The sequence below is a fragment of the Lactobacillus sp. C449L genome (assembly GCF_059900815.1).
In genome coordinates this window covers 57,672-115,342 of sequence record NZ_JBWXGA010000004.1, presented here as the reverse complement: position 1 = coordinate 115,342, position 57,671 = coordinate 57,672, and the positions used below count along the sequence as shown (strand labels likewise).

Here is a 57,671-nt window from a genome sequence, read left to right as displayed (position 1 = left end):
ACATGCTAATCATATTAGTCACCTTACTAGTGTCAAAGTGACTTACATCTAAATTCTTTAATGCAGTACATCCAGCAAACATACACCACATATCTTTTACTTTGCTAGTGTCAAAACTACTTATGTCTAGATTGGCTAGATTCCCAGAATTACGAAACATATAAGACATATCAAATACATTTGCTGTATCAAAATTACTTAAATCCAAACTAGTTAGATTAGGACATTCAGAAAACATAAAGGACATACTGACTACTTTACTAGTATCAAAATGACTCAAATCTAGATTTGTTAATCTAACATAACAAAACATTGTCCTCATATCGGTCACATTGGCTGTATCAAAATTACTTAAATCCAAACTGGTTAAGCCACTACATCCACAAAACATGGAATACATAAGAGTTACCTTAGAAGTATCAAAGCTACTTACGTCCAAGCTGGTTAATTTTGAAGCATTGTAAAACATACTAGCCATGTTGGTTACTCTGGAAGTATCAAAATGGCTTAGGTCTATACTGGTTAAATTTTTGCAGTCTGAAAACAAGCTATTCATACTGGTCACTTCACTAGTGTCAAGTTGGTCTAAGCCTGCAATCGTCGTTAAATTTTGAAGATATCTAAAGAGTTCATTTGCAGAGCCAATAATTTTTAGCTTACCAGTTATGGTGATCTTCTTGACTTTATCAGATAAGTTAGGAAGAGTTTTGTAAAGGGGAGCTGGATTAGTTAATACTACTGGATTTGCCTCAGTCCCTCCAGGTATCGTTAACTCGCCTGTGGTTTCATCAAAAGTTAAATCTACTCCTACCCCATCGGTTCCCTTCCAGCTAAAAGTTCTTGTCGACCGAGTTAAATCGCCAACATCACTTATTGCTTGATCTGCTTCTTCATCAGTCGGAGACGTAGTCGTACCAGTTTGCGTATCGTTAGTTGTTCCAGTCTCAGCTGTACCATTTTCATTCTGGTTTGTAGAACTGCCTGCTTCAGTATTTGCACTGCTTGAAGTCTGGGTGACATCCTGTCCATTTGGCAGGCTATCTGCTTTTACTATCGCCCCATTATTCAGATATAAACCTAAAAGGACTGCAGTAGAGGTAATAACACTGCTTGTCAATATCTTTTCTTTACGCTTATAATCAATGCGGTCGGTTTTCATGCTTTCTCCTAGTTCAATGTTGAAACATACTTTACTATTAGTAATCATTAAGTATCATATATGATATTGTATTATAACAAAGTTATAATGTACACTGCTTTTTTATAAGCTGGTACTTGTTTTATCACTTTATATGCTTGAAAACCACATGTACTAAATTGTAAAAATCATGCCGCCAATTGCTATAAACATACTGCTGCTTTTCTCGCTTGCATCCATTTGCCTGCTTGAGCTAGTCGATCTAGTCGTATATTGGATTCAACTGCTTATTGAGAACATAATCAGGTTGCAATTGGTCACCTGCTCATTACTTACTATCTATTTTTAAACAAATATAGCCTAAAAATTAAAAAGGACTGTTTGAGTAAAAAACTCAAACAGTCCTTATTTATTCGTACTTAACCCTTTTTAAATTTATCTAACATAGCTTTTTGTCTCTTTTGACTTACCCGATAATATCCTGAAAAAAGTCCGGTAAAGGTCAAAACAATGGTGCCGCCAACCAGCCACCAGATGCTTGTTAAATGTAACCCTTCAAAAAAATCATATAAAGACGTAATCATCTTAAACCAACCACCAAGAGAAACAAAATACCAAGCAGTCGTTTTGTCAATAAAACTCATTGCAGTTCGGAAATCTGAATCATTTTTAACAAACTCACGTAAAATCTTGACCGCCCGGCTTTTTTCTAAGTGTATTTTTAGAATCGGCGCAAACCAATAATAAGGTGAAATTTTTGCTTCAGATTTACTCGACTGGTCGAATTTTCTTAGGAAACGATCGTAATCATAAAGCTCCATTAGACCTTGATATAAAGGAAAAGAAAAGAGCAACCAATCTCCTAACAAACTAAGAATATTAATAAATAAAGAAATAGTAATCCCTTCTTTTGATAAACTCAGATACTTACAAATGACGACTACGTAAATGATTTTAACCCAGCTTGTCCTTCAAGACAACAATATTGAATAAAAGTTTTACGCTGAATAATTGCTAATAGAAAGCCCCATCTGATCCTATTAATCATTCTATTTCTAGTTTGAATTTTACCAGATTCGCATTTTTAAGTATACAAATCTGTTCTTCTCATCAAAAAAGTATTTAATAAATAATTCAGATATTAATATTTTCTAAGTCATTTTTAAATATCAATTTGGTACTGTCTTGGTTGCTTTTATTTGAAATACACAATTTTTATAAACTTTTTCTTGCTTTTCATAAATAAATTTAGTATGATATTGCTTAAATATTTATGAGAGGTATCGATTATGACGGCTATTAAAGAATTTAATCAACCACAAGTTAAATATTATTTTTGGTACACAGTATTGATCTGAGTGCCAAGTTTGTCATTGCCTTAGCACACAGTTCAATGAAATTGACGACTGTGTGTTGAAAGTACTCCTTATTAAAAGGCTCACACAGTTGTCGTCGTCTGTGTGAGTCTTTATTTTTTAGGAGAAATAGAATGAAAAATTTTAAAAAAATCGGATTAGACACATTAAACGGTCTATCCACCGGAATCATTGTTGCATTAATTCCAGGAGCACTAATCGGCCAGTTAGTTAAAGCACTGTTACCAATTTGGCCGGGATTGAATTTTATTTTGGTGCTAACCTCGTTTGCATCATCTCTTTTGCCAGCAATTATTGCAGTTTGTGTAGGAATGGTTGGTAAACTAACCCCTATTCAAACATCATCTATGGCCCTGGCTGCAGTTGCTGCTGCCGGCAACTTTACTATGAAAAACGGTCAAATTATTGTAGTAGGTAATGGAGACGTTATTAATACTGCTATTACCGTTATGATTGCTTATGCTTTGGTACAATTTTTAGGCGAAAAATTAAAAGCCTACACCATTTTACTAGTTCCACTAATTGTTCTAATTGTAGCTGGAGGAATTGGTTGCTTAACCCGAATTCCAATTGGACAATTTACCGCCTTAATTGGTAGAGGAGTTGAGCAATTAACTAATCTTCAGCCAATTTTGATGGGTATGTTAATGGGCATTGTCTTCGCCTTATTAGTCGTTTCTCCTATTTCATCTGTCGGTATCGCTACGGCAATCAGTATTTCAGGGATTGCTGCCGGCTCAGCTAACTTAGGCATTACTGCTGCTGCATTTGCTTTAGCAATTTTTGGTTGGAAATCAAATAGTTTTGGTACATCAATTGCTCACTTCTTGGGTTCACCAAAAATGCAATTGGCAAACTTAGTTACTAAGCCTAAATTGCTTATCCCTTTGATGGTCAATGCCGGTATTATGGGAACCTTAGGGGCAATTTTCAAGATTCAGGGAAACCCAATGAGTGCTGGCTTTGGCTTTTCAGGATTGATTGGCCCGGTAGCAGCAATGGCAGGTCGACCAGTTAATGCCGCAAATATTATTTTAATGGTTGTACTTTTCTTTATTCTACCAATCACATTGGGATTAATTGCTAATTATCTCCTAAGCGTCAAAACGAACTTCTTTACCAGTAAGGATTTCGAGCTCGATTTCAAATAGAAAATAATCAAATTAAAGCTTACCAGCTTGTTCATGTTGGCAAGCTTTTTTAGTTCTAAATCTATTTAAGGGCTATACTACTGAATTTTTTCAATCATTGCTATAATGTCAATATAACTGCTAACAAAGGAGGAAGAAAAATGATTAAATTTTACGGCTATGCGAACTGTTCGACCTCAAGAAGTGCACAAAAGTGGTTAAATGATCACAATGTTGAAATTGAGTTTCAAGACTTAGTAAAGCAGCCACCCCAGAAAAACGATTTAATTAAATGGTTAACCGAACACAAAGACCGTGGCTTAAAGTACTTTTTTAATACGCATGGGCAAGACTATCGTAAACTCGACCTTAAAGATAAAATTAACAACATGACGATTGAAGAAGCCGCTGGATTAATGTCAAAAAATGGCAAGTTAATTAAGCGACCTTTAGTAGTGGATGGTAAAAAGCTAACCTGTGGTTTTAAGGAAGATCTTTATCAACAAACTTGGCTTTAGAGAGATAAAACGGCTTTTATAAGTTGATATGCCACCATTACTTTTCCATCATTTTTTTACAAACAAGTTTAATAATAAAGGATAAAACATGAAATATAACCAATATGCTTACGTTGAAACTGACTTCAAGACTCAAGTCCAAGAATTACTAAATATTAAGTTTTTACCAGAAAATTATCAAAAACAATCTTTTGCTGATTTGCTAAGTGAAATGATTAAAAATGCAGTTGCAGAAGTCGACCCTCGCGCTAAAAGCGCACGTCAAGCAAAGCTGAATGAGTTTGTAGTTTCAGAAAAACAAACACTGCCATCTTTTTTGACCAGCAGTCCTGAAAAAATCTCTTTGATCCAATTCTACAATGTTGCCTTGCAATTATTGGGTTACCACGTTCATTATGATTACGATTTAACTGACCCACTTAAATTTATGAAAAAGCAGTCCTTACCTGTTATGAACAGTATCAACAATCGAGACGAGTTGATTCAAGCCTTTTATCGTTTGCTTAATACCCGAACCAAAAATGGACAGCTATTAATTGATGTCATGGCTGGTAAAGGCTATTTTTATTACCGAAAAAGTGACTTTGCCCAAAACGAATTTACTTTCTTTAACGGCAAAAGCATGCCCACTTTTGACACTAGCAAAGTGATTCGCGAGGTTGTATATGTAGAAAGTGACCTTGATACTGATGGTGACGGCAAGGCTGATTTACTCCAAACTACCATTTTTCGACCATTTGAAAGTAAAAAAATGCTCGTTCCGACACTCTATACAGCTAGCCCATACTTTGGTGGCATCATTGACAATGAAGATCGTAACCATAATGTTGACGAAAACCTCACCGATGCAATGGAATGGAACAATCCCCAATATGTTCCATCTAATCGCGTAAAAGCTAAAAAGCCAACAACTTCAAATAATGAAGCGGCTAAGTCGGCTGAAAATTCAGTTGGTTCGTCTTCATATGGTCTAAACGAATATATGCTAGCTCGAGGTTTTGCCAGTGTTTTTGCTGGGGCAATTGGCACACGCGGAAGTGATGGGCTGCGTATAACAGGTGCTCCCGAAGAAACTGAAAGCGCAAAAGAAATTATTGAATGGCTACATGGCGATCGGATTGCCTACACTGACCGATCAAGAGAACACGAAACTAAGGCATATTGGTGCAATGGAAACATTGGTATGACTGGTCGATCATATCTTGGAACTTTGCAAATTGCAATTGCCACTACCGGAGTTGCAGGACTTAAAACAGTAGTTTCCGAAGCTGCAATTTCTTCATGGTATGACTATTATCGTGAGCATGGACTTGTGATTGCTCCTGAAGATTGCCAAGGTGAGGATCTTGATTTATTGGCAGAGACCTGCCAATCAAACCTTTGGGACGCTGGCGATTACATTCGTGTTAAACCTAAATACGATGCAATGCAAAAGGACCTTTTAGAAAAAGGTGATCGCAAAACTGGGCAATATTCTGACTACTGGGAAGCTCGCAATTATCGCCATCATACTGACCAAATCAAATGTTCGTGGATTAGTGTCCACGGACTAAATGATTGGAATGTTAAACCCAAAAATGTATATAAAATATGGCAAAAAGTAAAAGATTTACCAATTGAGCACCATTTATTTTTACACCAAGGTCCTCATTACAATATGAATAACTTGGTTTCCATTGATTTTACTGATTTGATGAACCTATGGTTCGTGCATGAGTTGCTTGACGTTGAAAACAATGCGTATAAGCAATGGGCAACAGTAATGATTCAGGATAACCTTGAAGCAGACAAATGGCATGAAGAAATGGATTGGAGCAATGAAATTGGCCAAGAAGTGACTTATTATCCAACCGATCAAGGCGAACTACAAAAAGATGGTGATAGCAAGACCCAACTTTCCTTTGAAGACAAGGGCGGAAAAGAATTTAAAGCGGCTAAAATATCCGAAAGTGCTTGGCAATACAAATTTATTTGTGGCGAAGAAAAATGGGCTAAACCTAGTTTACGTTTTATAAGCGATGAGTTTATTCATCCGGTGACTATTGTCGGTCGTCCTAAGGTGACTGTTCGCGTTTCCTCTAGCTTCAATAAAGGTCAACTATCCGTTGCGTTAGTAGAACTTGGGGATCGCAAACGCCTAACCGCTACGCCGAAGTTGTTGATGCCTGGCGGTCAAGAGTTAGGCTTTAGGTTTGGTCATGACACTTTACAAGAATTTGTTCCAGATAAGCTCACTCATGCTAAATTAATTACCAAAGGACACATGAATTTGCAAAATTACGCCGATATGAAAAAACCTAGCGCAATTAAGCCTGATGAGTTTTACGAACTAACATTTGAATTGCAGCCAACTTATTACCGGCTTCCTGTTGGCAGTAAGCTTGAATTAATTATTTATTCAACTGATCAAGGCATGACCAAACGACCACTTGAAGACACTACTTATACCGTTGATTTAGCTAAAACTGAACTTAAGTTTAGTCAGAAATAAAACTCGTTTAAACAAAAAAACAGCTGTTAATTTACAGCTGTTTTTTTGTTTAAAATTTGAGATTTTATTGTAAACTTGCCGTTAGAAAAGATCTATTTTCTAAGGCAGTGAGTAAAGCCCTAGCTGTATCCAAGCTAGTAAGTAACGGTATATTTTGCTGAATAGCAGTTTGTCTAATAATAAAGCCATCGGAGTTTTTAGCTAGATCATGACCCATTGTATTTATAACTAAATCAATCTGACCCTTTCTAAATTCGGACAAAATATTATCTTCTTTTTCTTCATGAATCTTGCTTACTTCGGTAATATACAAGTTATTTTCCCGAAGAAAAGTAGCAGTTCCACTCGTGGCAAAAATTCGATAACCAATTTGAGCAAATCTTCTTGCAATTGGCAAAATTTCTTGCTTGTCGCGATCCTCAATTGTCAATAAAACGTTGCCGCTATCAGGGATTTGCATGTTTGCCCCCGAAAACGCTTTGTATAGTGCTTTAGGAAAACTCAAATCGCTTCCCATTACTTCACCAGTGGACTTCATTTCAGGTCCCAAGTAACTGTCAACATCAGATAATTTGCTGAAGGAAAATACTGGCGCTTTGACGCTAATCATCTTTGGTTCAGGCGCCAAACCATTTTTATAACCTTGCTCTGGCAAGCTTTCCCCCATGATCACTCGGGTTGCCACTTGAGCCATTTCAATGTCAGTGATTTTACTCAAAAATGGTACAGTACGACTAGCTCGTGGATTAACCTCAATGATGTAAATTTCACCATCACGTTCAATCAATTGCAAGTTCATGATACCGTGGCAGTTAAGTTTCAAGGCTAGTTTCTTAGTTACATCTGCAATTTTTTGTTTAATGTCAGGTGCAAAGGTTTGCGCTGGATAAACTGCCATTGAGTCTCCGGAGTGCACCCCAGCGTGTTCAATATGTTCCATAATGCCAGGAATTAAGACATTTTTGCCATCACAGATTGCATCTACGTCACATTCCCGGCCATCTAAATAATCATCAACTAAAATTGGATGACTTGCTGCAATATCAACATGGTTTTGCAGGTAATCTTCAAGTTCAGCTTCAGTGTATACAATTTCCATTGCCTTACCACCAAGCACGTAACTTGGTCTTACTAAAACTGGGTAACCGAGTTTTTCGGCTGCTTTGATAACACCTTCATGAGTGGTAGTGGTTATTCCTTGTGGTTGCTTAAGGTGAAGCTCCTTAACTACTTGGTCAAATAACTCCCGGTCCTCGGCTCGATTCAAGTCTTCAACTGTAGTTCCTAAAATTTTAATGCCATGTTTCTCAAGCCCAGCAGCTAAGTTAATCGATGTCTGACCACCAAACTGAATTATTACACCTTCAGGTTTTTCTAAATCACAAACATTCAAAACGTCTTCAAGCGTTAACGGTTCAAAATATAGCTTGTCTGAAATGGAAAAATCAGTAGAAACAGTTTCTGGATTAGAATTAATAACGATTGCTTCATAACCCATTTTCTGTAATGCTTTTACGCAATGCACAGTTGCATAATCAAACTCAACACCCTGACCGATTCTGATTGGACCAGAACCAACAACTAAAACTGATTTCTTACCAGTTTTTGTACTTTCATTTTCAAAATCATAAGTTGAATAAAAATATGGTGTTTCCGAAACAAATTCTGCAGCACAAGTGTCAACCATTTTATATACCGGCAATATGCCTTTATTTTGCCGAAAATCACGAATCTGATTTTCAGTTTCATGCCACAAATTAGCAATTGTATAATCACTAAAACCATATCTTTTAGCCAATTTCAGAGTAGCTATATCATCGTGGTTTTCAGAGATTGTTTTTTCCATATCAACGATATGCTTCACAATATCTAGGAAGTAGAAATTAATCTTAGTTAATTCGTGCACATCCGACATTGAATAGCCGCGTCTAAATGCTTCTGCTAGGTAAAAAAGACGATCATCTTGCACTTTAACCAATTTGTTTTCTACATCTTCATCGCTAGCACTATGTGCTTCTTCAGAATATAAGTCTTTTTGGTCAATTTCAAGCGAGCGAACTGCTTTTTGAAATGCCTCTTCAGCAGTTCGACCAATTGCCATGACTTCACCAGTAGCCTTCATCTGCGTGCCTAGTTCCCGATCGGCTTTTGTAAATTTATCAAATGGAAAACGTGGAATTTTGCAGACAACATAATCTAGTGCCGGTTCAAATTCAGCAAAAGTGGTACCAGTCACTGGATTTTTAATTTCATCAAGCGTCAATCCCACAGCAATCTTGGCCGCCATTTTAGCAATTGGATAGCCCGTAGCTTTTGAGGCTAAAGCTGAAGAACGAGAAACACGTGGGTTAACTTCGATGACAAAATAATCAAAGCTCTTAGGATCAAGCGCCAGCTGAACATTGCAGCCACCTTCAATTTTTAATGCACGAATCAAACGTAGAGAGCAATCTCTAAGCATTTGATATTCTTTATCTGACAGTGTTTGCGATGGTGAAAAAACAATTGAATCACCCGTGTGGATACCTACTGGGTCAAAATTTTCCATGCAGCAAACAATCATGGCATTATCGTCATGGTCTCGCATTACTTCAAATTCAATTTCTTTATAGCCCGCAATTGAGCGTTCAATCAAACATTCAGTAACTGGCGAAAGCTCTAACCCATTTTTGGCTACGCTTGCTAACTCATCATGATCGTTACAGATACCACCACCTGTTCCGCCCATTGTAAAGGCAGGACGAACAATAATTGGATAACCAATTTCATCACCAAAGTCTAGAGCTTCTTGAACAGTTTTAACACTTTTTGAAGGAGGAACAGGTTCACCCAGTTTTTGGCATAATTGCTTAAATTTCTCTCGGTCTTCGGCTTGCTCAATCGAGTCAAGTTTAGTTCCTAAAAGTTCAATATTTAATTCAGCTAAAATTCCGGTATCAGCTAATGACAAAGCCATGTTCAAGCCGACTTGTCCACCTAAAGTTGGCAAAATGGCGTCCGGATATTCTTGTCGAATAATTCGTGAAATAGAATCGACAGTTAATGGTTCAAGGTATACTTTATCAGCAATTGTGGTATCGGTCATAATTGTTGCCGGGTTAGAATTGACTAAAACAACTTCGTAACCTTCTTCACGCAAGGCAAGACAAGCTTGCGTTCCCGAATAATCAAATTCGGCTGCTTGACCGATAATGATTGGTCCGGACCCGATTACCATGATTTTTTTAATATCTGTTCTCTTAGGCATGATTAGTAATTTCCTTTCTTTGGTCAATTACTTGCATGAAGTAGTCAAAGATTCCTTCTTCGTCATGAGGGCCGGGAGTGCTATCAGGGTGAAATTGAACTGAAAAGGCTGGATACTTTTTATGACGTAAGCCTTCAACTGTACCATCATTTACTTCCACATGCGTAATCATTAAATTATCGGGATCAATGGAATCTCGATCAACAGCATAGCCGTGGTTTTGTGAAGTAAAACCAATGTTACCAGTGGCAATTTCACGAACTGGATGATTAAAACCACGGTGGCCAAATTTCATCTTGTAAGTACGAGCGCCGTTAGCAAGCGCAAAAACTTGATGTCCCATACAAATTCCCATCAGCGGTACATGTTTTTCAACCTCACGCACCATTTGAGCAGCTGCGTTCATTTCTAAGGGATCGCCCGGGCCGTTGGATAAAAGAACACCGTCAGGTTGGAGAGATAAGATTTTTTCTGCTGAAACAGTATATGGCAAAACAATACAATTGCAATCACGCTTACCTAATTCGCGCAAGATACTATTTTTGAGGCCAAAGTCAACAACCACAATATTCCGCTTGGAACCAGGTACTGGATAGGACTTTGAAGTTGAAACGCGATTAACAACGTCCTTTGTTACATTAATTTTCTTCAAATTCTGAGCAATTTCAGCTACTTTACTTTTTGAATTACAAATTTGTCCACGCATTGTACCGAATTTCCGTAGTTTTTTAACTAACTTCCGCGTATCAATGCCTTGAATGCCAGGGATGTTTAAGCTCTCTAAAAAAGCGGGAAGTGTGGTCTGCATGCGCCAGTTATCAGGATAGCGAGCTACTTGGTGGCAAATTACACCCTTAATTCCGGGCTCAAGAGACTCATAGTCAGCTAAAGTAATTCCATAATTACCGATTAGTGGGTTAGTAAAAACTAGAATTTGATCAGCATAAGATTGATCAGTAATTGCTTCTTGGTAACCCGTCATTCCCGTGGTAAAAACAACTTCTCCTTTAGTTTCGCAATCGCTGCCAAAACCTTGTCCTTCATAAATACTGCCGTCTTCTAAAATCAAATATTTCATTTAATTCCCTTTCTTTTGGTAGACAACTTTGCCGTCGACCATGGTCAGTTCAGTTTGGCCATATACGGTATCACCAGTAAACGGAGTGTTTCTCCCTTTAGACTGATAATCTTTTTCGCATAATTTTTTACGAGCTTGCAAATTAAAAATAGCGATATCGGCTGGTTCCCCAACCGCAATTCTGCCCGCATGTGCAATTCCAAAAACAGCAGCCGGTTTATAAGTAAACCAACTCAGTAATTGACTAAGTGTAAAAATTCCAGTTTTAACAAAGTTAGTATACAGCTCACTAAAGGCGGTTTCACTTTCAGTAATCCCAAAAACAGCTCTGGCAAAACCACCCTCTTTGTCTTCAATAGTATGCGGTGCGTGGTCAGTGGCAATCATATCAATTGTCCCATCTAGTAACCCCGCTATAAGTGCTTGTTGGTCTTTTTTACTTCTTAACGGTGGATTCATTTTATAGCTGCCGATATTGTCTGGAATGTCTTGGTCAGCTAACAATAAATGGTGCGGCGTCACTTCACAAGTAACATTTACACCATGTTTTTTAGCAATTCGAACTAAATCAACACTTTTTTCAGTCGAAACATGGCAGATATGATAATGAACTCCGGTCTTTTCAGCTAGCAACAAATCACGAGCTATTTGCGTAGTTTCAGCTAATTCAGTAATTGGTCGTAAATCGAATTCTTGAGCTTTTTGACCTTCGTTGATTACACCCAAGTTAAAAAGAGAATCATCTTGCGCGTGTTCAGCAACAATTAATCCGCTTGCCTCAGCTTTTTTCATTGCTAAGTACATCGTTTGAGCGGCTTGAACCCCTTTGCCATCGTTACTTAAAGCAAAGCACCCTGCTTTTTTCAAGCCTTCATAGTCCGGCATTTCGGTGCCAACTTCGTCAACCGTAATAGGTCCGTATTGAAAAATGTGCACAACTCCATTTTCCTGGTTATTCTTAATCATGTTCGCCATTAAGTCAGGAGTATTTGGCACGGGAATAACGTTTGGCATTGCTCCGACCGTTGTAAAACCACCACAAGCAGCTGCCATTGACCCAGTTTTAACGTTTTCCTTATTTGTTTGTCCGGGATCGCGGTAGTGAACATGCAGGTCAACTAATCCTGGGCTTACTAATTTAGATGATGCATCAATTTCCTGATCTGCATAAAGATTAGTTCCAACTTCAGCGATTTCGTTATTATTAATTAAGATATCACCGCATTCAATCCGATCGCCAAGAAAAATTTGACCATTTTTGATTACTGTCGCCATTTATGACAGACCTCCTAATTTGCGACCACGAAGAACAGCTTCAATCATTGCCATTCTCATAAATACACCATTCTCCATTTGTTGAACAAATCGGCTTTTTGGCGACTCAACTAACGAACTAGCTAACTCAACGTCGCGGTTAATTGGACCCGGATGCATGATAATGGCATCATTCTTCATTTCTTGATAGCGTTTTTGATTAATTCCATATTTCTTGTGATACTCTTCAGCATTAAATTGCGATTCATTTGGATCACCTTCATGCCGTTCATGTTGTACACGTAAAAGCATCATTACATCCATGTCTCCAACAAGTTTATCTAATTCCTTAAATTCACCGTAACGATCATATTCTTGGTCATACCAATAACTTGGGCCAGAAAAGTAGACCTGAGCACCCAATTTGTTCAACAGTTCCATATCACTTTTAGCAACTCGAGAATTAGTGATGTCCCCAACAATTGCTACCTGTAAATCTTTAAAGTGACCAAATTGTTCATAAATTGTCATCATATCAAGCATGCACTGTGACGGATGCTGACCACTACCGTCACCACCATTAATTATGCCAATGTTTAAATGCTGATCTTTTTCGGGGTGAATTAACTGATTATAATATTCATTTTCAGTATGTCGAATAACTTCCAGATCAATCCCTAATGCCTGCATAGTTAAAGAGGTATCATAAAGCGTCTCGCCTTTTTTAGTGGAACTATGAGCAGGATCAAACGGAATGACGGTCAAACCAAGTTTTCTTTCTGCCATTTCAAAACTAGTACGAGTGCGGCTTGAATTTTCAAAGAACATGTTCGTTACGTAAACAGGCTTAGTTAAGCGCGGACTTGCTCCACCATTTTTAAAATACTGGGCACGGGCAATTAAGGCTTCTACCTCCTCAACATTTAAATCTTCAACATTAACAAAAGACGATAAAGTAACTAGATTTGTTGTTTTCATTATTTAAACTCTTTCTTTTCTAAAAAAATAAATCTGAAGCATTTCTTGCTCCAGATTTATCAGAAGGAATTTTTTTGTTTGCTTTAGTGCAACACGAAAGAAACTCAAACCCTTCTGATCCTCTCTGGAATCAATTAAATGGTTGAATTAAACAAAGTATTTATAAAGGCTTTAACTCGACACTATCTTTTTGGTCGATTTCTTCAACGTGAACAGCAACTTGTTCTTGAGAAGAAGTTGGGATATTCTTGCCGATGAAATCAGCCCGAATAGGTAATTCGCGATGACCACGATCAACCAAAACAGCAACTGCAATTGAACTTGGTCTACCAATATCCATTAACGCGTCCATTGCAGAACGGATGGTTCGACCAGTATAGATGACATCATCGACTAAAACAACATGTTTATTAGTAATGTTAACCTCGAGCTCAGCTGAATTAACAACTGGATCTTGCTTAAGTGACGCATCATGACGATCATCGCGGTAAAGTGTGATATCGAGTTGACCAATCGGCACATTAACACCTTCAAGCTTTTGGATACGGTCATGAATACGCTGCGCTAGGTAAACACCGCGTGTTTTAATTCCAATCAGAACCAAATCCTCAGTACCCTTGTTGTGCTCAATGATTTCATAAGTAACTCGTGTCAGAGCGCGTTTCATTGCGAGTGCATCCCAAATTTCTTTTGCCATTTTTCCTCTCCTGCTACAACTTTTCCCATGAAAAAACACCTAGTCAGACTGAGACCAGGTGCTTTCTAAAAGTCAATGCTTAATTGAGCCTGCCTTGCTAGCCTCACGGGACTAATTTTAAGGACATTAATCTAGTTAAATATACGTGTTGTTTTGTAAGATGTCAACACAAAAATCGTTTATTCGAAAAATATATTCTTCAATCCAAATATTAAAAACTAGTTCCGTTGGAATTAAGAAAAGAAACTAACTTAACTCAAAAAAAGTAAAAAGACTGAGTTTATAAGATTTCGTAGGAAGCAAAACTGTATTTTTAAAGTTTTATCCTTTAACAAAATAAATAACCCAAAGCATCATTGCTGAAGCTACGAGAGTGATTGCCGCAGCAACCCCTTTAAATTTCATGCTGGTAGCTTTGTTAGCCAAAAGCTCACTGCCAAATGCTACTATGGTAACAAACAAAACAAAAAATGGCGCTAGCCAGATTGGTTTAAAATCATTCTGAAAAGCACCACCTGCGCTAGTCATCACAGCTAATATAAAGAAAGTCAGCGTTACAGAATAATCTTTTATTGCTTTTTTCATTGTATGACTCCTGGCTTTAACTAAACGCCACATAATGTGACCTGACTTTTAGTAATTTATCATAACCCGATATAAACGTTATTCACTTAGTTTTGCCATAAAAACGCAAAATTAAATATTCAGCGAATCTGTTTACATGTTGTTAAGTGATTATGTAAACAATTTATTGAAATTCAAATGATTCTTAACTACATAGTTATAAAAAATACGTAGCCTAAGTAAAAGAGAGGTAAATCTGCATAATCAAAATTTAATTTTTTTAGAAACAATATGTCAAGGGCAGCAAAAATTATCAAAAAGAGGCCAATAACTCTTTCCCATTTCTGAAAAAATGTCAGTCGAGTGGCTTCGCGAGGAAAAATTATTTTAACCACTTTTTTATTAAAAGAAAGGGCAAAAGATATTATTCCCAAAACAAAACAAATGAGCAGATAATATAGCCCTTGTCTTGAGTTTAAATGAGAATGAAAGATTATTCCCAAAAAAATTACATAGCAAGAATTAATTCTCATTTGCTGCTTGCCTGTATATCGATAAGTTAACATATTGCCCTCCCCTCTCTTCTTTTAAAAACAATTATAATTAGATTAATTTTTAATATTATATTATTTTTCGGGCAATCCTACAATATCTTTCAACATAAAAAGCATGAAATCTGTACTGCGATTCCACGCCTTAATTAGCTTAATTAAATTCTACCTTGCCGACTAAATCATTAATGTCCTCAACGCCTAGCTCTTGGAGCAGACCCGGCAATTCTTGCACAATGTGCGGACAGATAAGCGTGTCGCTAAAGTGAGCACTGCCAGCTGCAACCGCATTAGCACCAGCAAGCATAAACTCCACTACATCTTTAGCAGTTTCAATTCCCCCCATACCAATGATCGGTAAATTAGTAAACTGGCGAACTCGATTAATCTGATACAAAGCAATCGGCTTGACACTTGCACCAGAATAACCACCAACATTATTGCCAAGAAGCGGTTTACGTGATTTGATGTCAATACGCATTCCAGTAATCGTATTAATCATTGCTAATCCATCTGCTCCTCCTGCTTCGGCAGCTTGAGCAATCTCTGTCACGTCAGTAATATTGGGCGTTAATTTAACATAAATTGGAATATCTACGGCAGCTCTAATTGAAGATGTTATTTTCTCAATCAACTCTGGGTGAACCCCAAAGGTCATTCCACCATGGGCAACGTTGGGACAAGAAAAATTAATTTCTAAAGCATTAGCCATTCCAGATTGAGATAATTTCTCGGCTACTTTCAGGTAATCACTTTTACTTTCACCGCCTACACTAGCAATTATTGGCAGTGTAGGATATTGTTTTTTAATTGCGGGTAATTTATCGCTAATTACTGCGTCTACTCCAGGATTAGTTAAACCAACCGAGTTTAAAACACCATTTTGTAGTACTGCAATCTGGGGCTGAGGATTACCTAAGCGAGCTTTTAAGGTAGTCGTTTTGATAACCAAAGCTCCCAATTCGTTTAAGTCAAATTTTTTTGCAGCAGGTACATCTCCAAAACCAAAAGTCCCGCTAGCTGGCATTAACGGATTTTTTAAATCAAGGCCGGGTAATTTAACGCTAATCTTTGTCATAGTTCCTCCAAAAATGTATGCTCACTGTCACTACAATTATTTTGGGATTTATTTTACACGTTTTTTCATTTTTTAAAAGTCAAAATTTAGTTGTATTTTGCTTGTACTGGTGGTAAGCTCATCTTAGGAAACTTTAAACGGTACAGAGAGACCGCAAGTTATTTATGACTTAAATAGAACAAAAGTCTATTTTGGATGCACTCTCGTACCAGAATAGACTTTTTTGTTTGTGGAGGTACTTAATGAGAAAAGCTGTGTTTGTGGCTTTAGATTACGACAATGAAAGAGCTGTTCAAGCTCTCTTGGATCAGTTAGGCGCCCCTGAAGAAACCTACCTTAAAATTGGTATGGAGCTCTTCTATCATTTAGGTCCTAGCTTAGTAAATAAGTTGGTAAGCCAAGGCTACCACATCTTTTTAGATTTAAAATTGCATGATATTCCTAATACGGTTTATCGTGCGGCTAAGCAATTAGCTAAACTTAGTGTTTTTTGTATTACAATACACGCATTAGGTGGTAGTGGAATGATTGCTGCCGCAAAAAAAGGTCTGGTTGATGGAACTTCTAAAGGGCAAGAGGTTCCCAAACTCCTAGCAGTAACTGAATTGACTTCAATTTCAGATGCAATTCTAAAGGAGGAACAAAATTGTGCTTTATCAATGACCTCGCAAGTGGTCAGCTTAGCTCAAACTGCCCAAAAATTTGGTGCCGATGGCGTAATTTGTTCACCACTCGAAGTTCAGCAGCTTAAGCAACAAATTGGTGATGACTTTTTATACGTCACGCCCGGTATTCGCTTAAGCAGTGATAATAATGGTGACCAAAAACGTGTTGCCACTCCACAAAAAGCCAAGAAACTAGGTTCTAGTGCAATTGTGGTTGGCCGTCCGATTACTCAAGCAGAAAATCCCAAAGAAGTGTATTTAGCTATTCAAAAGGAGTTCAATTAAATGTACCAAAAGCAGATTATTAATAAATTAGTTGATCAAAAAATTATTACAATATCGCCAGACAAACCATATACTTATGCTAGCGGTATGCTCTCACCAATATATACTGACTTGCGTCTCACTGTTTCATATCCTGATTTGCGAGACTGGATTGCAACCGATTTAGCCAATCTGATTAAGGAAAAATATCCTGATGTATCAATTATTGGTGGAGTTGCTACCGCCGGTATTCCACATGCTGCTTGGGTAGCAACTAAATTAGCTTTACCAATGATTTATGTTCGTCCTAAACCCAAAGATCATGGCAAAGGAAAACAAATCGAAGGTCGCTTTACTGCAAATGATAAAATTGTTTTAATTGATGATTTAATTACTACTGGTGGCTCTGTAATTAACGCTGTCAAAGCAACGCAAAATGAAGGCGGTAATGTGATTGGAGTTGGTTCAATCTTTACGTATTACCTTCACGATACAAAACAGAATTTTGCTGAGGCAGGAATTGACTTTTGTCCACTTCTTACCTATCCGGAATTACTAAAAAGAGAAAAAGACCTAAACTATATTAGCGAAAGTGAATATGAAGCACTTAAAACCTGGCATGAAGACCCATGGAAATGGGGCGAAAAGTTCAAATAGAAATTAAAAAGCCGATAGATTAGCGTAGTAATATGCAGTCTACCGACTTTTTATTCTTAATGATGGTTAATGGCACTATTTAACTGTTTACGATAACAACAGTAAACCAAAATCATTAATGGTAGCAATAATAACTGTACCGGATAAAAATACTTAACTGGTAACCAATCATTAATAAAACCCATGATAATTGGTCCAAAAGACATACCAATATCGAGACCAAGGTAAAAAGTACTACTTGCCATTCCCTGCTCATTAATTGGAGCCAACAACAAAGCAGTAGATTGTAAAACTGAATAGATGATGCCATAGCCCATGGCCATAAAAGCTGCCGCACAAGTCATCAACCAATTGTTTTTCATTACTGCCAATAAAACAATATAGAATAGTGTTGCTATAACACTGACCCAAAACCATATCCCAAAACGAACGGTGTCAAAAAGATTTTTCAAACTAATGCGGAGTACTAGTAATACAACAGCATAGATTAAAAAGTAAGAGCCGACCGCTATGTTTAAATGTCTTTCTTCGGCATAGGTAACCAGATCAGCTTGCGTAACAAAGTATGGAAAAGCAAATAAGGTCGTAAGTATAGCAATTGGCAAGACATTTCTCTGAATAATTTTAGGATGACGGGGTATATTGGGATTTTTCTTTTGTAAGCTAGGGGTTGCTCGATTACCAACAAATTGAATAATCAAAACCATTAAAAAAGCCGAAACAGCAGATGCAATAATTGCAAAGCGATAGCCAGCTTTTTGATAAACGTTGATTGCTAATGCTGGCGCAATAGCCATTGCCAAAGCGTTCATCAAACCATAAATCCCCATTGCCTGACCAACGTGTGACCGGGGTACTAAAAAGGCAAGCCAGGTAGTCATGCAAACCGTACAGAGTACATAACCTGCACCATTAACTAGCCTAAATAGCAATAACCATCCACTTGTTGGCGCAAAAACATAACCAATTACACCAATCATGATTAAAGTACCGCCCATAAACGATAATCGATACTTTGAAAGTTTATCAGTTAAATTACCTGCAACTGGTCTTAAAAACATCGCCGCAATACTCATTATGCCTACAATAACACCTGCAAATGCACTACTAGCGCCTAAACTTTTGGCATAACCGTTAATTAACGGATTAACAAACATTGTACTAAACATGAAAAAGAACGATGCCGCCATTACTAATAAAACGTCTTTTTTGTATATGGACTTTGCTTTAGTCATCTTTTTATCACTTTTACCTTAAATTAGTTTAATGTTCTCATTCTACCACGCCAGCATTTTGAGGTTAATGTTTTTTTCAAAATCAGTAATTTTATGAAAAAGCAAAACTACGATAATTAACTTATTTAACTTCTCTGAAGCTAAAAGTAGATAATTGGTATATATAAAAAGTCACCGGATAAGTAAAAATCCGGTGACTTTCTTTGTAGAAGATACACTTAAGTAGATAATACTGGTAAAAGCTAGTTGTCCTTGATTATCTAAATCAAAAGTACTAATAGCCCATGTATTTATTTCTTTCCCAATCTGAAACAGTTTCTGAATATTGCGCCCATTCTAATTCCTTAGAACTAGTGAAGCTCTGAGTCAAATGCTCACCAAGAGCACTTTGGATTAACTTGTCTTCTTTAAATGCTTTCAACGCATTATGCAAAGTAGATGGTAAAGGCTTGATATCCATTTTAGTTCTTTCTTCTTCACTAACGTCAAACAAGTTGCAGTCAATAGGATCCATTGGCATTTTTTCTTGCTTAATTCCGTCAAGACCAGCTGCCAAACATGCTGCTAGCAATAAGTAAGGATTAGCGGTTGGATCGGCAGAACGCATCTCTAAACGAGTATTAATTTCCTCAGACGAAGGCACCCGAACCATAGGTGAGCGGTTCTTTGATGCCCAAGAAATGTAAACTGGAGCTTCATATCCTGGAATCAGCCTCTTGTAAGAGTTAACAGTCGGGTTTGCTACCGCAGTAATTGCTCGCGCATGTTCTAAAATACCATTTAAGAAATACAAAGCGGTGTTCGATAAGTGGAACTTATTATTTTTATCATAAAATGCATTCTTCCCAGCCTTAAATAATGACATGTTAGTATGCATTCCATTACCCGCTTGACCTTGTAATGGCTTAGCCATGAATGTTGCAAATAAGCCGTGTTTTTTAGCAATTTCGCGAACAATCATCTTAAAAGTTTGAACCCGGTCAGCAGTTGTTAATGCATCGTCAAACTTGAAATCAATTTCTTGTTGACCATCACCAACTTCATGATGAGCTGCTTCAACTTCAAAACCAATGCTTTCCAATGTTTCAACAATATCGCGCCGACAGCTTGCACTTTCGTCATTTGAAGTTAAATCGAAGTAAGAAGCGTGATCAGGTACTTCAGTAGTCCAGTTGCCATTTTCATCAAGTTTCAATAAATGAAATTCAGCTTCAAATCCGATATCAAATGCGGAAAAGCCCATATCTTTCATTTGCCCAACAATCCGTTTCAGATTATTACGCGGATCACCCTCAAACGGTTCACCATCTGTCGTATGAACTGAACAAATTAAACAGCCGATTTTTCCACCTTGGCTGTCAGTCCAAGGTAATACTGACCAAGTCGAAAAGTCTGGGTATAAAACCATATCGCTTTCTTCTAAACGAACAAAGCCATCGATTGAAGAACCATCAAAACGAACATCATTTGTCAGTACTTTATCAAGTTGACTATTTGGTACTTCAACTGCTTTCAGTGTCCCATTTATGTCAGTAAAAGTTAATCGAATAAATCGAACGTCGTTATCAGCGACGCTCTTTCTAATATCATCTGCTGTAATTTTCTTTGTCATGCTTTTCCACCTAAAAAAATATAAACAACTAACAATTGGTATAGCCCGGGAAAGGGCTCCAAACCTTGCCCGAAACTTGATTATTAGATTAGCAAAACATTAAATAATTGTCAAAGTGGTCTAAGCACTTTTTTCAAACTTTACTAAAGTTTTATATTATTAACGTTTTGATATATATACAAAATTACTTTTTGAAAAACAAGTCGTTAACTGCATTAGTAATAGCAATTTTAACGTGCGCATACGTTAACCCACCTTGCATGTAGATTGCATATGGCGGACGAATCGGACCATCACCAGAAAACTCTATGCTAGCCCCTTCAACAAATGAACCATCTGCCATGATTACCTGATCTTCATAGCCTGTATCATTGCTTGGAATAGGATCAACAAATGAATTAATGGGTGAATTCTCTTGAAGTGCTTTAGCGAATCTAATCATCTTATCTTTATCGTGGAAAATAACGGCCTGTATCAGGTCAGTTCGCTCGTCATCCCATTTAGGTGAAACTTCAGCTCCCATTCGTTCTAAAATTGCTGAAGCATATATCGCACCTTTGATTGCATTTCCGGTCACACTAGGTGAAATAAACAGGCCTTCAAAATAATCAAGATTATTGTTTAAACTAGCGCCTTCTTCACGCCCAATCCCACCGGCAGTTAATCTAGCAGCGGTATTTTCAATTAATTCATGCTTTCCAACTACATAGCCACCAACTTTGGCCAAACCACCGCCAGCATTCTTAATTAATGAACCGGCCATTATGTCTGCACCAAATTCAGTCGGCTCGTGCTTTTCAGAGAATTCCCCATAGCAATTATCAATAAAAACAATACTATCTGGCGTTGTTTCGCGGATTAATTCAATCATCGGCTTGATTTTTTCAACAGTAAAACTCTTGCGCGTGTCATACCCACGAGAGCGTTGAATTACAACCATCTTGGGTTTATGTTCAGATAAAAACTTGCGAGCAGTAGCAAAGTCTACGTTACCATCTTCTAACAAGTCTACATGAGAAAACTTAACACCATATGATTTGAGACTGCCACGGCCATCTCCGGCAATTCCAATCACCTGCTGAACTGTATCATAGGGCATTCCAGTCAGATAAGTTAATTCATCACCAGGCAATAAGTTACCTGCCATTGCCGTAGCCAAAGTATGTGTTCCTGACACAAACTGGGAACGAACAAGCGCATCTTCCGTATCGAAAATTTGAGCGTAAATGCGATCTAATTTATCCCGACCACTGTCATCGGATCCATAACCAGTGCTCCCAATTAAGTCAGCTTCCGCAACTGCTTTATCTTTAAAGGCTTGTAATACCTTATTTTGGTTATATAAAATAGTATCATCAATTTTTGCCAATCGGGGCGCAATTTGCGCATCAATTTCACTAACTAATTTCTTTAATTCTTCTGGCCAATTATTCATTTAACCATTCCTCAGCTTTCTGCTTAATTTTTAGTAAACAATCCGGATCATTTAGGGGATCAAACCAATTTACGGGTAACTGATGTCTAAAATAGGTTAACTGCCGTTTCGCATATCGACGAGAAGCTGTTTTTAAAGCCGTTTCGCATTCGGCCAAACTCTTTTCACCAGCAAAATAAGGAAAGAACTCCTTATACCCAATTGCTTGAAGAATTTGATATTCACGAGAGCGATTTTGATAAACAAATTCGGCTTCCTCAAGTAGACCATTTTGCATCATTTGGTCAACTCTTAAGTTGATCCGGCGATAGATTTCAGCGCGGTTAGAATTTAATCCAATAATTAAATAATCATAGCGTGGCTGGATTTTTTCTTGTTGAGAAGAAAATTCATGACCTGTCCGCGAAATTACGGTTAATGCACGTAAAACCCTTCTTGAATTGTTTTGAGGAATTTTGACAGCAGCATTTGGATCGAGTTCATTTAATTTTTGCCAAAGCTCCATGGGACCATTTTTTTCCAAAAAAGCAATCCACTTATTATCAACGGCAGTATCTTGTTCAACTTTTTCACCAAGTTGCATTTGGTTAAGTAAGGCATTAACATAGAAACCCGTTCCCCCCACAAGCAGAGGCAGCTTTTCTTTCTGAGCAATTTCGTCAAGTGCTTTTTCAGCCTGTTTAACAAAGTCCTTAACTGAATATGGCTTAAATACAGACTGGGTATCTACTAAATAATGTTTAGCCGCTTTTCTTTCTTCAGATGTAGCTTTTGCCGTACCAACTGCAACTTCGCGATAAACTTGCATCGAATCTCCGGAGATAATTTCAGCGTCCAACTCATTTGCTAATGTGATCGCTAAACTAGTTTTTCCAATCGCAGTTGGACCAATGATTGCAAGTACTTTTTGCATTTTTCGTTTTCCTTAAGTGTTTTTATCAATTATATATGAAAAAAACACGTTTGAAAAAAATCTACAAACATGTTTTTCCTTAATATTTAGATGACTTAGTGCGACCATTCCATTCATCAAAGCCATTTTTGAGCCATTTAATTGAGGAGAAATGCTTTTTTTGCAAAAATCTGGCTGCGCGCAGTGTCACTGACAAAGAGTCAGAGTATAAATACACTGGCAAATCCGTTCTCAATTCACCGTATTGATATTTCAGCATTGTATAAGGAAGATTGCGTGCTCCATCGATGTGTTTTCTTTTAAATGGCGCCTTTTCACGCAAGTCAATAATTTGCGCTTTTCTCATACCTTCATTAAACTCTTCATTAGTTAAATCACCGCTGCCCAAACGTTTAGTTTGAATTCGATTCCAAAGCCAAACAGCCACAAAGGCAAGGATAATAACTACTAATACCACGTCTACAATAATTAAAAAAGTTGACATAAGTTCTTTTCTCCTCTAAAAACTATAAGAATAATATACTCTTAAATTAAGAGCTATGCTTATCTTTTTCGATTTTTTCTTCATATTCGTGCTCGCGCTGTAAAATTAGTTTAGCAATCAAGTAATCATGCTGACTAATTAAGTGCGCCCGATTGATATTATCAAGTTCAAGTGCCATTAGTTCAATGTCCCAAATCCGTTTTCCGACGTGAACCATGACCCCATATTTCTCAAGAAGTTGTTGTACATCGTATAGAGTTTTCATGATAAATCAATCACCATGCCTATTCTTACTGTTGCTACACAATAAATGATAAGCAAACATACCGCAACAAAGCGCTCCTTATTTGAATATCGATGAATTGCTTGACTACCTAAAATAATTGCAGTTAAAAATCCAATTATTAAACCACCGATATGGCCTTGTATATCAATATTTGGCATAAATAAATCTAATCCAATATTGATTGCCGCAAGCCAAAAAGCTTGTCTGCCCAAATAAGAAATTACTTGGTTATCGCGGTTACGTAATGCAACGGCAGTCATTGCCCCAAATAGACCGAATAAAGCAGTCGAAGCGCCAGCACTAATAGCAGTATCGCTGCCAAAAGCTAAACTTAAAAGATTTCCACCTACTCCAGACAGTAGATACAAGACCAGAAAACGCCAATGACCTAGTAATGGCTCAATATAAAAACCAATATAGTAAATCATAACCGCATTAGAAACTAAGTGCATAATACCTATATGCAAAAACTGTGCAGTAAAAAGACGCCACCACTGATTGCCACCAACCACAGCGTAATTGTTCATTGCACCCATTCTATTTAGTACAGCCATATTTTCTGAACCACCAAGCAGTGTTTCCAGTACAAAAGTAACTAAAAGCACCACTAAGATTCCGACTGTCATGTAACTATTTCTTAGATATTGTCGTTGATCCATCTTAACCTCTTTTTGTTATTGAAAGATTGAACTAGGCGTAATGATTGTTTTAACTGAAACATCCGTTTCTTCAATGTGCCATGGCGCTGTGTCAAAAGTCATCTTTGAATTTGCTAAAGCAACGGTATCAGTATTGGGATGCTTAGCTAAAAAACGGTCATAATAGCCACCGCCGAAGCCTAAACGCTCATGTGAGTCTAATGCAAAAGCTAAACCCGGGACAATAACCAAATCAAGATCATTGTTAATTTTAGCATTCGGGTCACTGACTTGTTCAACACCAAATTTTGATTTAGTTATTTTAGTCATATAACTATACGAAATAAAGTCTTGCGAATGCTGGCTATTCTCATTAGCCCGTGCTAAGTATACGTCTTTACCTTGATCCCAGAGTCTGGCAATTAACCCAGAAGTATCAACTTCATATGATAAAGACGAAGTGATACCAATTGACTGCTTGTTTTTGAGCAAATCTGACTCAATTATTTTTTTAAGCAGGACCTGGTCTTCAGCGTCTTTTTCTTTAGTATCTGCAAAATTACTCAAATTTTTAATTTGCTTTTGCCGTAGTTCTTTTTTGTTCATGATTCTTCCATACAAAAAATAGCAGGAGCATTGCCCTTGCTATATTGGTTTATTACTTAGTTTCACGATGAAGAGTTGCATGTCTTTCAACTGGGCAATACTTCTTCAAACTTAAACGTTCCGGATGCTTACGCTTGTTTTTCTTAGATAAGTAACTTCTATCGCCACATTCGGTGCATTCCAAAATGATGTTATCTGCCATTTCTTTCACCACCTAATTTCATTATTCTGACTGTATAAGTTTAGCATTTCTCTAAACTATTTACCAGAGAAATTCTCAAATTTCTATTTTTTATGCAACTTAAAGTAATCTTGAACCATTTCTTTGGTCATCTGCAAAGTGTAAGAACCTTCTAAATCAGGGTCTAAACCTGGAAAAATAACTGCAGTAGCAATCTCAGCATTATCGGAAGGTGCATAGCCAACAAAGGTTGCATTAACTAACTCAGGCGGATTTTTTTGATTAGGATTATCAGGATCATAATAAAATGTTTGGGCAGTTCCTGATTTACCTGAAATCGATGGTTTAACATTCTTCAGCTTATGAGCAGTTCCCCATGTGTTTGTTCCGTGAACCACACGCCAAAAACCCTGACGAACAATTTCTAACTCGCTTCGTGTCCACGGAATGCGCAATTGCACATTTGGTTTTTTGTTATAGTCAATGTTTACCGTTTTACCGTCACTGGCTGTACGACCAACTGATTGAACAATATACGGCTGCATGCGGTAACCGCCATTTGCAATCGTTGCAATATATTGCACCATTTGCATTAGCGTATAAGCATCATAGTTACCATATGACAAGTCAAGGACTGAACCGGAAAGGATATTTCCGTGTTCATTAAACGACCTACCCTGAATTCCGGAAATTTCTCCTGGTAAATCGACACCAGTTTTTTGTCCCAAGCCGAACATATTAAAGTTATGACGCAAAGTATCAAAAGCCGAATTCGGCATACTGATAAACTCCTTAGGGACATATTTAGCATGAACCCAATTCATTGCTAAATGCATCATATAGATGTTACTAGATACTTCTAGTGCAGTTGAAGCATCTAGCGAACCAAATGTTCCAACTGGATAAACTGATTTCTTAATTGGAGTACCAGGTAAATAAACTGGCGTTTCAGGTAAGACGTTATTAGTAGGCGTGATTACTTTGTTAATCAGACCACCGCTGACCATTGCACCCTTAACAGCAGATCCCATAACAAATGCCTGATTAATTACGCCAAGAGCGTTGTTAGTCGTTTTATTTTTCTTTGGATCACGGCTAATGCCGGCTACAGCTAAGAGAGCACCAGTTTTAGGATTCATTGCTACTGCATAGGCACCGTTAGAATAGCGTGCCGCCCCAGAAGCAATTGCCGCAGAGTAAATTCTCTGCAAAGATTCTTGAACTTGTTTTTGATATTTAGCATCCAGCGTTAATACCAAACTTGCGCCAGCTTGACCTGAATATAGCGACTTAGTTTGCTCAATCCCATCAGAAGACTTAGTTGATACTTTACTGGTGGCCTTAGACCCTTTTAAAAGTGGCTCATATTCTTCTTCTAGATACGAAGTTCCTACCCGGTCGTTTCTTGAATAACCATTAGTCAAATAATATTGTAGATTGTCACTTGGTAGTCCTGCTTTTTCAGTCGAAACGGAACCGATAATACTTTGAATTGACGAGCCGTTCGGATAAGATCTTTGCCAATCAGTTCCGATTCCGACACCTGGCAGTTCAGATAGATGCTCACCGACTTCGGCAATCTCCTTGTCGGTTAAACCATCATTTTTTACATAAATTGTTGAAAGCGTGTAAGCGCCAGAGACTTTATTATAAATTAAGGCCGCTGTTTTTTGCCGTTCACTCAGCTTAAGGTGCTTTTGACGAACTTGATCCTGAATTCTGGCATTAATTAGCTCATCATTCTCAGTCTTACGAATAGACTGAGGTACTTTTGCAGCTTCTTCGGCACTATTGTTTTTATTGCCTAGATAATAATCTATGACCTGTTGTTCAGTTGGCTCTTCACTTTTTATGTGAATGTATTTACTCAATGCATTGGAGATCGAATATACATCATCAGTGGTTGTCGATACACTCTTGGTATAAGTAATTGCATTTTTGGCTTTGTTGCCAACCAGAACCCGTCCCTTACTATCATACATAATTCCGCGCGGAACCTGGCTAGAAACGACTGCCGAACTGGACTTTTGAACTTCAGCTTTAAAACGAGAACCGTAACCTATCTGTAAGTAAGCGAGCTGACCAATTAAAGTTGCAAATAGCACAAAAATAATCGCCAGAATTATTTTCATTCTAATTGGCGTTGAAGACTGGGTTTTTGAATCGTTATTATCACGGTTTTTTCTAAAAAAATTCACGTACTTCGAACCTCACTTAAACTAGAGTTATTTTAACAAAAACCAAGATGCAATTCTATCTATTAAATCGAGCTTTGATAAAATTTTAAACAGATTATAAATAGAAATTGGTTTAAAAGATAAACTTACTAATCAAGCAGGTGTTTATAATCTCAGTATCAATACTAAAAGTTCTTCTGTATTTGCTTTTTTTGTAATAAAATAAATGGATAAATACAATGGAAAGAAGATTAAAATATGACACTTGAATACCAAATTGGGGTCGATGCCGGTGGTACCCATACTACTGCTATTGCTTACGATTTGAATGGCCAAGAACTTAAAAGCAGCGAAGCGGGTCCAGGTCAGGTTAACACTAACTATGATACTGCAATTAGTAACATCACTGAAGCAATTAACCAATTGATTGATCAAATTAATGGTGATTGCCAACGGGTTTTATGTGGCATAGCCGGTCTGTCAGTTATTGGCCATGCTGCCGAAGTTGCAGCAGAAATTTCAGCTAAGATTAATAACTTACCTACCAGGGCAATTACCGACTCTCTGCTCGCTTTATATAGCGGTCTTGAAGGAGAAGACGGTGGATTGGTAATTGCAGGAACTGGATCTGTCTTTAACGGCTTACAAAATGGTCGCATTATAACAACAGGCGGGTACGGTGCTATTTTAGGCGATGAGGGCTCTGGCTATGCAATTGCACTTACCGCATTAAAAGCTGCCCTTTTAAGCTGGGATAAACGCGAAGATAATCAACTAATTCCCATGTTTAATGATCTTTTCAAAACAGATAACATTGTCGATGCAACGGCCAAATTTTATAAGTTAACCAATCCTGAAGTTGCTTCAATGGCAGTAAGTGTGGCTAAATTAGCTGATAGTGGCGATCCAGATGCGACCGCTGTAATTAAAGAACAAGCTGAATTATTGGCACGCGACATTACTATCGGAATGGATCGCTATGAAGATCCAAAACCAATGAAAATTGCTTTAACCGGCTCGGTTTTAGCTAACAATACAATGATGCGTGACTTTTTAGAAGATAAAGTTCGCCAACATTATCCAAATGTGGAATTTTCAATTTCAAATGGTGCAAATGCACGTGGCGTAGTTTTTGATAAAAGCAGTGATTACCGTTATTTCACTAGCCGCTAAAAAACAAAAGTGTTTAAAGTAAAAAACAGGTTACCATAAAGTAATCTGTTTTTTGCTTTTAATTAAATCTTGTTCAAACTGTCTAAAAATAAATTAATGTTTATTCTTTTACCTCAGTTATTACGACATCAAACTTACCGCCTGGCGTGGTAATAGTAACTGTTTCGCCTTTCTTTTTACCCAAAATCGCTTGGGCAATAGGTGAATCGTTGGAAATTTTACCACTCAATGGGTCAGATTCATCACTACCAACAATTGTGTAGGTTTCTGGATCGTCTTCTCCAACCTCAGTATAAGTAACTGTTTTACCAACAGCAACTTCATCCGGATCAGTAGAATTTGAGTCAACAACGTGGGCATACTTCAACATTTCCTCAACCACGTTAATGCGGTCTTCAAGGTGGCTTTGCTCATCTTTAGCGGCATCGTACTCTGAATTCTCAGACAAGTCACCATAAGAACGCGCAACCTTAATTCTCTCAATTACTTCTGGACGTTTAACAAGTTTTAAATTCTTTAATTCTGCTTCAAGCTTTTCTTTACCTTCAGCAGTCATTGGATATGATTTCTCAGGCATAAAATTTTCTGCTCCCTAAAGTTTAAATTCTCTTTTGCACTGATTAATAATATTGATTTACGACTTCAAAGTCAACCTCTAACGAATTTCAGCATTTAACTGATTTTCTAAACCTTGCGTAATTTGGTCCATCGCTTCATTAACTACTTGATCAGTTAAAGTATCTTTTTCATTTAAGAAAATCAAGCGATATGTCAGACTCTTTTTCTTATTATCAATATGCGAACCTTGGTATACATCAACTACCGGTAAGTTAATTAAGTATTTTCCACCATTAGCTTTAATACATGCTTCAATTTGACTACTAGTGATGTCTTTCTCGACTAAAATTGATAAGTCCCGTTCAACCGGTGGAAACTTAGGCGCTGTTTTTGCAATCGTTTTAAGGTTAGTAATTAATGGCACAATTACGTCAAGATCTAACTCGTAGCCGTAAATTTCTTTACCTTTCATAACCTTGTTTGTCCTTGTTACTTCGTAACCAATCATTCCGATCATTCCAAGGTATTGATTATCAAGATAAATGCCAGCTGTCCGGGTAGGATGCATTGATTTAATTATTTCAGACTTATATTCTAGTTTCGTAGGATTAATGCCAATTGCTAAAAATAAATTAGTTAATTGTCCCTTAACATAATAGAAATCAATCGGGTCATTTTTGTGTTGCCAGTTTTCAAAATAAACATTCCCTGTATAAAGAGCAGCCAAATGCTCATGCTCATTATAGGTATTGCCTTCAAAATCATAAACCCGACCTTGTTCAAAAATCTCTAATTGATTTTGTTTTCGCGCCATATTATAGCTAGCGGCATCAATTAAACCGGTCATTAAATTTTGTCTTAAGGTGGAACGACCTGAATTTAATGGCATCTGAACCTGAACTAATTTTTTAGGCTCCTTAGTGTAGGAAATGGCTTTTTCAGGAGAAGTTAACGAATATGAGATTGCTTCAACTAGCCCTTGACCTTGAACAACTCTCTTAATTCGTCTTATTTTTTCTTCTTCTAATGAGTACCCGCCATGTGTTTCTGGCAAAACTGGTTGGGTAGACGCAATATTATCATAACCGTAAAGACGACCAACTTCTTCGACTAAGTCGGCTGGAATAGCAACATCCCAACGTCTTGCTGGTACTTCAACAGTTAAATCATCACCGCTCAATTGAAATTTAAAGTTAAGGCGGTCGAAAATGTGTTTAATCTCAGTTGAGGAAATTTCTGTACCCAAAGTTTTATTAAGGTAAGAAACAGTTGTATGAATAATATCCTGCTTTCGCTCTTTAGCAGTAGCTGTAATTACGCCTTCGTTAATAGTGCCAGCAGCATCGTTGCGCAAAAGTAAAGCTGCCATATCAAGAGCTCGCACAGTCGCATCCCAATTGACACCTTTTTCATATCGACTTGAAGCTTCAGTTCGGTTCGCATGACGCAAAGCAGCTTTTCTAATTAGTGTTGAGTCAAAAATCGCCGACTCAAGGATTACATCTGTGGTATCGTTTTTAATTTCGGAGTTAAGACCACCCATGACTCCGGCCATCATTACAACTTCTTCACCATTTGTAATTACAATGTCATTGGGATCAAGATCAACGTTTTTATCATTAAGAAGTGTTAACTTTTCGCCTTTTTCAGCTTTTCTAACCACAAGCTTGCCGCTTTCAAAAGCTCGAGCATCATAAGTATGCATTGGCTGGCCAGTCAAAAGCATTACATAATTAGTGACATCAACTACATTATTTATTGGCCGAATTCCAGCATTCCATAAACGTTTTTGCATCCAAAGCGGGCTATCAGAAATTTTAACTCCACTAATTTTGCGTAAATAAAATTTCGGAGCAAGTTGTGGATCGACCTCAGCTTCAAAGTCAGTCGTCCAATCCGGACCGTCGGCTTTTAAAACTACATCTTCCAGCTTAACTGCTTCATCAATAATTGCTCCCACTTCATATGCCGCGCCTTCCATTGACAAAGTATCAGCACGATTAGGTGTAATATCAAAGTCAAAGATATAGTCATCCATACCTAATGGTTCAAACGCCTCTTGACCAGGTTTGACATCTGCATCCTGAGGAAAAACATAAATTCCGTTAGCATACTTTTCAGGTACTAGATTATCAGCAAAACCGATTTCTTGAAGACCACAAATCATTCCATTAGATTCAAGACCACGTAATTTACCCTTTTTAATTTTCACATTATCGGCAATGCGTGCGCCTGGAAGAGCGACAATAACGTCTTCACCGGCAGCTACATTAGGAGCGCCGCAAACAATCTGATGAGGTTCTTCCTCACCAACATCAACATGAGTAACATTAAGGTGAGTACCTTCAACGGGTTCACAATCGATAATGTGTCCTACTACAAGTTTTTTCAATCCTTTTTGGGGATGTTTTACTTCAGCAACTTCAACACCCGTACGCGTGATTTTTTCAGCCAAATCACTTGGATCTTGATCTAACTTTAGAAAATCCTGCAGCCAATTATATGAAACTAGCATTATTTTTCCTCCTTACTGAATTGTTCTAAAAAACGGACATCGTTGGTATAGAAATCGCGAATATCATCAATGCCATATTTAAGAATTGCAAAACGATCAAGTCCAACGCCAAAAGCAAATCCACTATACTGGTTAGAGTCAACGCCAGCATTTTCTAACACATTAGGGTGAACCATACCTGCACCAAGCACTTCAATCCATCCAGTGTACTTACAAATCGGACATCCTTTACCATCACAGTTAAAGCATGAAACATCCATTTCTACCGATGGTTCAGTAAATGGGAAATAGCTTGGCCGTAAACGAGTTTCGCGATCTTGACCAAAAACATGCTTAGTCATCAGTTCAAGCGTTCCCTTTAAATCACCCATAGTAATGTTTTCGTCAACAACTAAACCTTCCATTTGCATAAATTGGTGGGAGTGAGTTGCATCGTCATCATCACGCCGGTACACCTTACCCGGTCCAACCATCTTTAACGGACCTTTAGTAAAGTCATGCTTTTCTAACACCCGCGCTTGATCCCCAGAAGTTTGCGAACGTAAAAGATCCTCTGGATCAACATAAAATGTTTCTTGCATGTCTCGCGCCGGGTGGTCTTTAGGCAAGTTCATCATTTCAAAACAGTAATGATCAGTTTCTATTTCAGGACCCTGCACAACTTGATAACCCATTCCAATAAAGTAGTTTTCCAAATCATCTAGAATGATGTTAATTGGGTGCTTGGCTCCTAAATGATTTGATCTTCCCGGTAAAGTAACATCAATTTTTTCTTTTGCAAGCTGCTCTTCAACTAGCTTTTCAGCAATTTCACTTTTAGCTTCATCTAGTTTTTGATTAAACAAATCGCGCAACTTGTTAACATCTTGACCGACTTCACGCCTTCTTTCAGGCTCGACTTCTTTCATTGAATGTAGAATTTCAGTTAATTCACTTTTACGACCAACAAGTTTAACGCGGACATCATTTAACTTGTCTTCAGTTTTAGCTTTTTCAATTTCAGCTAAACCATTGTCACGCAATTCTTTTAGCCTATCAAATAAATCCATGCTTCTTTTTCCTTTCAAACAAAAAGCTCCGTCCCTACCAAAAGGGACGAAGCTTCGCGGTACCACCCTAGTTTGAGCTAACAATAAGCCCACACTCAAGTCTTCGATAACGGTGAATACCGGAATTGATTAGATCCTACTAGTAAGATGAAATTCACAAGGTCATTTAAACTCTTCTTTCAGCTTAATAAAAAAGTCTCTCTAATAAATGGAAATTGTTACTAGTCTTACTCTTCGTAATTAATTAATAGAATAATTCTTTTTTTAAAAACATGCAAGTAAATATTTATTATACCCACTTATCTGCCCAATCATGAATTTGGTCAAAAACAGGCTGTAAATCCGCACCCTTTTTGGTCAAACCATATGAAATAATCTTGGTTTCTTCGTCAACCGAACGACTAACGATGTTTTCCTTCTCAAGTTCCTTTAGTCGTTCAACCAAAACGCGATCGGAACAGGCTCTTACACAGCTAGATAAATCCTTAAAACGCATATATTTGCCAGCACACAGGGAACTAATTATCAGACCATTCCATTTTTTACCAATAACTTGAAAAGCATTGATAAAATGTTGACACATTTCATAATCAGCGCCTTGACAGTCAACATTTTCGTTGGCTTTATCATCTTGACCCATAATGACTATTCCTCCCACAGCAAAGAAATCATAATAATTCATTATAAAAAAAGAACTTACTAAAAACAAGCACTAACGTTTAAGCAAAATGATAGATAATTATTCCAGCCGCTACAGCAGCATTTAGCGACTCAGCTTTTCCTTTAATAGGAATATATAGTTTCTCATTGCTTAGTTGCGCAACTTCATCACTAACACCATGAGCTTCATTTCCAATTACTATGCCAAGCTGCTCAACTTGTGCAAAGTCCTGTAATTGCTTAGCATTTTTATCTAATATACTGGTGTAAACTGGTATATCATTAATATTCAACTTTGTAATCACGGTAGCTAAATCTGCAATTATCAAATTAATGTGAAACTGGCTTCCCTGCATTGCCCGTTGCGTCTTAGGGTTATACAAATCGACACATGTTGGTGCCAAAACTACGCCATCAAACCCTGCTGCATCAGCTGTCCTGATAATTGTACCTTCATTGCCAGGATCTGCAATCTTGTCTAATAATACCCACTTACCATAATTGAAGGGATAATCTTTAGGCTGAGCAATTTTCAAAACCATAAAAATATTTTGGGAATTTTTAGTACTGGATAAATAATTAGCGATAGCGGAATTAATTAAAATGGTCTTTTTATCAACTAAACTTGCTTCATAATCAGCATTAACTTGACTAAGAGCAGACTCGGTTCCAAGTAAATAAACGTAGCTCTTCCCTGCCTTAAGAGCTTCCTCAATTAGATGAAAACCTTCAATCATATACGAGCCGGTTTCTTCACGGTACTTTTTTTGTTTTAATTTTGCTAGATCTTTAATTATTTTATTACTAACTGAACTAATCTGTTCCATTAGTCAAACATCTTCTTTCAAATTCTATTATAGGGTAAAATTTATTGGATAAAATGGTAAAATTTAGGTAATGTACGTAGAAAGGAAGCATTATGGGTTTATTCAGCAATCATGATAACAACAAAAAACCAAGTGAGCCTCCAGTAGAAACTTGGAAGCTCATTGTATCTGGAATCGTCCAAGGCGTTGGATTTCGTTGGAGTGTTTTAAACTTGGCCAAACAAATGGGATTGAATGGCAGTGTTTGTAATAATAGCGACCAAACTGTAACCATCACTTTACAGGCTAGCCTTGATCGCGTCAACCAATTTCTTAAAGAATTGCCTAAAAATGTCTCACCATCGGCCAGAATTTCTACCGTTGAAAAAGAAAAACTGACAAATATGGGCAAAATGAACGGTTTTCATGTATTATATTAGTTATTGACTCTAGAAAAAATTGGTGAATTGAATGAAAAAATTTCGAAAATATATCGGATTAGCTGCCCTACTTTTGGCAGTCATGTTATTTGTTACAGCTTGTGCGCAAAACAATAGAGGGGCGTACAAGCCACCGACAGATTTCTTTTACGGTACAATCTACAGATTTATTGGTAAACCGTTGCAGAATATCATGCTTAGCTTCTCTAACATGATTGGTGGAAATAACGGTGCAGGTTGGGCGATCATTTTAATGACTTTTGTGGTTAGAACTGTTCTATTACCGCTTATGCTCAACCAGCAGAAAAAATCAACTACTCAACAAGAGAAAACTGCTCGCCTTCAACCTCAGATGAAGTTGATTCAAGATACAATGAAGCGAAAAGATCTCACTCAGGACCAACAAATGACCTTAGCAGGCTGGCAGCGTGAATTGTACTCGCAAAACAACATATCTTTGATGGGTGGAATGGGGTGTCTTCCTCTTATCATCCAGTTCCCAATCATGATTGGTATTTACCAAGCGGTTATGTATTCAAAGGTCCTGGCAAATTCATTTTTCTTTGGGATTTCACTTAGTGAGAGGTCAATTGCCGTAACTATCATTGCAACTCTCTTTGCCTTTTTACAAAGTTATCTTTCATTAATTGGCATTCCTAAAGAACAAAAGAAACAGATGCAATCAATGATGTTAATGAACCCGATTATGACTTTGTTTATTTCTCTATCGGTTTCAGGATCAGTAGCTTTATATTGGGCTGCAGGAAACTTCTTTTCAGTTATCCAACAACTGATTGTGACTTTTGTAATCATGCCAAAAGTAAAAAGAGACGTAGATGAAGAACTGAAGAACGAGCCGATTAAGGAAATTGTTACTCAAGCTAAAGTTGACGAACTACTTAATCAAAAAGTCCAAGCTCCAAAAGTAGCTAAACAAACCGAAGAACTTCATGAAAACTTGCGTAATCGTAATAAGGGTAAGCAACACAAAAAACCCTAACGAGTTTAACGAATAATTTAAACAAAAAAGGTCGATTGTTTTATTTAAGAAACATTCGACCTTTTTATATTTGAATTGAATATACTATTTTTGTTCTGATTTCCCCTCGGCTTCATCCCGTTCGCGGAGTCTTTTTGCCTGCTTCTTAGTTAATGATGGGAAAACTACCATGAATTGACTTCCTTGACCCTCAACTGAATCGACACTGATTTTGCCATGATAACTATGAACTAGTTTTTGAGCAATTGAAAGCCCTAAACCATTTCCACCCTTTTCCCGAGTTCTTGCTTTATCAACTCGGTAAAAGCGATTGAAGATTTTGTCCTGTTCTTCTTTAGAGATTCCTTCTCCGAAATCTTGAACAATAATATGAACCTCATTTTGGACTAAACCAGCAGAAATATTTATTTCTTTTCGATTCGTTGAATACTTTATACCGTTATCAACTAGAATAACTAATAATTGCTCTAAGTGACCGTGATAAATCTGAATTTCTGTATCCTGAGGTAAATCATCCATATCAAGACTAACTTCAAAGTCCTGGTGAACCATTGACATATCGCCTGCAACACGTTTTAGAACTTCGGCAACATTAGTTACTTTGTTTGGATACTGAACATTAATTTGTTCTGCCCTAGTCAAGTCAAGCATTTCTTGAATCAAATGTTGCATCCTTTTAGCTTCTTGCAAAGAGGCAGAAATTGATTCTTCAAGAATTTCAGGATCATCTTTGCCCCAGCGTTCTAGTAAATTCAGGTGACCCTCAATTACAGCAACCGGTGTCCTTAATTCGTGCGAAACATCACCAACAAATTCTTTTTGTTGGTCTATATAACGTTGCATACGGTCAAGCATTTGGTTTAATGACACGGCAAGTTCTTGCAATTCATCGTTACGGTGAAAATTACTAATTCTCGCTGTACTATTTGGATCGGCGTTAACTTCCATTGCTACCCGAGACATTTCTTTAATTGGTTTAACAATACCCCGAACAATTACAAACGCAATTAGAGTAAACAGAATAATGGCCACAACTGAGATGAGTACCATTCGTTTGAGCAAGTTTTTCATAAGTCCATTATAGTAAGACATCTTATTTGCTACTACAATATATCCAGTTAGCTTACCACTATGAATATCCCTAACTTTTTGATAAGAAATCAACTCCTGCCGGCGACCTTTAAAGACTCGCTCCATTAAGTAGTCGCCCTTGAAGCTTTTATATTGAGGAATCACACCTCCATTATCAAAAACGTCTTCTTTATCCAAATTATAAACAACAACGTTTAAGTCAGGATTAGTAAGCGACGAAAGCAGATTATCATTGAAGGCACTGCCGGGGTGTTCCCCTTGACCAATCGGCGGATTTCCTTGTAAGACACGACGAGCTGACGGAGTTAAAGCTGGTACAACATTTGAAATTTGTAATTCATTCGGAATTCTATTCAAACTTTCATTTAGCTTAACCACCATTTCTTCTGAGGTTGTTTTTTGCTGCGCAATTGACTGCTGTCCCACAAAAGAGTAAACAGCTACCGAAAATACAATAAAAGAGACCATAATCGTCAAAGCGACGATAGTTACCCAACGTACAACTAATGACGAGTGTTTGGTCTCTTTTTTGCTTTTGTCTTTACTTCTTTTCATCATCTTCGTCTCTCACCATATATCCGGTGCCGCGAACGGTTTTGATATATGATTGTTGTCCGGGAATGTCAATTTTGTTACGTAAGTAACGAACATAAACTTCTACAACATTGGTTTCAATGTTAGAACCTGGTCCCCAAATCTTGGATAACAGCTGATCACGGCTAACAACATTGTTCTTATTTTTAATTAATGTCATCAGTAAGTTATATTCGCGTTTAGTCAGGTCAACAGCCTTGCCATCACCACGACGAACAATACGATTAGCAGTCTCGATGGTTAAGTCTTTAAACTTAATTACTTTCTTTTCGACTGAATCATCAGAAGCTTCTTTTTCAATCTTAACGCGACGAAGTACAGCACGCAGACGAGCTAAGAGTTCTTCAATTGCAAAAGGCTTAACAATGTAATCATCCGCACCATGGTCCAAGCCCGATACACGATCAATCACTGAATCACGAGCAGTCATCATAATGATTGGTGTGCTCTTAACTTGACGAACCCGTCGAGCAATCTCTAAGCCATTTAAGTCAGGAAGCATTAAATCAAGCAAAATCGCATCAAAATCTTCATTTAAAGCAAGGTCTAAGGCCTTACGACCATTTCCTTCAACGACAGTGTCATACTTTTCATGCTTCAATTCCAGCTCAACAAAGCGAGCTAAATTCTTTTCATCCTCAACAATTAAAATTCTTGCCATTTTTATCATCCTTTATTATTAACCATAAATGCTAAATCAAGTTATAAAAAACATTTAGTAAGTTAAGCATACTTTAAATGTCATTTTAAAACAAGATTAAAAAACTAAACCATCTCAGTTCGAACTTTTAACACTATTTAATGCTATTTTTTATTTTCATTTTTTCCATCATCATCTTGATCAAGCAAGACACTAAGCTTGGCAAATGCCGGATTAACCTTATTCTTTTTACTTTCGTTATATTCTTCTTGAGAAATAACAGACCAACCATTTCCTTTTGGATAAAGATCTTCTTTTTCCTCTTCAGGAGTTAAAATCGTGATTGGAATATTAAGTAAAATATTGTCTTCAACCGCAGTTTGCAAATCAATTAGATCATTTTCAACTTTAACAATCGGAATCTCACTGTCATCAAGTTCTTCTTTTGGAATTTCAGCTTCGGTGTAATTTTCGCTAAAATGAAAATTTTGTTGATAATTAACTGGAGCTAAGCTACGACTAGATGGGACGACTATTTTGGTTTTAACGCGAAAATCACCAGTTACATAAGGCTCACTATAAAAAAGGTCACCTGTTAACATAACTTCTTTTACTTGATAAATAAGTTTTTTACTGCGCTCAAGAAACTCGGGCCGCATTTTAACTTCACTTTCAATATGCGTCAGTGGATCTCGGCTCATTTTTATTTGTGAAAAATTAAGCGATAACATGTTAAACCTCCAAAGGACGACGTCCAAAGTTCTGATCGACCTGCATTATTTGTTCAAATAAGCGATCAACCCGTAACTGTAAATGCATAGAACCATCTTTAGTGTTCTTTTGGTCAACTTTAGAAATAATATCAGCTTCGGTATCTTTTCTAATCTTTTTTAAATAGCTCCGCCCTATTTTGCTATAACCTAATAAAAACAATGATTCATGATTAAAACTATTAATCATATCGTCTTGGGTTACATTTAATAAAGTGTATAAGCATAAACGTCTCAAGCGTGAATAAGTATACCGCTTTGACTTAATTCTGCGCAAGAACTCAGTGAAATTTTGAGTTAAATGAATTTCTTGCTTCATTTTATATTCAAGTCCTTCACTCATCTGATAGATTTTTTGCAATTCTTCAACTGAAGTCGACTCAAGGCGATACTTTAAAAATGGAAAAAGAAGATTCCAGTTAGGATAAGTGGCTTGCTCATACAACTGTTCGACTTCTTTTTTAGGCATCCACTGCTCTAATTCAGAGTTAATCTTACTATGCAAAATAATATTTCGAATAGCGCTTGCACTTTGAACAATACCATTATACTGTAAGACATCATCATGGCCGGCCCCAATTCGATTTATTGGATGTAATGCTAAAGGCGCCCCAAGATTATGATTGGCAACTGCATAGGCTAAAGCTAAAATCGCATTTGGCTCATTAACTTCATGACCAACTTCACGGGCCACCATTTGGTTATACTGGGTCGAATAAGTTTGACTATAATCGTTAAAGTCCATGTGACTTTGGGGTATTTCTGCAATCTTACTGCCTAAATACGCAAAGTTCTGGCTTGCATCTTCGACACCAAATACCAAGTCAGTTACACCCAACTTAGCCAATTCGTCGATACTTCCAAGTGAAAAAAGATCAGCTGGCTGAACAGAAGTAGAAAAAGGTAACTCAAAGACGAGGTCTGCCCCACTGTCAAGCGCTGCTTTAGCACGTGACCACTTGTCCATGATTGCCATTTCGCCTCTTTGAACGTAATTACCTGACATCACAACTACAATTGGATCTTTACTGCCTGCCAAGTAGCGAGCTTGATTCATTAGAAATTCATGTCCACTATGAAAGGGATTGTACTCCGCAATGATCCCGACTGCACTCATGATTAGTTAATCTTCCTCTAACTCTAATTTTTTACCGTTGTTCCACAATTTTTCAACATTATAAAAATCGCGGGCTTCTTCAGTAAAGACATTGACCACTACATCTCCAAGATCAAGCAAAAGCCAGTTAGATTCATTTGAGCCTTCGATACGATAATCATGGAAATCAGCTTTATGAGCTTCATCAATAATAGCATTAGCAATCGCATGCAATTGCCGATTTGAACCAGCACTGGTAACAACATAGTAGTCAGCCAAAATGCTATATCCTTGCATATCATAAGCAGCGGTATCTTCACCGTGTCGATCACTTATTGCCTTCAGCGCGAAAGCTAAAATATTTTTACTAGTCATTTTTCTCCTTATCTATCTTTTATACTCCACACATTATATGAATCTAAAGTGAGTGGATAGACTTTATTTCTCTTATTAATCAAAAAATCAAGTGTATGCGCCAGCTGATAACCCACACCGTTATCCAAGTTGGCAAAAGTTATTGCCCGAGCTTCTTCAACACCAGGAAAATCGCGACCTGATTCAATGTAATCAGCCATATAGACGATTTTGTCCAGGGTCGTCATTTCAACATCTGCAGTGGTATGACGGCGTACAGCAGTTAAAATCTCAGTATCAGAAATTTTCAAGTCTTGTTTAATAAAGTAAGTACCAACTACACCATGCCAAATTGCTGGGCCCCAATTCAGCAAGTCTTGATCGAAACCTTCTGTTTTAATTACTGAGCGAAACCTTTCGACTGGTATTTCTTTGGCATAATCATGAATAAAGCCGGCAACTGCAGCCTTATTCTCATTGTAATTATTTAATTGCGCTAGCTTACGAGCTGTTAGACTGACTCTAACACAATGCTCAAAGCGACTTTTACTCAGATTACTTTTTTCTTTGGCAATTAACTCATCACTACTTAGCGAAGAATATGTATTTTCAAAAAACAATTCAGTCATGATAAAGTCCCTTTTTCTGAATATAATTGCGCACTGTGTCTGGAACTAAATAACGAATTGAACCACCAATGGCAACTGTTTGTCGAATGACAGTTGAACTCACATCAAGATCAGGAACATCAACCCAAATCATTGGCAATTCAGCTTTTTGAGGATACCCAGCCCGTTTAACACCAACGAGCGTTGCCAACTGAGCAATCTTGGTTGGCTCTTTCCATTCATTAAAGTTATTAACTTGATCACTGCCCATAATTAAATAGTAGTGATTTTCAGGTTGAGTCTTTTTTAAATAACGTAGTGTATCAACAGTATATGAAACGCCACCCCGGAATAATTCAAATAATTTCACCTGAAAGCGCGGATTATCTTGCGTCGCTAATTCTAACATATTAGCTCGGTCTTGTGCAGAAACAGCGGGCGAATCTTTTAAAGGCGGAATATTTGTTGGAATAAACCAAATTTCATCAAGGTGTAACTTATTCAGTACTTGTTCTGCCACAATTAAATGAGCAGTATGCACCGGATTAAAAGTTCCACCTAAAATACCAACTTGTTTTCCCTTTTTTGGTTCAATCTTTTCTTCTTTAAGTTCAACCATTGGAGTTTTTTCAAAACTCTTTGCAGTAGCAATCATTTTTTCCTCTATATTAAAGCCCGTCTAATTCCTAATCCAATTTTATCTGGAGTATAAATTCTTACTAAACAATCTGCTGGAACAGTAACAAAACCAATGCCACCAAATAATAAATCACTCTTATAAGAAGTATGGTATTCTTGCCCCTTTAATGGTGGCAATTCAGTTTCACCTGAAGGCGGGCAAAGCAATTCACCGATATGTTTAGCATAAAATTCGTCGGCTCTTTCGGTTTTAGTGCGATGAACATAGAGTTCACGGGCAACATAAACAGTAAAGCTTGCTGGTTCGCCTTGCAAGAAATCAATTCGGCCAAGCCCTGCTAAAAACAAAGTATTGCCTGGCTTTAATTGGTAAGTTGCTGGTTTTAACGGTTTTTGCGGTGAAATTATGGCCAAGTCTTCTGGACTAAGGCGCGTTGCTAGTTGATTTTCAGTCAATATTCCCGGTGTGTCAACTAAAAAGTGCCCGCTTTCTAATGGAATTTCAATTTTATCTAAAGTCGTTCCGGGAAAACGAGAAGTGGTGATCAAGTTCTTAATATCACCCATCTCATCAATAATTGCATTTAATAAAGTGGATTTGCCAACATTAGTCATTCCCACAAAGTAGACATCTTGATTACGTGAATTTTTGTCTAAATATGAAATCAAATCAGCCAGATTTTTCTTGCTTTTGGCACTAACCAGAAATATCTTCTTAGGAAACAAACCTACCCGATTAGCTTCTTGGCGCATCCAGTCTTTGATCTTACTTTGGCGCGAGTTAAGCGGAAATAAATCGAACTTATTTCCAACTAAAATAAAGTCATTGTCACCGACAAAGCGCTTAAGAGAAGATAAGAGCGAATTAGTAAAATCGAAAAGATCAACCACATTAACAATTAGTGCCTTTTTTTCAGCAAGTGAGTTTAGTAATGCCAAAAAATCGTCGTTGTCGGCATCGACAGGCATAATTTCATTATAATGGCGCAACCGGAAGCAACGCTGACAATATATATCATTATCATTATCTTCTTGCTCAAACGCTTGTTTCAAACGTGACGCAGGTAAATAACCTGCCTCTTCGGGGTTATCAGCTTGTAGCTTGGCACCACAACCGATACAAATAATATCGTCATCCATTTTTTAAAGTCTCCTTAAATGTAACAGGGTGTGAAAATGCTAAAAAGAAAAAAATGATTTTTTCAAAAAAGCGATTAATTCGTGTGTTCCATTTGTCTGTTTCAACAAGTGGTTTTACTAAAACTGTTTCAACCTTAGCAAGATTACCTGCTTGAATATCAGTAATTAGTTGATCGCCAACCATCATTACTTGGCTATCGGTCAAGCCCATTTCTTCACGTTTTTTAGTTATTGCAAAAGGCAATGGCTTTCTGGCTTGAGCTACAAAATCAATTTGGTAAGGATTAAGAACCTTGCCAATGCGCTCGGCATTATTATTAGAAATCACTACTAATTTAATTCCAGCTCGGGCTAAGCGTTGATTAAGTTCACCCATTTTTTTAGCAGTCTCAAATTCATTCCAAGCAAGCAGTGTGTTATCTAGGTCCGAAAAAACGGCTTTAATGTCCATTTGTCGAAGTTTCTCAGTATTTAGATGATAAATTGTATCTATTGTATAACGTGGCCTAAATAGCATTCAACTTCCCCTTTGTTTAACATTCTTTTAACTTAATATATCAAAAAAGCAGCGTTAAGTATCAATTATTACATAAAAATATCCAAAAATGTACTACTATTCCTAATAGCAATTAACGACTGGTGAAATTTTAAAAAGTTATAAAATTATTTTACTACTAACTTATGAGTCCTGACACAGCGCTATATTCAAAAAAGTTACGCCATATAAAAAATATCACAGTATTGTATTAAATAAAGGCATTTCTTTCGATGTCGGTTCAAAAAATTAATTAAAGACTTTTTCTCTATGCATAAATGCGTCTCCTATATAAAAGAACAAATATGCTAAAATCAACCTTAAGAACGGAGTGACTAACTTGCCAAAGAACAGATTATTTCAAATAGTATATTACATTCTTGAAAAAGAAAAAGTAACTGCACCTGAGCTGGCCAAAAAGTTTGAAGTTTCCCAGCGTACGATATACCGTGATATTGATACTATCAGTAGCGCTGGGATACCTATTTACACTACTCGCGGAAAAGATGGCGGAATATCTATTCTTGATACTTTTATCTTAAAAAAAGCTCTTTTTTCCAAATCAGAACAAAAACTTGTGCTAAATGCGCTGCAAGGCTTATCTTTTATTGACCAAAAAGAAACTGCAAGATTACTCACTAAATTTAGCTCATTATTCCAAATTAAAGAAACCACCTGGATTGAGGTTGACTTTTCAAGTTGGAAATCAAATCAGCCAACCAAAACACAATTTAATAAAATTAGAGATGCCATTTTAAATCAAAATGTGATCTCATTTCAATATATTAATAATCTGGGAAAACGAACTAAACGCGAGTTGAATCCTGACAAGCTGCTTTTTAAAAGTGGAAACTGGTATGTTTATGGTTATTGTCTTTTGCGAAAAGAATATCGTTTATTCAAATTAACGAGAATTAAAGATTTAAAAATACTAGATCGAAGATTCTCTTTACAAAAACCTCCTACTCGTCTTACTAATACAATGGATAAAACTAACTTGGTACAAGTTAAACTGAAATTTAATAAGAAAATTGCCGCTCGCGTTTATGACGAATTTTCAGAAGACATAACATTAGATTCTCAAGGAAATTTGTATTTAACTACAAATCTGCCCAATAATGACACTCTTTATAGCTATATTCTCTCTTTTGCAGATAACGTCGAAGTCATAAGCCCGCTTTCGGTTAAGAAACAAATCTCAGACAAGATTGAAAAAATAGAAGAAAAATATAAAACCTGACATAAGATGACAAGTATTGCTTTATATACTTTTATATGGAGGTGAAAAATGAAAGAAAAGCTCTTAGGAAACGACTTACGCTCAATTGCTAAAGCAAATGAAGTTGTTAGTAGCGTAAAGTCACAAAAACAATTTGATGAACTTTTCGCATTTTTACATGAAGGAAATCGCTTGTTAACTATGCGTAGTATTGATGCAATTGAAAAAATAACTAGACAATACCCTCAATTTTTAAACTCTCATAAAAAAGAGCTTTTTGTCTTTAGCCAAACAGCTGAAAATATCGAGTTCAAGTGGCATTTAGCACTATTACTATCAAGAATCGACCTCAACAAAAAAGAACTAACAGAAGCAGTTAAATATTTGACTAGTTGGGCACTAGATAAATCCGAAAGCAAGATTGTGCGCGTAAACGCTATTCAAGCTTTATTTGAAATTTCGCTTAAAAATCCCTTATATAAACAGGACTTCTATAAAACTACTGCAAAAGTTAAAGGCGAGCATATTCCTTCATTAAACGCAAGAATTAAGAAGTTAACTAGTAAACAGGAGGAAAATTAAGGTGAAACATGAATGGCGAAAAAGTGAAAAGGAAATTTATTTACCAAAAAAGCAGCCTATGAAAATCAAACTTCCACCAATGAAGTACTTTACATTGCAAGGAGCAGATGATCCTAACAGTAACAACTTTAGCACGGCAGTTAGCGCTCTATACTCAATGTCGTATGGAATAAAAATGGCGCCCAAAAAGGGAATAAATCTAGAAGGCTATTTTGACTATACTGTATATCCATTAGAGGGTTTTTGGTCTTTAAATGAAAGCGGAATTGAGCAATATAAAGAAAATGGTACGTTTCGTAAAAGTGACTTAATGTTTAAAATCATGATTCGGCAGCCAGATTTCGTTACTAAAGATTTTGCTTTAAGAATAATTGAAGATGTATCAAAAAGAAAGCCCAACATTTATAACTCCAAAATCTCTTTTGAAGAAATTGAGGAAGGTACTTGTGTTCAGGCGTTGCATACGGGAACTTATGACACTGAAAACACAACATTTTCAAACATGGAACTTTTTTGTCAGGAACATAATTTACAACGTCTTAGCCCTTACCATAAAGAAATTTACCTTAGTGATCCCCGAAAAATCAGCCCTGAACAGAATAAAACAACACTAAGATTTTCAGTCAAAGATATTTAATAATCAAGAAAGTACAACTTTTAAATTTTTAGCATTATAAGAAATTTACGACATAAAAAAATGGCGCATTTAGCGCCATTTTTTAATTTAAAGCTTTCTTAGCAGTTTCAGCTAATTGAGTGAAAGTCTCTGCATCATTATAAGCAATATCAGCTAACATCTTACGGTTAATGTCAACACCGGCCACTTTCAAGCCATGCATTAACTTAGAGTATGAAATATCATTTTGTCTTGCTGCAGCATTGATTCTAGCAATCCATAACTTTCTGAAGTCGCTCTTACGTCTTCTACGATCACGGAATGCATATCTGTATGATACAAACAACTGTGTGCTTGCAGCTTTAAATTGCATGTGCTTAGCGCCACGGTAACCCTTGGCAAGCTTCATGACCTTCTTACGACGTTTACGTGTAACTGTTCCACCTTTAACTCTTGGCATCTAAAATTCCTCCTAAATATCGTTTTTAGTTTATATATTTATATAATTAACGCATTTGAGAGAGCATCTGTTTGATGCGCTTCAAGTCGCTGCGTGAAACTAAGGCAGCCTTCCTCAAATGACGACGTTGCTTCTTTGTCTTACCGTGGAAACGGTGACCAGTAAAAGCGTGATGACGCTTTAATTGACCTGAAGCAGTTCTTTTGAAACGCTTAGCAGAAGCGCGGTGGGTTTTCATTTTAGGCATTTTCTAATTCCTCCAAATTAACTATATTACTTTTTATCACTCTTGGGAGCAAGCATTAAGAACATTGAACGACCTTCCATTTTCGGTTTGCTAATTACAGTAGCAATATCCGATGTGGCTTCAGCCATCTTTTCCAATACTTCGCGACCTAATTCTTTATGAGTAATAGCTCGACCCCTAAACCTAATCGAAACACGGACCTTAGCACCCTCTTTAGTGAGGAATTTTTGAGCATGTTTCAATTTAGTGTTAAAATCGTTACCTTCAATAGTTGGACTCAAGCGGATTTCCTTAACACTGACGGTCTTAGACTTCTTACGAGATTCCTTAACCTTCTTTTGTTGTTCAAAACGGTACTTACCGTAGTCCATAATGCGGGCAACTGGTGGTTTCGCATTAGGCGAAATTAGAACTAAATCTAAACTTGCAGCACTGGCCTGGCGCAAAGCCTCGGTCTTGGTTACAACACCAACTTGTTCACCATCTTCATTAATTAAACGAACTTCGCGAGCGCGGATTTCATCGTTTAATATCAAATTCTTTGGTATAATTCTTCACCTCCGTGATAATTATGAGGACAAGAAAAAGACGGGTATCAAGTTACCCGCCTTTAATCAACAGAAAATATCGATTAGCCTAGAGGTCAACTTAACTTAGGCGAGAAGCGGGAGCTTCTTCTTGTTCTCAACTAAAGTGATTATACGCTTTGCTGCTATTCTAGTCAATATAATTTGCTTATCTTTTTTAAACCGACATTACAGAATTTATATTGAATTTTACAAATTTATTCTGTGCAAATTTGCGGTCTCTTCGTAGCAATGTTCACGAAAGTATAGGTTCATCTTCGCTTTTTGTCAATCTTGTTGCATTCTCTTTAATTAGTCTGCCACGTTTGCCAGTCATCATGATGACTGCTGCAACTAATGGCAGCACAGTGATGATTCCCAAGGCCAGGTAACTAGTAGAATCATACCTACTTAAAAAGCCCGCGGAGTTATTAACAATTACCATCCCCGCAAAATCACAAAGTCCGTGACCGATGATTGCCAACCATAATTTACCTGAATAAAGAAATAGCACCGCCATGAGTGCGCCAAAGCCAAAGGTAAAGACTACCTCTGTGATCACATATGTTAAACTTTCACCAGAAAAAATATATAGTGCATGCCCCAAGGAAAATTCGAGAGTACTAAATAGAATAGCCAGCCACACTTTATAAGGCGAGCTTTTAAAACCGTTTAAGCAAATGAGAATAAAAACATACCTAGTTAGTTCCTCGAATAGTCCAATTTGAAGTGCTAAAAATAGTGCCACCCAAGTTGGGCTCGACTGTGTAGAATGCGCAAAAGCAATTTGACCTAAGCAAATGGCATCAAGAAGAGTCTTAGCATTATACAGATACGTTTCAAAAAAGTCATACCAAAGCGTGAAAGCAATTAGCAAAATCATAACCAGTAAACTGAAATTAGACGAATGGTGAAATTTTAAGCTCAGTCGAGGTGTTATGCCCCAAATAGAGCTGAAACAAAAAAGTAAGATCAGTGATAAGAAAATTCGATTCTCATCCCAACCATTAAAAAAAGTTGGCCTGACTAATAAAGAATGGGTTGAATAATAAAGGGTTAAAACGATGACTTCCATTGCCCAAAAACGCCAAAAATACCGTTTAATGCTGTCAAACTCTACAATCATAAGTGGAAGCAAAATGTATAGGAGACCAAATAAGTAAAAAAAACTGATAATTTCATAAAATGGCGAACTAACTTTAAGCAGCTGTTCAAAAACGAGATAATACGCTATCAGAAAAAATGTAGGCAAACAGATAATATTGCAAAAATGGGATATTTTATACAAAATTTCGTTATTTTTTCTAAGCAAAATGAAAATTAAAAGTACATCAATGATTATTGCCATAACCAAAGTAGATTTAACATTTATTACTTTAGATTGAAGGTGCAAAAAGTATTGCGATAAAGCAAAGACCGTCAAAACAAACGCACTAAATGCCATTTGGACGCGCAATATCATATTGAAAGCTCGCCGGTTTATACTCATGAAAGTCGCCTTCCTTAAGATTTTTTTAGATAATAAAGTAAATCAAATAATTTTGCAATAAAAATGGAAGTTAACTGCTAAAACTCACAAACGCTTTCTTAATAATTTGTACTGGAAGTACATTAGCATTTAATTAACATTATTTTGGCTAAACTTTATTTTGGTATTTTCAATTTCAATTACATAATCACATTTTTCCCAAACATTTTGATCATGCGTAGCAATTACAATTGTTGCTACCGGATCAAAACCGGTTAACAAAGTTTTTAATACCACTTGACCGTTTTCCGCGTCGAGGGAGCCAGTTGGCTCATCAGCAAAAATTACTTTGGGTGCTTTTAAAATTATTCGAGCTAAGGCCACTCGTTGTTGTTCACCGCCACTTAGGGTGTAAACCTTTTGCTGCAATTGCAACTTGTTTAACCCAACATGAGAAAGAGCGCTTTTCATTTTTGTTTCTCTTTCAGCCTTAGATAGTTTTTGATTGGCAAAACTCAAGCTCAGATTTTGTTTCACCGTTTCGGTATCAATTAACCCGAAATTTTGAAAAATAAACCCGAAATATTCACGATATAGTTTTTTGCGACTTTTGGAATTAACCTTAAAATCGTCAATGCTCACCTCTCCTAAAGTCGGCTTTTCCAAACCACTCAAAAGATTTAACAAAGTTGTTTTTCCAGCACCACTTTTGCCAACAATGGCGTAGCTTTTACCAGATTCCAGATTGCAGCTTATATCTTCAAGAATAATTTTGTCGTTAAATTTTTTAGTAAGATGTTCTACTTTAATCATTTTTGGCTCCTAGTTTCCATGGTTAAGCGAGGTTAATAAGTTACGTTGGGCTTGAACATATGCTAGCCAAATAATAATTGATTCAAACAAGAGATAAACTAAGCCATATGGCAGCAAATTTAAATGGTTTAAGCCGGCTAAAGTAAGCGTAATTATCAAGATATCAAGTGTTAAATTACCTATTAAGAATAAGCTAACAAGTTTAGCATTTGATTTACCAAATACCTGGTATACTGCCATTTTGCGTCGTTGACTTTGCAAGAATGTTGAACTCACGAACACAATAATGAAAATAAGCTGCAAAAGCGTCAAAATAGTCGTAATTGTCAACATGAGTATTTGCCTATTAGCTTTTATATTATATTCCCATAACAGCGTCTGACGACTAGTTATGCTAGTAGCATAAGGACTCAGTCCTAACCGTTTAATCAATTTTCTAAGTTGCGTAAGATGGGTAAACTGGATTGTTCCCTGAGTAATAATCGCCTGACAAAGATCATCAGAAAGCTGTTTATCATCCATCACGATAATCAAGGGATCTGTAGAAATTGAAGATAAAACATCGTATTGAACTGTATAATTAAAAACTTTCTGGCCACTAGCAATTGGTACTACTCGAATTTGCGGCTGAAGATTTTTCGGATAATAATTAGGATATTTATTATGAAAAGCAATAAAAGATTTAAGCTGCTTTTTTGCCTTTTTTGCTTGATCTAAGCGATTTTTGGGCACCAGAAGCATAATTTGATGCTTATCAAGTTTAAAATGTTTGGCTCTAAGTTCACTATTTTTAATAAAATTGCGATTGGCAATAATTACATTACCATTACCGGGCCGAGTGGTGCGTATTCCTGGGTGAAACTGTTGCGAATTTTGCGCGGTAATCACGTCTGATGCCTGTACAACCAACTGATGGGCCATTCTAGCTACTTGTTTGTCCTCATCACGATTCCGAAGATCCCAGTTTAATCCGAGTAGGTAACTGTTTTTTTGATTATGCCATTTTTTGACAATATTTTGATCTCTAACATAGATTTTATGATGATTAAATAAAGTTACTGCATTGACCATCATCAAAGCCAAAATAAGTATTTTTAATGCATAACCAATTATGAAAAATGAGTGGGCGTTTTCTTCTCCTTTAATTGCCAGGTAAGGATTCATTAAAGCTAAAACTGCATAAGAAAGGCTATTTAATAAGAAAAAACCTAAAAATATTATTACTAAAAGCAATAGTGTATATGGCAAAAAGAAGCGCCAACCACTTATCGTGAATGTATTAAGGCTCCAAATAGTCATGATCAGGATAATTAAGCCAAAGGAGAATCCCAACAATGCAGCTTCGCTTTTAAAATCATGCTTAAAAATTTGCCAGTTGCTAAGACCATTAATTTTCATTACAGCATATGCTTTGAAGCGATATACTTTTTCTAGCACCATGACGATAAATAAAACGCCAATTATCCCCATTCCGACAATCAAATCAAATTGCGTAGAGTTTTCTAAAAATATCATCAACAAAGTTTTAGGACTTAAAGAAGTGTCTTCAACGCGCGTTATAAGTCTATTTTTTTTAAGCAGTAACCGCAAGCGCTTTAATGATTCGCCTTTAGCGCTAGTACAATACAAACCGTATATATCTTCAAGACTTAATTCTTCATTGGTTAGCTTTTTAATAGTTCCATTTTGGTAAAGCGAAAAGTCATTATTATTACCACCAAAATCATAAACTATTTTGTCACGATGGCCGTTAAAACTATTAATCCGTATTTTAACCAAAGAAACTCTTTCAGCACGAGCAAACTTTTTTAGCTTAGCAAAAAAAGCTCCTTTATTGTTCTTCTTATTCCATTTCTTAACGTCCTTAATTCTTTTATTAACTATCTTTGACGCATAAATTTCCACAATTGTCGGATTATTAGGAACAGAATTATTATCATATTCACGCATGAAACCAGCAAAAAAAACAATTACAACAATTGTTATCAGAGAGTACAGCAAAATTTTTATTTTACGAAACATGTTTTAACCTTATCTAGTATTAGGTATGTATAGGTATCCTTAAGCCCAATCATATCACTCAATTTAGAATAAGTAACTAATTTTCTAGATAATTACCCTTAACAAAAAACCGTCTATTTAAAAAATAAACGGTTTTTTGTTAAATTTACTTAAAATCAAATTAATCACAAAATCACTTGCTTGCTGTTAAATTCTTAATTTACCATACGTCGGTGCAAATAATTACCTGCCATTGAAAGCGAAAAGCAAACAATAAAATAAAGTAGAGTCAGCGACGCAAACATAGGGACAATGTAGTTAGCGTTTTGCCCATAAACAACTTGCGCATGCTGCATTAATTCCGGTACTACGATTATTGTAGCTAGCGAAGTGTCCTTAATCAGTGAAGCAAATTGACCAATGATAGTTGGAATCATATTTTTATATGCTTGGGGTAAAATCACATGCCATAAAGCTTGAACGAAAGACAGACCGGTTGAACGAGCGCCTTCCATTTGTCCGATTGAAACGGACTGGATACCTGAACGGACAATCTCTGCCAGCATGCTTGACTCAAAAATTGTCATCGCGATTACTGCCGAAAGTATTGCTCCTGGTCGTAAGCCAACATTAGGCAGCCCAAAGTACGTAAAGAAAATAATCAACAGTAAAGGAAGGTTACGTATTAGATCAATAATGAATCCAACGACAGCCGAAACACCCTTTATTTTTGAATATCTAATAATTCCCAAGATTGATCCCAAAATAAAACTCAGTACAATTGAAATTACCGAAATAAACAGTGTAACAGCTAAACCTTTTAACAGAAAGCTAAAATTTAGCCATGATAGAGCTTCAATCCATGTTTTCATTCTAGTCGCCCCCTTACGCTAATCGTTTTTCCAAGTACCGCATATAATAACTAAGCGGCATAGTAATTAATAAGTATAGAACTCCAATTACTAAATAACTGTTAATAGTATCAAAAGTTACCGAAGCGATTGCGTTGGCTTGGTACATTAAATCAAAACCAGCAACAAACGCTAAAATAGATGAATCTTTAATTAGGTTGACAAACTGGTTGCCCAATGGAGGTATAACAATTTTGAATGCTTGGGGCAAAATAATGTACTGCATTGCCTGCTTATAAGTCATTCCCGTTGAACGCGCACCTTCCATTTGCCCATCAGCCACGGATTGGATTCCTGAGCGAACAATCTCAGCAATAAAAGCCGATGTGTAAAGGAAAAGACCTATTGTTCCCGCAGCAAAACCATCTAATTGCACAAAGAACTTGGGAACAATTAAGTAAAAGAACATGACAATAATCAGTAAAGGAATATTACGAAAAAGTTCAACATAGGCCCGACCGATTTTATTCGCTAATTTATTGGGAATCACTTCCAGTAAAGCCAGCAAAATACCAAAAATCAAACTAAAAACTAAAGTTAATAAACTGGAGAGCAGTGTCCAACCAAAGCCAGCTAAAAGTTGATTACCAAATTTATTGAATATATTTATCATTTGTAATACATCTCCTTATAGTTGAAACCCGGAACTTGCCCAAACCATTTTTTAATTAACCGATTATATTCACCACTACGTTGTATTTCCTTAATTGCTCGGTTAACCTCTCTATGAAATGGTTCTTGATTCTTATTAACCGCAATTCCATAAGGTTCTCTGGTATAAGTGCCACCGCAAACTTCTAAACTACCCTCACTTTGAGCAGCCAAACCATATAAAATACCATTATCACTAGTTAAGGCATCCCCTTGGTGTGATTTTAAAGCAGAAACGGCCTGACCATAATCTTGCATTGCGACCACTTTAGCTTTGGGAGCAACTTTTCTAATCTCTTCAACCGAGTTATCGCCAACAATGCCAATAACAGTTTTGCCATTCAGATCACTTGGTTTTTTAATTTTCGAGCCCTTCAGAACAAGTAATGATTTACCGGCCTGAAAGTATGGTTTAGAAAAACTGATAATTTTGGCTCGTTCTGGGGTTATGGTTAAAGTTGCTATTACCGCATCAACGTTACCGTTTTTTAATAAAGGAATCCGGGACTGGGAAGTAGCTAAAGTAAAATTCGCCTTGCCTTTTGGTCCTAAAATTTCTTTGGTAATTGCTTTTGCCATATCAATGTCAAAACCTTTTTCACGATCATCTCTAATATCAATTAGGCTAAATAGTTTCTTATCACCTTCAACTGCCCAAGTGATTGTATTAGATTCTCGCACTTTTTTTAAAGCTGACTGATCAGTAACCCGCCTTCCACAGCCAGTTAATAAGACTGCACTAAATAATAAAATGATAGGCCACATTATTCTTTTCATGATTGGCCTCCCTTAGTGCGAAATGATTTTACTTAAGAATTGTTGCGCACGCTCAGTTTGCGGTTGCTTGAAGAACAATGAGCTATCATCATCTTCAACAATTTGCCCCTGATCCATGAAAATTACACGGTTAGCAACTTCTTTTGCAAAACCCATTTCATGCGTAACAATTAATGACGTCATATCTCTTGCTGAGGCTACCTTTTTAATAACCTGCAAAACATCATCAATCATTTCAGGGTCTAAGGCCGAAGTTGGTTCATCAAACAAAAGCAATTTTGGTCGCATTGCTAGTGAACGAGCAATTGCTACTCGCTGCTTTTGACCACCAGAGATTTGTGCTGGCATATTTTGTGCCTTATCAGCCAATCCTACCATGTCAAGCAACTCCATTGCCCGTTTTTTATTTTTCTCTTCAGGAATGTGACTAACAATCCGTGGAGCAAGCATTACATTTTCCAGCACGTTTTTATTTGCATAAAGATTAAAGTGCTGAAAAACCATACCAACATCTTGGCGTAAACGATTCGAGTCAGTTTTAGGATTTGATAAGTCCTGATTATTAACAATCAGTTTTCCGCTTTGAATTGATTCTAAACGATTAATCGTTCGAATTAAGGTGCTTTTACCTGAACCAGAAGGTCCAATCAAGACAACAGTTTCACCATTATCTATTTCTAAATTAATATTGTGTAACGCGTGAAATTTCCCATAATATTTTTGCACGTCGTGAAATTCTACCATTGACATTCTTAAATGCTCCTTTGTGTTTATCGTTCATAAACCGACTAAAGCATCTCGTGCTTTTCTCAGCAATTGACTATAATCAATTGTGCATTCCGTCAACACTACTTTTGTTACCCGACTTGCAAAGTTTCAGCAGATTTTTATGTTTAAGTCCTTGTTATGATTTTTGGTCTTTTAATAAATTGTTGTTCATTTTTAATTCGACTATTCATCTCTAGAATATGATTTAACGTCCTTGTCAATTTCATTAACAAACTCATCAAAGCTCTTTGCTACTTCTTCTTCCGTTCCATAGCGACGAACGTTAACTGCGTTTGCTGCCATTTCCTTATCACCTAGTACTAAAGTGTAAGGAACTTTTTGCGTTTGTGATTCGCGAATCTTATAGCCTAACTTTTCATTGCGTAGGTCAGCTTCTGCTCTGAATCCATGCTGGTTAAGCTCATCGCGCACCTTTTTAGCATATTCAGAGTGAGCATCGAGATTAACTGGAATAACTTCAACTTGAACTGGTGCAAGCCAAGTTGGGAAAGCGCCCTTGTAAATTTCGATTAGGTAAGCAATAAACCTTTCCATTGTTCCAACAATTCCGCGGTGGATCATCACTGGGCGATGCTCTTCACCGTCTTGACCAACATAAGTTAAATCAAAGCGCTCCGGAAGCATGAAGTCCAACTGAATAGTTGACATTGTCTCATCTGATCCAAGTGCAGTCTTAGTTTGAATATCAAGCTTAGGACCGTAGAATGCTGCCTCACCTTCTGCTTCAACGTAATCCAGACCCATGTCATCCATGGCCTTTTTTAGCATTGCTTGACTTTCTTCCCACATTTCATCGTTTGCAAAATACTTTTCAGTATTCTTGGGATCACGGTACGAAAGTCTGAAGTAGTAGTCAGTAATATCGAAGTCTTCGTAAACATCCATAATTAGCTTTAAAGTCTTCGTAAATTCTGCTTGAACTTGATCAAGTGATACAAAAGTGTGTCCGTCATTTAGGGTCATTTCACGTACCCGTTGCAGACCTGATAAAGCACCAGACTTTTCATATCTGTGCATCATTCCGAGTTCGGCAATCCGAATTGGTAATTCGCGATATGAACGAATATGATGCTTATAAATTTGGATGTGTGATGGACAGTTCATTGGGCGAAGTTCCAGCATTTCGCCATCACCCATGTCCATTGGTGGAAACATGTCATCACGATAATGAGCCCAGTGTCCCGAAGTCTTATAGGCATCAACGTTCATTAAAACAGGAGTGTATACATGTTGGTAGCCAGCAGCTTCTTCTTTGTCGGTAATGTAGCGTTCTACTACCCGACGAATAGTTGCACCTTTTGGCATCCAGTAAGGAAGACCAGCACCAACCTTTGGATCTACAAAGAATAAATCTAAATCGCGGCCGATTGTCCGGTGATCGCGTTCTTTAATCTCTTCACGACGCTTGAGATCTTCATCAAGGTCAGCTTTCTTGAAGAAAGCAGTACCTGAAATCCTCTGCAACATTGGATTAGAGGACTGTCCCTGCCAGTATGCTCCGGCAACTGATAACAATTTAAATTGTTTAATTTTGCCACTATTTGGTAAGAGAGCTGCAAAGCCAAAATCAACAAAATCGCCCATCTTGTAAGCTTGAACTTGATCTCCTTTTTCTTCTTTTAATAATTCAAGTTTAAAAGGATCATCTTTAAATATATCTTCAAGTTCTGATTTAGAAATAAGGACAGATTCGATTTTTTCGCCGGCTTTAATCGCTTTTTTTACTGCATTTTCAAGTTGCGGTAACTCACTAACTTTAATTTGATTTTCTTTGTCAGTATCAACGAAAAAACCATCTTTATCAGCAGCATGTTCGCCAAAGTGAAGCTCAGGATATGCCTTCTTTGCAACTGCCTCAAAAACAAAAGCAACAGTTGCTCGTAATACATCCAAGCTCTCTTCATCCTTGTCGGTAATTATTGAAACACTCGCATCCTGATTAATTTCAAAATCAAGTGGTTGTAATTGTCCATCCACTTTGCCAGCAATTGCTGACTTACCAAGTGAAGTAGCAATACTATATGCAAAATCACCAATAGTGACTGCTTTGTCAAAGTCACGCTTTGATCCATCTGGCAAAATAATTGAAAAACTCATGTAAACCTCCAAAATTTATTAAACAAAAAAAGTCCCAGTGCAGCTACTGCACTGGGACGTCTAAAGGCGCGGTTCCACCCAAAATTTAGTTAGACATGTCTAACTATCTCTTATGAATTGATAGTGGAATTCACCCATTTTAATCGCTTTTTAATATTGAATGAGTGGGGTAACGCTCCAATGAGATACTCTCAGAATACTGTATCCCTCTCTTAATCAAGCTTTATCATGTTCATTCATTGAATACAATTATACATATCTAAAAGATGATTGCAAGACTTTTTTAAAAATTAATGAATAACTGTCTTTTAACTTAATCTATCTTATTTAAATTGCAGGCACGACTCAGATTATGTAAATTACTGTTTTGTATTCATTATACGTCGCGACGCCTATTCGGCCCAGAAATAGTGACTTCTTTAGCCAAAGTGCGCACTCGCTCCATTAGTCTTGCAGCTTTAACCGGATCAATCGCATTTTTGGTTTCTTTAAAATGCTCTTCTAAATCAGCCATAGCAAAATTTGACGAAAAGAAAGTTGGTAATTGGTTATCCATTCGGGATTGTAAAATTACAGCTAGTACTTCGTCTCGTGACCATTGGCTCAGATTTTCAGCCCCAATATCATCCAAAATAAGCAAATCACTGTTTGAGATGCGCTGAACTTCATCCATTAAGCTATTGTCATTAAAATGGCTAGATAAGCCAGCAATGAAATTAGGCACATGTAGGAACACAACATTTTTGTTCATTGCCGCAACTGAATTGGCTAGGCCAGCTAAAATATAAGTTTTACCGACGCCAAAACTGCCTGATAAATAAAGCCCCTTTTGATGAACATCTTTAGAATATTTGTCCAAAAAACTGCCGATTTCTGCCATTGCTTGGGAACGCTCAGGAGTAACTTCAACTTGACTCAGCCGAACGCTATGCAGTGTACTGGGTAAATTAATCAACTGCAAATGCTTTCGAACATTAATTTCGCGTTCATGCTCCAATTTACTTTCTTCCGGAACAAATTTAATGTCAATTGCATTAGTATTTAAGATTAGTTCAGGACGATATCCAGCAGTTACTGGATTCGCTTTGTGCTGTTCTAAATAAAACTCATATAAAGCAGACATGCTTTTATTAATCATTTCATCAGTAATCGCATCTTGATTTTGATTAATAAACTGTTGAATTTTAGGTTCAGCTAAAACTTGTTCACGAATTTGGTCAGTGTTTAGCTTTTCCGCCATACCAGATTTTCCTTGGTCTAAAATTTTATTAATGGGACGCATAATTTCACCTACTTCAAGCCGTTACGATCGTCAAAATTCTTGAAAAAGTTCTTTAAATCAGTTGGCGAAACATCTGATTTAACCGTAGTTTGTTGTTTACTCCAGTCGGTACCTTTTTCAATACGTTTATTTTGCGAATAATGCGGGTACTTACTCTTATTTTGCTCCCTTTTCGTCATATATTCAATCGCTTGAGCACCATTCTTAACGTCATGCTGTAACCAATCATGGAGTATCCGATTGGCTAAACGGTAAGATACATTAGGGGCG

Annotated in this window: 58 protein-coding genes and 2 other annotated features (2 of these 60 cut by a window edge); of the genes, 11 read left to right on the top strand and 47 right to left on the bottom strand. The window is 36.9% G+C overall.

The window, feature by feature from the left end:
- The coding region annotated (locus AC2JF9_RS07135) for a BspA family leucine-rich repeat surface protein (RefSeq protein ID WP_500726431.1) crosses the window boundary (this coding region is incomplete at its 3' end): on the bottom strand, positions 1-1,159 show 1,159 of its 2,180 nt. The annotated region extends 1,021 nt beyond the left edge of the window.
- A gap of 398 nt (positions 1,160-1,557) precedes the next feature.
- A complete protein-coding gene (locus tag AC2JF9_RS07130) occupies positions 1,558-1,992 on the bottom strand; it encodes a hypothetical protein (protein WP_500726429.1) in 435 nt (144 codons plus the stop codon).
- 635 nt (positions 1,993-2,627) lie between these two features.
- On the opposite strand from AC2JF9_RS07130, the gene AC2JF9_RS07125 reads away from it, so the two are divergent.
- The 3 genes from AC2JF9_RS07125 to AC2JF9_RS07115 all read left to right on the top strand — a co-directional run bounded on the left by AC2JF9_RS07125 (position 2,628) and on the right by AC2JF9_RS07115 (position 6,653).
- Positions 2,628-3,665, top strand: coding sequence for a PTS sugar transporter subunit IIC (locus AC2JF9_RS07125; protein WP_500726427.1), 1,038 nt, complete (start codon positions 2,628-2,630; stop codon positions 3,663-3,665).
- A gap of 140 nt (positions 3,666-3,805) precedes the next feature.
- On the top strand, positions 3,806-4,162 hold the full coding sequence (locus AC2JF9_RS07120; protein ID WP_500726425.1) for an arsenate reductase family protein: 357 nt from the start codon (positions 3,806-3,808) through the stop codon (positions 4,160-4,162).
- A gap of 88 nt (positions 4,163-4,250) precedes the next feature.
- Positions 4,251-6,653, top strand: a complete 2,403-nt coding sequence (locus AC2JF9_RS07115) for a Xaa-Pro dipeptidyl-peptidase (RefSeq protein ID WP_500726423.1) — start codon at positions 4,251-4,253, stop codon at positions 6,651-6,653.
- A gap of 64 nt (positions 6,654-6,717) precedes the next feature.
- Here AC2JF9_RS07115 and carB read toward each other — a convergent pair whose 3' ends face one another.
- The 8 genes from carB to AC2JF9_RS07075 form a co-directional block, all read right to left on the bottom strand.
- Complete coding sequence (carB, locus tag AC2JF9_RS07110; RefSeq protein WP_500726420.1) at positions 6,718-9,900, bottom strand: carbamoyl-phosphate synthase large subunit; 3,183 nt, start codon at positions 9,898-9,900, stop codon at positions 6,718-6,720.
- Entirely contained in the window at positions 9,893-10,978 is a 1,086-nt protein-coding gene (gene carA, locus AC2JF9_RS07105; RefSeq protein ID WP_500726418.1) for a glutamine-hydrolyzing carbamoyl-phosphate synthase small subunit, read from the bottom strand. The genes carB and carA overlap by 8 nt, the downstream gene beginning before the upstream one ends.
- Positions 10,979-12,253: a dihydroorotase gene (gene pyrC / locus AC2JF9_RS07100; RefSeq protein WP_500726416.1), complete on the bottom strand. Its 1,275-nt coding sequence runs from the start codon at positions 12,251-12,253 to the stop codon at positions 10,979-10,981. It abuts the gene before it with no gap.
- Positions 12,254-13,210 carry an aspartate carbamoyltransferase catalytic subunit gene (locus AC2JF9_RS07095; RefSeq protein ID WP_500726414.1) on the bottom strand — a complete coding sequence of 319 codons (957 nt, stop codon included), beginning with the start codon at positions 13,208-13,210 and terminating at the stop codon, positions 12,254-12,256.
- A 160-nt stretch (positions 13,211-13,370) separates the two neighbouring features.
- A complete protein-coding gene (gene pyrR, locus AC2JF9_RS07090) occupies positions 13,371-13,907 on the bottom strand; it encodes a bifunctional pyr operon transcriptional regulator/uracil phosphoribosyltransferase PyrR (protein WP_500726412.1) in 537 nt (178 codons plus the stop codon).
- Positions 13,908-14,228: 321 nt separating this feature from the next.
- The gene (locus AC2JF9_RS07085; protein WP_500726410.1) at positions 14,229-14,492 is read right to left on the bottom strand and encodes a hypothetical protein; all 264 of its coding nucleotides are present in this window, start codon (positions 14,490-14,492) and stop codon (positions 14,229-14,231) included.
- 188 nt (positions 14,493-14,680) lie between these two features.
- A complete protein-coding gene (locus tag AC2JF9_RS07080) occupies positions 14,681-15,037 on the bottom strand; it encodes a hypothetical protein (protein ID WP_500726408.1) in 357 nt (118 codons plus the stop codon).
- Between the two features lie 139 nt (positions 15,038-15,176).
- On the bottom strand, positions 15,177-16,100 hold the full coding sequence (locus tag AC2JF9_RS07075; protein ID WP_500726406.1) for a dihydroorotate dehydrogenase: 924 nt from the start codon (positions 16,098-16,100) through the stop codon (positions 15,177-15,179).
- A gap of 242 nt (positions 16,101-16,342) precedes the next feature.
- On the opposite strand from AC2JF9_RS07075, the gene pyrF reads away from it, so the two are divergent.
- Positions 16,343-17,050 (top strand): orotidine-5'-phosphate decarboxylase, encoded by a 708-nt coding sequence (gene pyrF / locus AC2JF9_RS07070; protein ID WP_500726405.1) that lies wholly within the window; start codon positions 16,343-16,345, stop codon positions 17,048-17,050.
- Positions 17,051-17,686, top strand: a complete 636-nt coding sequence (pyrE, locus tag AC2JF9_RS07065) for an orotate phosphoribosyltransferase (protein ID WP_500726403.1) — start codon at positions 17,051-17,053, stop codon at positions 17,684-17,686.
- Between the two features lie 56 nt (positions 17,687-17,742).
- Here pyrE and AC2JF9_RS07060 read toward each other — a convergent pair whose 3' ends face one another.
- The 10 genes from AC2JF9_RS07060 to AC2JF9_RS07015 form a co-directional block, all read right to left on the bottom strand.
- The gene (locus tag AC2JF9_RS07060) at positions 17,743-18,921 is read right to left on the bottom strand and encodes an MFS transporter (protein WP_500726401.1); all 1,179 of its coding nucleotides are present in this window, start codon (positions 18,919-18,921) and stop codon (positions 17,743-17,745) included.
- A 274-nt stretch (positions 18,922-19,195) separates the two neighbouring features.
- Positions 19,196-20,533 (bottom strand): type I glutamate--ammonia ligase, encoded by a 1,338-nt coding sequence (glnA, locus tag AC2JF9_RS07055; protein ID WP_500726399.1) that lies wholly within the window; start codon positions 20,531-20,533, stop codon positions 19,196-19,198.
- Between the two features lie 184 nt (positions 20,534-20,717).
- Positions 20,718-21,968: a methionine gamma-lyase family protein gene (locus AC2JF9_RS07050; protein ID WP_500726397.1), complete on the bottom strand. Its 1,251-nt coding sequence runs from the start codon at positions 21,966-21,968 to the stop codon at positions 20,718-20,720.
- Positions 21,961-22,881, bottom strand: a complete 921-nt coding sequence (gene miaA, locus AC2JF9_RS07045; protein WP_500726395.1) for a tRNA (adenosine(37)-N6)-dimethylallyltransferase MiaA — start codon at positions 22,879-22,881, stop codon at positions 21,961-21,963. Before miaA ends, AC2JF9_RS07050 begins: the two co-directional genes overlap by 8 nt.
- A gap of 79 nt (positions 22,882-22,960) precedes the next feature.
- Positions 22,961-23,365, bottom strand: coding sequence for a rhodanese-like domain-containing protein (locus AC2JF9_RS07040; protein WP_500726393.1), 405 nt, complete (start codon positions 23,363-23,365; stop codon positions 22,961-22,963).
- 46 nt (positions 23,366-23,411) lie between these two features.
- Positions 23,412-23,630, bottom strand: a complete 219-nt coding sequence (locus AC2JF9_RS07035; protein ID WP_500726391.1) for a YqgQ family protein — start codon at positions 23,628-23,630, stop codon at positions 23,412-23,414.
- Complete coding sequence (locus AC2JF9_RS07030) at positions 23,627-24,310, bottom strand: rhomboid family intramembrane serine protease (protein WP_500726389.1); 684 nt, start codon at positions 24,308-24,310, stop codon at positions 23,627-23,629. Before AC2JF9_RS07030 ends, AC2JF9_RS07035 begins: the two co-directional genes overlap by 4 nt.
- Before the next feature lie 15 nt (positions 24,311-24,325).
- A complete protein-coding gene (locus tag AC2JF9_RS07025) occupies positions 24,326-24,895 on the bottom strand; it encodes a 5-formyltetrahydrofolate cyclo-ligase (protein ID WP_500726387.1) in 570 nt (189 codons plus the stop codon).
- Between the two features lie 52 nt (positions 24,896-24,947).
- Positions 24,948-25,097 (bottom strand): 50S ribosomal protein L33, encoded by a 150-nt coding sequence (gene rpmG, locus AC2JF9_RS07020; protein ID WP_172999151.1) that lies wholly within the window; start codon positions 25,095-25,097, stop codon positions 24,948-24,950.
- Between the two features lie 83 nt (positions 25,098-25,180).
- Positions 25,181-27,274: a peptidoglycan D,D-transpeptidase FtsI family protein gene (locus AC2JF9_RS07015; RefSeq protein WP_500726385.1), complete on the bottom strand. Its 2,094-nt coding sequence runs from the start codon at positions 27,272-27,274 to the stop codon at positions 25,181-25,183.
- 237 nt (positions 27,275-27,511) lie between these two features.
- Here AC2JF9_RS07015 and AC2JF9_RS07010 point away from each other — a divergent pair, with 237 nt between their 5' ends.
- Positions 27,512-28,426, top strand: coding sequence for an N-acetylglucosamine kinase (locus AC2JF9_RS07010; RefSeq protein ID WP_500726383.1), 915 nt, complete (start codon positions 27,512-27,514; stop codon positions 28,424-28,426).
- Positions 28,427-28,526: 100 nt separating this feature from the next.
- Here AC2JF9_RS07010 and greA read toward each other — a convergent pair whose 3' ends face one another.
- From greA to AC2JF9_RS06985, 5 genes are all read right to left on the bottom strand, one after another.
- On the bottom strand, positions 28,527-29,003 hold the full coding sequence (gene greA, locus AC2JF9_RS07005) for a transcription elongation factor GreA (protein ID WP_500726381.1): 477 nt from the start codon (positions 29,001-29,003) through the stop codon (positions 28,527-28,529).
- A 78-nt stretch (positions 29,004-29,081) separates the two neighbouring features.
- Positions 29,082-31,499: a phenylalanine--tRNA ligase subunit beta gene (gene pheT / locus AC2JF9_RS07000; RefSeq protein WP_500726379.1), complete on the bottom strand. Its 2,418-nt coding sequence runs from the start codon at positions 31,497-31,499 to the stop codon at positions 29,082-29,084.
- Entirely contained in the window at positions 31,499-32,548 is a 1,050-nt protein-coding gene (gene pheS, locus AC2JF9_RS06995; protein ID WP_500726377.1) for a phenylalanine--tRNA ligase subunit alpha, read from the bottom strand. The genes pheT and pheS overlap by 1 nt, the downstream gene beginning before the upstream one ends.
- Positions 32,549-32,587: 39 nt before the next feature.
- Positions 32,588-32,792, bottom strand: a binding site (T-box leader).
- Between the two features lie 45 nt (positions 32,793-32,837).
- A complete protein-coding gene (locus AC2JF9_RS06990) occupies positions 32,838-33,188 on the bottom strand; it encodes a winged helix-turn-helix transcriptional regulator (protein ID WP_500726375.1) in 351 nt (116 codons plus the stop codon).
- A 79-nt stretch (positions 33,189-33,267) separates the two neighbouring features.
- On the bottom strand, positions 33,268-34,035 hold the full coding sequence (locus AC2JF9_RS06985; protein WP_500726373.1) for a TrmH family RNA methyltransferase: 768 nt from the start codon (positions 34,033-34,035) through the stop codon (positions 33,268-33,270).
- A gap of 92 nt (positions 34,036-34,127) precedes the next feature.
- Here AC2JF9_RS06985 and AC2JF9_RS06980 point away from each other — a divergent pair, with 92 nt between their 5' ends.
- A complete protein-coding gene (locus AC2JF9_RS06980) occupies positions 34,128-34,454 on the top strand; it encodes an acylphosphatase (RefSeq protein ID WP_500726371.1) in 327 nt (108 codons plus the stop codon).
- Between the two features lie 31 nt (positions 34,455-34,485).
- Positions 34,486-35,454 carry a membrane protein insertase YidC gene (gene yidC, locus AC2JF9_RS06975; protein WP_500726369.1) on the top strand — a complete coding sequence of 323 codons (969 nt, stop codon included), beginning with the start codon at positions 34,486-34,488 and terminating at the stop codon, positions 35,452-35,454.
- An 84-nt stretch (positions 35,455-35,538) separates the two neighbouring features.
- On the opposite strand, the gene AC2JF9_RS06970 is transcribed toward yidC, so the two are convergent.
- The 9 genes from AC2JF9_RS06970 to AC2JF9_RS06930 form a co-directional block, all read right to left on the bottom strand.
- Complete coding sequence (locus AC2JF9_RS06970; protein WP_500726437.1) at positions 35,539-37,101, bottom strand: HAMP domain-containing sensor histidine kinase; 1,563 nt, start codon at positions 37,099-37,101, stop codon at positions 35,539-35,541.
- Positions 37,088-37,801, bottom strand: a complete 714-nt coding sequence (locus tag AC2JF9_RS06965) for a response regulator transcription factor (RefSeq protein ID WP_500726367.1) — start codon at positions 37,799-37,801, stop codon at positions 37,088-37,090. Before AC2JF9_RS06965 ends, AC2JF9_RS06970 begins: the two co-directional genes overlap by 14 nt.
- A 143-nt stretch (positions 37,802-37,944) precedes the next feature.
- Positions 37,945-38,511: a DUF177 domain-containing protein gene (locus AC2JF9_RS06960; RefSeq protein ID WP_500726365.1), complete on the bottom strand. Its 567-nt coding sequence runs from the start codon at positions 38,509-38,511 to the stop codon at positions 37,945-37,947.
- Between the two features lies 1 nt (position 38,512).
- The gene (locus AC2JF9_RS06955; RefSeq protein WP_500726363.1) at positions 38,513-39,667 is read right to left on the bottom strand and encodes a nucleotidyltransferase; all 1,155 of its coding nucleotides are present in this window, start codon (positions 39,665-39,667) and stop codon (positions 38,513-38,515) included.
- Between the two features lie 6 nt (positions 39,668-39,673).
- The gene (gene rsfS / locus AC2JF9_RS06950; RefSeq protein ID WP_500726361.1) at positions 39,674-40,021 is read right to left on the bottom strand and encodes a ribosome silencing factor; all 348 of its coding nucleotides are present in this window, start codon (positions 40,019-40,021) and stop codon (positions 39,674-39,676) included.
- Between the two features lie 8 nt (positions 40,022-40,029).
- Positions 40,030-40,629 (bottom strand): bis(5'-nucleosyl)-tetraphosphatase (symmetrical) YqeK, encoded by a 600-nt coding sequence (gene yqeK, locus AC2JF9_RS06945; protein WP_500726359.1) that lies wholly within the window; start codon positions 40,627-40,629, stop codon positions 40,030-40,032.
- Positions 40,622-41,227 (bottom strand): nicotinate-nucleotide adenylyltransferase, encoded by a 606-nt coding sequence (locus AC2JF9_RS06940; RefSeq protein WP_500726435.1) that lies wholly within the window; start codon positions 41,225-41,227, stop codon positions 40,622-40,624. Before AC2JF9_RS06940 ends, yqeK begins: the two co-directional genes overlap by 8 nt.
- Positions 41,228-41,271: 44 nt before the next feature.
- Positions 41,272-42,387, bottom strand: a complete 1,116-nt coding sequence (gene yqeH, locus AC2JF9_RS06935) for a ribosome biogenesis GTPase YqeH (RefSeq protein WP_500726357.1) — start codon at positions 42,385-42,387, stop codon at positions 41,272-41,274.
- A complete protein-coding gene (locus tag AC2JF9_RS06930) occupies positions 42,380-42,904 on the bottom strand; it encodes a YqeG family HAD IIIA-type phosphatase (protein ID WP_500726354.1) in 525 nt (174 codons plus the stop codon). Before AC2JF9_RS06930 ends, yqeH begins: the two co-directional genes overlap by 8 nt.
- 358 nt (positions 42,905-43,262) lie before the next feature.
- Here AC2JF9_RS06930 and AC2JF9_RS06925 point away from each other — a divergent pair, with 358 nt between their 5' ends.
- From AC2JF9_RS06925 to AC2JF9_RS06915, 3 genes are read left to right on the top strand one after another with little or no spacing between them, the layout of a single operon-like run.
- Positions 43,263-44,162: a helix-turn-helix transcriptional regulator gene (locus tag AC2JF9_RS06925; protein WP_500726352.1), complete on the top strand. Its 900-nt coding sequence runs from the start codon at positions 43,263-43,265 to the stop codon at positions 44,160-44,162.
- A gap of 48 nt (positions 44,163-44,210) precedes the next feature.
- On the top strand, positions 44,211-44,723 hold the full coding sequence (locus AC2JF9_RS06920; RefSeq protein ID WP_500726350.1) for a hypothetical protein: 513 nt from the start codon (positions 44,211-44,213) through the stop codon (positions 44,721-44,723).
- A gap of 1 nt (position 44,724) precedes the next feature.
- Positions 44,725-45,360, top strand: coding sequence for a GyrI-like domain-containing protein (locus tag AC2JF9_RS06915; protein ID WP_500726348.1), 636 nt, complete (start codon positions 44,725-44,727; stop codon positions 45,358-45,360).
- Positions 45,361-45,442: 82 nt separating this feature from the next.
- On the opposite strand, the gene rplT is transcribed toward AC2JF9_RS06915, so the two are convergent.
- The 13 genes from rplT to AC2JF9_RS06850 form a co-directional block, all read right to left on the bottom strand.
- Positions 45,443-45,799: a 50S ribosomal protein L20 gene (rplT, locus tag AC2JF9_RS06910; RefSeq protein WP_500726346.1), complete on the bottom strand. Its 357-nt coding sequence runs from the start codon at positions 45,797-45,799 to the stop codon at positions 45,443-45,445.
- Positions 45,800-45,845: 46 nt separating this feature from the next.
- The gene (gene rpmI / locus AC2JF9_RS06905; RefSeq protein WP_103751871.1) at positions 45,846-46,046 is read right to left on the bottom strand and encodes a 50S ribosomal protein L35; all 201 of its coding nucleotides are present in this window, start codon (positions 46,044-46,046) and stop codon (positions 45,846-45,848) included.
- A 26-nt stretch (positions 46,047-46,072) separates the two neighbouring features.
- A complete protein-coding gene (gene infC / locus AC2JF9_RS06900; RefSeq protein WP_500726344.1) occupies positions 46,073-46,582 on the bottom strand; it encodes a translation initiation factor IF-3 in 510 nt (169 codons plus the stop codon).
- A gap of 38 nt (positions 46,583-46,620) precedes the next feature.
- Positions 46,621-46,732: a sequence feature (ribosomal protein L20 leader region), on the bottom strand.
- 136 nt (positions 46,733-46,868) lie between these two features.
- Positions 46,869-47,687: a CPBP family intramembrane glutamic endopeptidase gene (locus tag AC2JF9_RS06895; RefSeq protein ID WP_500726342.1), complete on the bottom strand. Its 819-nt coding sequence runs from the start codon at positions 47,685-47,687 to the stop codon at positions 46,869-46,871.
- 543 nt (positions 47,688-48,230) lie between these two features.
- Positions 48,231-48,893: an ATP-binding cassette domain-containing protein gene (locus AC2JF9_RS06890; protein ID WP_500726340.1), complete on the bottom strand. Its 663-nt coding sequence runs from the start codon at positions 48,891-48,893 to the stop codon at positions 48,231-48,233.
- A gap of 9 nt (positions 48,894-48,902) precedes the next feature.
- Positions 48,903-50,915: a bacteriocin-associated integral membrane family protein gene (locus AC2JF9_RS06885; protein ID WP_500726338.1), complete on the bottom strand. Its 2,013-nt coding sequence runs from the start codon at positions 50,913-50,915 to the stop codon at positions 48,903-48,905.
- A gap of 194 nt (positions 50,916-51,109) precedes the next feature.
- Positions 51,110-51,766, bottom strand: coding sequence for an amino acid ABC transporter permease (locus tag AC2JF9_RS06880; protein ID WP_500726336.1), 657 nt, complete (start codon positions 51,764-51,766; stop codon positions 51,110-51,112).
- Positions 51,767-51,779: 13 nt separating this feature from the next.
- The gene (locus AC2JF9_RS06875; RefSeq protein ID WP_500726333.1) at positions 51,780-52,418 is read right to left on the bottom strand and encodes an amino acid ABC transporter permease; all 639 of its coding nucleotides are present in this window, start codon (positions 52,416-52,418) and stop codon (positions 51,780-51,782) included.
- A complete protein-coding gene (locus AC2JF9_RS06870; RefSeq protein WP_500726331.1) occupies positions 52,415-53,233 on the bottom strand; it encodes a transporter substrate-binding domain-containing protein in 819 nt (272 codons plus the stop codon). The genes AC2JF9_RS06875 and AC2JF9_RS06870 overlap by 4 nt, the downstream gene beginning before the upstream one ends.
- A 12-nt stretch (positions 53,234-53,245) precedes the next feature.
- Positions 53,246-53,983, bottom strand: a complete 738-nt coding sequence (locus AC2JF9_RS06865; RefSeq protein ID WP_500726329.1) for an amino acid ABC transporter ATP-binding protein — start codon at positions 53,981-53,983, stop codon at positions 53,246-53,248.
- A gap of 201 nt (positions 53,984-54,184) precedes the next feature.
- Positions 54,185-56,119, bottom strand: coding sequence for a threonine--tRNA ligase (gene thrS, locus AC2JF9_RS06860; protein ID WP_500726327.1), 1,935 nt, complete (start codon positions 56,117-56,119; stop codon positions 54,185-54,187).
- A gap of 376 nt (positions 56,120-56,495) precedes the next feature.
- Complete coding sequence (gene dnaI, locus AC2JF9_RS06855) at positions 56,496-57,401, bottom strand: primosomal protein DnaI (protein ID WP_500726324.1); 906 nt, start codon at positions 57,399-57,401, stop codon at positions 56,496-56,498.
- An 8-nt stretch (positions 57,402-57,409) separates the two neighbouring features.
- A protein-coding gene (locus AC2JF9_RS06850; RefSeq protein WP_500726322.1) for a DnaD domain protein crosses the window boundary here: on the bottom strand, positions 57,410-57,671 show its end. It continues 1,082 nt past the right edge of the window; 262 of the gene's 1,344 nt are visible here — the last part of the coding sequence; its start codon lies off the right edge, out of view — the gene reads right to left on this strand; its stop codon occupies positions 57,410-57,412.

What these genes read in the sequence shown, in the direction of transcription:
- dnaI (WP_500726324.1), bottom strand. Translation starts at nt 57,401, where the DNA reads ATGCGTCCCATTAATAAAATTTTAGACCAAGGAAAATCTGGTATGGCG.
- AC2JF9_RS06865 (WP_500726329.1), bottom strand. Translation starts at nt 53,983, where the DNA reads ATGTCAATGGTAGAATTTCACGACGTGCAAAAATATTATGGGAAATTT.
- AC2JF9_RS06875 (WP_500726333.1), bottom strand. Translation starts at nt 52,418, where the DNA reads ATGATAAATATATTCAATAAATTTGGTAATCAACTTTTAGCTGGCTTT.
- AC2JF9_RS06965 (WP_500726367.1), bottom strand. Translation starts at nt 37,801, where the DNA reads ATGGCAAGAATTTTAATTGTTGAGGATGAAAAGAATTTAGCTCGCTTT.
- pyrE (WP_500726403.1), top strand. Translation starts at nt 17,051, where the DNA reads ATGTACCAAAAGCAGATTATTAATAAATTAGTTGATCAAAAAATTATT.
- AC2JF9_RS07085 (WP_500726410.1), bottom strand. Translation starts at nt 14,492, where the DNA reads ATGAAAAAAGCAATAAAAGATTATTCTGTAACGCTGACTTTCTTTATA.
- AC2JF9_RS07125 (WP_500726427.1), top strand. Translation starts at nt 2,628, where the DNA reads ATGAAAAATTTTAAAAAAATCGGATTAGACACATTAAACGGTCTATCC.
- AC2JF9_RS07050 (WP_500726397.1), bottom strand. Translation starts at nt 21,968, where the DNA reads ATGAATAATTGGCCAGAAGAATTAAAGAAATTAGTTAGTGAAATTGAT.
- AC2JF9_RS06955 (WP_500726363.1), bottom strand. Translation starts at nt 39,667, where the DNA reads ATGAGTGCAGTCGGGATCATTGCGGAGTACAATCCCTTTCATAGTGGA.
- rpmG (WP_172999151.1), bottom strand. Translation starts at nt 25,097, where the DNA reads ATGGCAGATAACATCATTTTGGAATGCACCGAATGTGGCGATAGAAGT.
- carA (WP_500726418.1), bottom strand. Translation starts at nt 10,978, where the DNA reads ATGAAATATTTGATTTTAGAAGACGGCAGTATTTATGAAGGACAAGGT.
- AC2JF9_RS06940 (WP_500726435.1), bottom strand. Translation starts at nt 41,227, where the DNA reads ATGGTTGAACTTAAAGAAGAAAAGATTGAACCAAAAAAGGGAAAACAA.
- AC2JF9_RS07115 (WP_500726423.1), top strand. Translation starts at nt 4,251, where the DNA reads ATGAAATATAACCAATATGCTTACGTTGAAACTGACTTCAAGACTCAA.
- AC2JF9_RS06880 (WP_500726336.1), bottom strand. Translation starts at nt 51,766, where the DNA reads ATGAAAACATGGATTGAAGCTCTATCATGGCTAAATTTTAGCTTTCTG.
- AC2JF9_RS07010 (WP_500726383.1), top strand. Translation starts at nt 27,512, where the DNA reads ATGACACTTGAATACCAAATTGGGGTCGATGCCGGTGGTACCCATACT.
- rplT (WP_500726346.1), bottom strand. Translation starts at nt 45,799, where the DNA reads ATGCCAAGAGTTAAAGGTGGAACAGTTACACGTAAACGTCGTAAGAAG.
- AC2JF9_RS06985 (WP_500726373.1), bottom strand. Translation starts at nt 34,035, where the DNA reads ATGGAACAGATTAGTTCAGTTAGTAATAAAATAATTAAAGATCTAGCA.
- AC2JF9_RS07035 (WP_500726391.1), bottom strand. Translation starts at nt 23,630, where the DNA reads ATGAAAACTCTATACGATGTACAACAACTTCTTGAGAAATATGGGGTC.
- AC2JF9_RS06930 (WP_500726354.1), bottom strand. Translation starts at nt 42,904, where the DNA reads ATGCTATTTAGGCCACGTTATACAATAGATACAATTTATCATCTAAAT.
- greA (WP_500726381.1), bottom strand. Translation starts at nt 29,003, where the DNA reads ATGCCTGAGAAATCATATCCAATGACTGCTGAAGGTAAAGAAAAGCTT.
- yqeH (WP_500726357.1), bottom strand. Translation starts at nt 42,387, where the DNA reads ATGGATGACGATATTATTTGTATCGGTTGTGGTGCCAAGCTACAAGCT.
- yidC (WP_500726369.1), top strand. Translation starts at nt 34,486, where the DNA reads ATGAAAAAATTTCGAAAATATATCGGATTAGCTGCCCTACTTTTGGCA.
- pyrF (WP_500726405.1), top strand. Translation starts at nt 16,343, where the DNA reads ATGAGAAAAGCTGTGTTTGTGGCTTTAGATTACGACAATGAAAGAGCT.
- AC2JF9_RS07075 (WP_500726406.1), bottom strand. Translation starts at nt 16,100, where the DNA reads ATGACAAAGATTAGCGTTAAATTACCCGGCCTTGATTTAAAAAATCCG.
- AC2JF9_RS07095 (WP_500726414.1), bottom strand. Translation starts at nt 13,210, where the DNA reads ATGAAAACAACAAATCTAGTTACTTTATCGTCTTTTGTTAATGTTGAA.
- AC2JF9_RS07120 (WP_500726425.1), top strand. Translation starts at nt 3,806, where the DNA reads ATGATTAAATTTTACGGCTATGCGAACTGTTCGACCTCAAGAAGTGCA.
- pheT (WP_500726379.1), bottom strand. Translation starts at nt 31,499, where the DNA reads ATGCTAGTTTCATATAATTGGCTGCAGGATTTTCTAAAGTTAGATCAA.
- AC2JF9_RS06970 (WP_500726437.1), bottom strand. Translation starts at nt 37,101, where the DNA reads ATGAAAAGAAGTAAAGACAAAAGCAAAAAAGAGACCAAACACTCGTCA.
- AC2JF9_RS07080 (WP_500726408.1), bottom strand. Translation starts at nt 15,037, where the DNA reads ATGTTAACTTATCGATATACAGGCAAGCAGCAAATGAGAATTAATTCT.
- thrS (WP_500726327.1), bottom strand. Translation starts at nt 56,119, where the DNA reads ATGAGTTTTTCAATTATTTTGCCAGATGGATCAAAGCGTGACTTTGAC.
- rpmI (WP_103751871.1), bottom strand. Translation starts at nt 46,046, where the DNA reads ATGCCTAAAATGAAAACCCACCGCGCTTCTGCTAAGCGTTTCAAAAGA.
- AC2JF9_RS06990 (WP_500726375.1), bottom strand. Translation starts at nt 33,188, where the DNA reads ATGGGTCAAGATGATAAAGCCAACGAAAATGTTGACTGTCAAGGCGCT.
- miaA (WP_500726395.1), bottom strand. Translation starts at nt 22,881, where the DNA reads ATGCAAAAAGTACTTGCAATCATTGGTCCAACTGCGATTGGAAAAACT.
- AC2JF9_RS07025 (WP_500726387.1), bottom strand. Translation starts at nt 24,895, where the DNA reads ATGAACAAAAAAGAACTACGGCAAAAGCAAATTAAAAATTTGAGTAAT.
- pyrR (WP_500726412.1), bottom strand. Translation starts at nt 13,907, where the DNA reads ATGGCAAAAGAAATTTGGGATGCACTCGCAATGAAACGCGCTCTGACA.
- AC2JF9_RS06980 (WP_500726371.1), top strand. Translation starts at nt 34,128, where the DNA reads ATGGGTTTATTCAGCAATCATGATAACAACAAAAAACCAAGTGAGCCT.
- AC2JF9_RS06885 (WP_500726338.1), bottom strand. Translation starts at nt 50,915, where the DNA reads ATGTTTCGTAAAATAAAAATTTTGCTGTACTCTCTGATAACAATTGTT.
- yqeK (WP_500726359.1), bottom strand. Translation starts at nt 40,629, where the DNA reads ATGACTGAATTGTTTTTTGAAAATACATATTCTTCGCTAAGTAGTGAT.
- rsfS (WP_500726361.1), bottom strand. Translation starts at nt 40,021, where the DNA reads ATGACTAGTAAAAATATTTTAGCTTTCGCGCTGAAGGCAATAAGTGAT.
- glnA (WP_500726399.1), bottom strand. Translation starts at nt 20,533, where the DNA reads ATGACAAAGAAAATTACAGCAGATGATATTAGAAAGAGCGTCGCTGAT.
- AC2JF9_RS06920 (WP_500726350.1), top strand. Translation starts at nt 44,211, where the DNA reads ATGAAAGAAAAGCTCTTAGGAAACGACTTACGCTCAATTGCTAAAGCA.
- AC2JF9_RS06890 (WP_500726340.1), bottom strand. Translation starts at nt 48,893, where the DNA reads ATGATTAAAGTAGAACATCTTACTAAAAAATTTAACGACAAAATTATT.
- AC2JF9_RS06895 (WP_500726342.1), bottom strand. Translation starts at nt 47,687, where the DNA reads ATGGAAGTCATCGTTTTAACCCTTTATTATTCAACCCATTCTTTATTA.
- AC2JF9_RS07030 (WP_500726389.1), bottom strand. Translation starts at nt 24,310, where the DNA reads ATGGATCAACGACAATATCTAAGAAATAGTTACATGACAGTCGGAATC.
- pheS (WP_500726377.1), bottom strand. Translation starts at nt 32,548, where the DNA reads ATGGATTTATTTGATAGGCTAAAAGAATTGCGTGACAATGGTTTAGCT.
- pyrC (WP_500726416.1), bottom strand. Translation starts at nt 12,253, where the DNA reads ATGGCGACAGTAATCAAAAATGGTCAAATTTTTCTTGGCGATCGGATT.
- AC2JF9_RS07040 (WP_500726393.1), bottom strand. Translation starts at nt 23,365, where the DNA reads ATGTCAACTTTTTTAATTATTGTAGACGTGGTATTAGTAGTTATTATC.
- AC2JF9_RS06960 (WP_500726365.1), bottom strand. Translation starts at nt 38,511, where the DNA reads ATGTTATCGCTTAATTTTTCACAAATAAAAATGAGCCGAGATCCACTG.
- AC2JF9_RS07060 (WP_500726401.1), bottom strand. Translation starts at nt 18,921, where the DNA reads ATGACTAAAGCAAAGTCCATATACAAAAAAGACGTTTTATTAGTAATG.
- carB (WP_500726420.1), bottom strand. Translation starts at nt 9,900, where the DNA reads ATGCCTAAGAGAACAGATATTAAAAAAATCATGGTAATCGGGTCCGGA.
- AC2JF9_RS06870 (WP_500726331.1), bottom strand. Translation starts at nt 53,233, where the DNA reads ATGAAAAGAATAATGTGGCCTATCATTTTATTATTTAGTGCAGTCTTA.